General features: G+C 65.3%; 58 protein-coding genes, 1 tRNA gene and 1 riboswitch (2 of these 60 running past the window's edge). Of the genes, 46 read left to right on the forward strand and 13 right to left on the reverse strand.

The window, feature by feature from the left end; all coding sequences use genetic code 11:
• Window positions 1–327 carry the final stretch of a sensor histidine kinase gene (locus AC04PT_RS07100; RefSeq protein WP_482872918.1) on the forward strand. Its footprint begins 1440 nt before the window's first position, so 327 of the gene's 1767 nt are visible here — the last part of the coding sequence; its start codon lies off the left edge, out of view; the stop codon is at window positions 325–327.
• Between the two features lie 65 nt (window positions 328–392).
• On the forward strand, window positions 393–530 hold the full coding sequence (locus AC04PT_RS07105; protein ID WP_482872919.1) for a hypothetical protein: 138 nt from the start codon (window positions 393–395) through the stop codon (window positions 528–530).
• Window positions 531–726: 196 nt separating this feature from the next.
• Here AC04PT_RS07105 and AC04PT_RS07110 read toward each other — a convergent pair.
• A tRNA-Lys gene (locus tag AC04PT_RS07110) sits at window positions 727–802 on the reverse strand.
• Between the two features lie 94 nt (window positions 803–896).
• Between AC04PT_RS07110 and dapF the strand changes: the two genes are divergently transcribed.
• Genes dapF through AC04PT_RS07130 form a run of 4 tightly spaced genes read left to right on the forward strand, consistent with a single transcriptional unit; the run spans window position 897 to window position 4273 of the window.
• Window positions 897–1742: a diaminopimelate epimerase gene (gene dapF / locus AC04PT_RS07115; protein ID WP_482872920.1), complete on the forward strand. Its 846-nt coding sequence runs from the start codon at window positions 897–899 to the stop codon at window positions 1740–1742.
• On the forward strand, window positions 1739–2992 hold the full coding sequence (gene mtaB, locus AC04PT_RS07120; RefSeq protein ID WP_482872921.1) for a tRNA (N(6)-L-threonylcarbamoyladenosine(37)-C(2))-methylthiotransferase MtaB: 1254 nt from the start codon (window positions 1739–1741) through the stop codon (window positions 2990–2992). Before dapF ends, mtaB begins: the two co-directional genes overlap by 4 nt.
• 3 nt (window positions 2993–2995) lie before the next feature.
• Complete coding sequence (locus AC04PT_RS07125; protein ID WP_482872922.1) at window positions 2996–3625, forward strand: FMN-binding negative transcriptional regulator; 630 nt, start codon at window positions 2996–2998, stop codon at window positions 3623–3625.
• Window positions 3626–3667: 42 nt separating this feature from the next.
• Entirely contained in the window at window positions 3668–4273 is a 606-nt protein-coding gene (locus AC04PT_RS07130) for a glutathione S-transferase (RefSeq protein ID WP_482872923.1), read from the forward strand.
• Window positions 4274–4285: 12 nt separating this feature from the next.
• Here AC04PT_RS07130 and AC04PT_RS07135 read toward each other — a convergent pair whose 3' ends face one another.
• A complete protein-coding gene (locus AC04PT_RS07135; protein ID WP_482872925.1) occupies window positions 4286–4948 on the reverse strand; it encodes a lipid A oxidase in 663 nt (220 codons plus the stop codon).
• A 262-nt stretch (window positions 4949–5210) separates the two neighbouring features.
• Here AC04PT_RS07135 and petA point away from each other — a divergent pair, with 262 nt between their 5' ends.
• The 3 genes from petA to AC04PT_RS07150 are packed head-to-tail and all read left to right on the forward strand — an operon-like array spanning window position 5211 to window position 7957.
• A complete protein-coding gene (gene petA, locus AC04PT_RS07140) occupies window positions 5211–5789 on the forward strand; it encodes a ubiquinol-cytochrome c reductase iron-sulfur subunit (RefSeq protein ID WP_482872926.1) in 579 nt (192 codons plus the stop codon).
• A gap of 11 nt (window positions 5790–5800) precedes the next feature.
• Window positions 5801–7144, forward strand: coding sequence for a cytochrome b (gene petB, locus AC04PT_RS07145; protein ID WP_482872927.1), 1344 nt, complete (start codon window positions 5801–5803; stop codon window positions 7142–7144).
• 18 nt (window positions 7145–7162) lie between these two features.
• A complete protein-coding gene (locus AC04PT_RS07150; protein ID WP_482872928.1) occupies window positions 7163–7957 on the forward strand; it encodes a cytochrome c1 in 795 nt (264 codons plus the stop codon).
• 150 nt (window positions 7958–8107) lie between these two features.
• On the opposite strand, the gene AC04PT_RS07155 is transcribed toward AC04PT_RS07150, so the two are convergent.
• Genes AC04PT_RS07155 through thiB form a run of 3 tightly spaced genes read right to left on the reverse strand, consistent with a single transcriptional unit; the run spans window position 8108 to window position 11257 of the window.
• Entirely contained in the window at window positions 8108–8800 is a 693-nt protein-coding gene (locus tag AC04PT_RS07155; protein WP_482872929.1) for a thiamine ABC transporter ATP-binding protein, read from the reverse strand.
• Entirely contained in the window at window positions 8793–10295 is a 1503-nt protein-coding gene (locus tag AC04PT_RS07160) for a thiamine/thiamine pyrophosphate ABC transporter permease ThiP (RefSeq protein ID WP_482872930.1), read from the reverse strand. Before AC04PT_RS07160 ends, AC04PT_RS07155 begins: the two co-directional genes overlap by 8 nt.
• Entirely contained in the window at window positions 10271–11257 is a 987-nt protein-coding gene (gene thiB / locus AC04PT_RS07165) for a thiamine ABC transporter substrate binding subunit (RefSeq protein ID WP_482872931.1), read from the reverse strand. The genes AC04PT_RS07160 and thiB overlap by 25 nt, the downstream gene beginning before the upstream one ends.
• A gap of 33 nt (window positions 11258–11290) precedes the next feature.
• A riboswitch (TPP riboswitch) is annotated at window positions 11291–11395 on the reverse strand.
• Window positions 11396–11488: 93 nt separating this feature from the next.
• Between thiB and aroC the strand changes: the two genes are divergently transcribed.
• On the forward strand, window positions 11489–12604 hold the full coding sequence (aroC, locus tag AC04PT_RS07170; RefSeq protein WP_482872932.1) for a chorismate synthase: 1116 nt from the start codon (window positions 11489–11491) through the stop codon (window positions 12602–12604).
• A 120-nt stretch (window positions 12605–12724) separates the two neighbouring features.
• Here aroC and AC04PT_RS07175 read toward each other — a convergent pair whose 3' ends face one another.
• Window positions 12725–13102 carry a SpoIIAA family protein gene (locus AC04PT_RS07175; RefSeq protein WP_482872933.1) on the reverse strand — a complete coding sequence of 126 codons (378 nt, stop codon included), beginning with the start codon at window positions 13100–13102 and terminating at the stop codon, window positions 12725–12727.
• 61 nt (window positions 13103–13163) lie between these two features.
• Window positions 13164–13466 (reverse strand): HNH endonuclease family protein, encoded by a 303-nt coding sequence (locus tag AC04PT_RS07180; protein WP_482873086.1) that lies wholly within the window; start codon window positions 13464–13466, stop codon window positions 13164–13166.
• 108 nt (window positions 13467–13574) lie between these two features.
• Between AC04PT_RS07180 and AC04PT_RS07185 the strand changes: the two genes are divergently transcribed.
• From AC04PT_RS07185 to AC04PT_RS07200, 4 genes are all read left to right on the forward strand, one after another.
• Window positions 13575–14762, forward strand: a complete 1188-nt coding sequence (locus AC04PT_RS07185; protein WP_482872935.1) for a TIGR03862 family flavoprotein — start codon at window positions 13575–13577, stop codon at window positions 14760–14762.
• An 83-nt stretch (window positions 14763–14845) separates the two neighbouring features.
• Window positions 14846–16021 carry an MFS transporter gene (locus AC04PT_RS07190; protein WP_482872936.1) on the forward strand — a complete coding sequence of 392 codons (1176 nt, stop codon included), beginning with the start codon at window positions 14846–14848 and terminating at the stop codon, window positions 16019–16021.
• A 156-nt stretch (window positions 16022–16177) separates the two neighbouring features.
• Window positions 16178–17200: an aspartate-semialdehyde dehydrogenase gene (locus AC04PT_RS07195; RefSeq protein WP_482872937.1), complete on the forward strand. Its 1023-nt coding sequence runs from the start codon at window positions 16178–16180 to the stop codon at window positions 17198–17200.
• A 274-nt stretch (window positions 17201–17474) separates the two neighbouring features.
• Window positions 17475–17825 carry a hypothetical protein gene (locus AC04PT_RS07200; RefSeq protein WP_482872939.1) on the forward strand — a complete coding sequence of 117 codons (351 nt, stop codon included), beginning with the start codon at window positions 17475–17477 and terminating at the stop codon, window positions 17823–17825.
• 7 nt (window positions 17826–17832) lie between these two features.
• Here the strand turns inward: AC04PT_RS07200 and AC04PT_RS07205 are convergent, their stop codons facing one another.
• On the reverse strand, window positions 17833–18486 hold the full coding sequence (locus AC04PT_RS07205; RefSeq protein WP_482872940.1) for a carbonic anhydrase: 654 nt from the start codon (window positions 18484–18486) through the stop codon (window positions 17833–17835).
• A 147-nt stretch (window positions 18487–18633) separates the two neighbouring features.
• On the opposite strand from AC04PT_RS07205, the gene AC04PT_RS07210 reads away from it, so the two are divergent.
• The 4 genes from AC04PT_RS07210 to speB all read left to right on the forward strand — a co-directional run bounded on the left by AC04PT_RS07210 (window position 18634) and on the right by speB (window position 22364).
• Window positions 18634–19014, forward strand: coding sequence for a hypothetical protein (locus tag AC04PT_RS07210; protein ID WP_482872941.1), 381 nt, complete (start codon window positions 18634–18636; stop codon window positions 19012–19014).
• 145 nt (window positions 19015–19159) lie between these two features.
• Window positions 19160–20560 carry a leucyl aminopeptidase family protein gene (locus AC04PT_RS07215; protein WP_482872942.1) on the forward strand — a complete coding sequence of 467 codons (1401 nt, stop codon included), beginning with the start codon at window positions 19160–19162 and terminating at the stop codon, window positions 20558–20560.
• A complete protein-coding gene (locus AC04PT_RS07220; RefSeq protein WP_482872943.1) occupies window positions 20557–21420 on the forward strand; it encodes a C40 family peptidase in 864 nt (287 codons plus the stop codon). Before AC04PT_RS07215 ends, AC04PT_RS07220 begins: the two co-directional genes overlap by 4 nt.
• On the forward strand, window positions 21417–22364 hold the full coding sequence (gene speB / locus AC04PT_RS07225) for an agmatinase (RefSeq protein WP_482872944.1): 948 nt from the start codon (window positions 21417–21419) through the stop codon (window positions 22362–22364). Before AC04PT_RS07220 ends, speB begins: the two co-directional genes overlap by 4 nt.
• Window positions 22365–22377: 13 nt before the next feature.
• Here speB and AC04PT_RS07230 read toward each other — a convergent pair whose 3' ends face one another.
• The gene (locus AC04PT_RS07230; RefSeq protein ID WP_482872945.1) at window positions 22378–22863 is read right to left on the reverse strand and encodes a DUF3576 domain-containing protein; all 486 of its coding nucleotides are present in this window, start codon (window positions 22861–22863) and stop codon (window positions 22378–22380) included.
• Between the two features lie 300 nt (window positions 22864–23163).
• Between AC04PT_RS07230 and AC04PT_RS07235 the strand changes: the two genes are divergently transcribed.
• Both AC04PT_RS07235 and AC04PT_RS07240 read left to right on the forward strand, forming a co-directional pair.
• Window positions 23164–24159, forward strand: coding sequence for a porin (locus AC04PT_RS07235; protein ID WP_482872946.1), 996 nt, complete (start codon window positions 23164–23166; stop codon window positions 24157–24159).
• A 102-nt stretch (window positions 24160–24261) separates the two neighbouring features.
• Window positions 24262–24918 (forward strand): YggS family pyridoxal phosphate-dependent enzyme, encoded by a 657-nt coding sequence (locus tag AC04PT_RS07240; protein ID WP_482872947.1) that lies wholly within the window; start codon window positions 24262–24264, stop codon window positions 24916–24918.
• Window positions 24919–25160: 242 nt separating this feature from the next.
• On the opposite strand, the gene AC04PT_RS07245 is transcribed toward AC04PT_RS07240, so the two are convergent.
• Together AC04PT_RS07245 and AC04PT_RS07250 are read right to left on the reverse strand one after the other, a co-directional pair.
• Window positions 25161–27632: a hybrid sensor histidine kinase/response regulator gene (locus AC04PT_RS07245; RefSeq protein WP_482872948.1), complete on the reverse strand. Its 2472-nt coding sequence runs from the start codon at window positions 27630–27632 to the stop codon at window positions 25161–25163.
• A gap of 58 nt (window positions 27633–27690) precedes the next feature.
• Window positions 27691–28128 carry a putative pterin-binding protein gene (locus tag AC04PT_RS07250; RefSeq protein ID WP_482872949.1) on the reverse strand — a complete coding sequence of 146 codons (438 nt, stop codon included), beginning with the start codon at window positions 28126–28128 and terminating at the stop codon, window positions 27691–27693.
• Window positions 28129–28277: 149 nt separating this feature from the next.
• Here AC04PT_RS07250 and AC04PT_RS07255 point away from each other — a divergent pair, with 149 nt between their 5' ends.
• From AC04PT_RS07255 to AC04PT_RS07275, 5 genes are all read left to right on the forward strand, one after another.
• On the forward strand, window positions 28278–28490 hold the full coding sequence (locus tag AC04PT_RS07255; RefSeq protein WP_482872950.1) for a hypothetical protein: 213 nt from the start codon (window positions 28278–28280) through the stop codon (window positions 28488–28490).
• A 55-nt stretch (window positions 28491–28545) separates the two neighbouring features.
• Window positions 28546–28998, forward strand: coding sequence for a homoprotocatechuate degradation operon regulator HpaR (hpaR, locus tag AC04PT_RS07260; RefSeq protein ID WP_482872952.1), 453 nt, complete (start codon window positions 28546–28548; stop codon window positions 28996–28998).
• 82 nt (window positions 28999–29080) lie between these two features.
• Window positions 29081–30412 (forward strand): UDP-glucose dehydrogenase family protein, encoded by a 1332-nt coding sequence (locus tag AC04PT_RS07265; protein ID WP_482872953.1) that lies wholly within the window; start codon window positions 29081–29083, stop codon window positions 30410–30412.
• A 4-nt stretch (window positions 30413–30416) separates the two neighbouring features.
• Entirely contained in the window at window positions 30417–31427 is a 1011-nt protein-coding gene (locus tag AC04PT_RS07270) for an NAD-dependent epimerase (protein WP_482872954.1), read from the forward strand.
• A gap of 136 nt (window positions 31428–31563) precedes the next feature.
• Window positions 31564–32205 carry a hypothetical protein gene (locus AC04PT_RS07275; protein ID WP_482872955.1) on the forward strand — a complete coding sequence of 214 codons (642 nt, stop codon included), beginning with the start codon at window positions 31564–31566 and terminating at the stop codon, window positions 32203–32205.
• Here the strand turns inward: AC04PT_RS07275 and pcaQ are convergent.
• Complete coding sequence (gene pcaQ / locus AC04PT_RS07280) at window positions 32193–33098, reverse strand: pca operon transcription factor PcaQ (protein ID WP_482872956.1); 906 nt, start codon at window positions 33096–33098, stop codon at window positions 32193–32195. The genes AC04PT_RS07275 and pcaQ overlap by 13 nt on opposite strands.
• Before the next feature lie 93 nt (window positions 33099–33191).
• On the opposite strand from pcaQ, the gene pobA reads away from it, so the two are divergent.
• Genes pobA through AC04PT_RS07315 form a run of 7 tightly spaced genes read left to right on the forward strand, consistent with a single transcriptional unit; the run spans window position 33192 to window position 38995 of the window.
• Window positions 33192–34361 carry a 4-hydroxybenzoate 3-monooxygenase gene (gene pobA, locus AC04PT_RS07285; protein ID WP_482872957.1) on the forward strand — a complete coding sequence of 390 codons (1170 nt, stop codon included), beginning with the start codon at window positions 33192–33194 and terminating at the stop codon, window positions 34359–34361.
• Entirely contained in the window at window positions 34361–35146 is a 786-nt protein-coding gene (gene pcaD / locus AC04PT_RS07290; protein ID WP_482872958.1) for a 3-oxoadipate enol-lactonase, read from the forward strand. The genes pobA and pcaD overlap by 1 nt, the downstream gene beginning before the upstream one ends.
• The gene (gene pcaC, locus AC04PT_RS07295) at window positions 35143–35523 is read left to right on the forward strand and encodes a 4-carboxymuconolactone decarboxylase (RefSeq protein WP_482872960.1); all 381 of its coding nucleotides are present in this window, start codon (window positions 35143–35145) and stop codon (window positions 35521–35523) included. Before pcaD ends, pcaC begins: the two co-directional genes overlap by 4 nt.
• The gene (gene pcaH / locus AC04PT_RS07300; RefSeq protein WP_482872961.1) at window positions 35520–36236 is read left to right on the forward strand and encodes a protocatechuate 3,4-dioxygenase subunit beta; all 717 of its coding nucleotides are present in this window, start codon (window positions 35520–35522) and stop codon (window positions 36234–36236) included. Before pcaC ends, pcaH begins: the two co-directional genes overlap by 4 nt.
• A 1-nt stretch (window position 36237) precedes the next feature.
• Entirely contained in the window at window positions 36238–36846 is a 609-nt protein-coding gene (gene pcaG / locus AC04PT_RS07305) for a protocatechuate 3,4-dioxygenase subunit alpha (RefSeq protein ID WP_482872962.1), read from the forward strand.
• A 1-nt stretch (window position 36847) separates the two neighbouring features.
• A complete protein-coding gene (locus tag AC04PT_RS07310) occupies window positions 36848–37681 on the forward strand; it encodes a 3-oxoadipate:acetyl-CoA acetyltransferase (RefSeq protein WP_482872964.1) in 834 nt (277 codons plus the stop codon).
• Window positions 37682–37690: 9 nt separating this feature from the next.
• On the forward strand, window positions 37691–38995 hold the full coding sequence (locus tag AC04PT_RS07315; protein WP_482872966.1) for a lyase family protein: 1305 nt from the start codon (window positions 37691–37693) through the stop codon (window positions 38993–38995).
• Window positions 38996–38998: 3 nt separating this feature from the next.
• On the opposite strand, the gene AC04PT_RS07320 is transcribed toward AC04PT_RS07315, so the two are convergent.
• Entirely contained in the window at window positions 38999–39895 is an 897-nt protein-coding gene (locus AC04PT_RS07320) for a LysR family transcriptional regulator (RefSeq protein ID WP_482872968.1), read from the reverse strand.
• Window positions 39896–40030: 135 nt separating this feature from the next.
• On the opposite strand from AC04PT_RS07320, the gene AC04PT_RS07325 reads away from it, so the two are divergent.
• The 14 genes from AC04PT_RS07325 to iolE form a co-directional block, all read left to right on the forward strand.
• On the forward strand, window positions 40031–40453 hold the full coding sequence (locus AC04PT_RS07325; protein WP_482872969.1) for a DoxX family protein: 423 nt from the start codon (window positions 40031–40033) through the stop codon (window positions 40451–40453).
• Between the two features lie 56 nt (window positions 40454–40509).
• On the forward strand, window positions 40510–41331 hold the full coding sequence (ygiD, locus tag AC04PT_RS07330; RefSeq protein WP_482872970.1) for a 4,5-DOPA-extradiol-dioxygenase: 822 nt from the start codon (window positions 40510–40512) through the stop codon (window positions 41329–41331).
• A gap of 65 nt (window positions 41332–41396) precedes the next feature.
• Window positions 41397–42317: a LysR family transcriptional regulator gene (locus AC04PT_RS07335; RefSeq protein ID WP_482872972.1), complete on the forward strand. Its 921-nt coding sequence runs from the start codon at window positions 41397–41399 to the stop codon at window positions 42315–42317.
• Window positions 42318–42533: 216 nt separating this feature from the next.
• Complete coding sequence (locus tag AC04PT_RS07340; protein ID WP_482872973.1) at window positions 42534–43370, forward strand: shikimate dehydrogenase family protein; 837 nt, start codon at window positions 42534–42536, stop codon at window positions 43368–43370.
• Window positions 43367–45253: a bifunctional sugar phosphate isomerase/epimerase/4-hydroxyphenylpyruvate dioxygenase family protein gene (locus AC04PT_RS07345; protein WP_482872975.1), complete on the forward strand. Its 1887-nt coding sequence runs from the start codon at window positions 43367–43369 to the stop codon at window positions 45251–45253. The genes AC04PT_RS07340 and AC04PT_RS07345 overlap by 4 nt, the downstream gene beginning before the upstream one ends.
• Before the next feature lie 52 nt (window positions 45254–45305).
• Entirely contained in the window at window positions 45306–46352 is a 1047-nt protein-coding gene (locus AC04PT_RS07350) for a LacI family DNA-binding transcriptional regulator (protein ID WP_482873087.1), read from the forward strand.
• Window positions 46353–46484: 132 nt separating this feature from the next.
• Window positions 46485–47300, forward strand: a complete 816-nt coding sequence (locus AC04PT_RS07355; protein WP_482872976.1) for a TIM barrel protein — start codon at window positions 46485–46487, stop codon at window positions 47298–47300.
• Window positions 47301–47374: 74 nt separating this feature from the next.
• A complete protein-coding gene (locus AC04PT_RS07360; protein WP_482872978.1) occupies window positions 47375–48319 on the forward strand; it encodes a sugar ABC transporter substrate-binding protein in 945 nt (314 codons plus the stop codon).
• Window positions 48320–48402: 83 nt separating this feature from the next.
• A complete protein-coding gene (locus tag AC04PT_RS07365) occupies window positions 48403–49491 on the forward strand; it encodes an ABC transporter permease (protein ID WP_482872979.1) in 1089 nt (362 codons plus the stop codon).
• A 20-nt stretch (window positions 49492–49511) separates the two neighbouring features.
• Entirely contained in the window at window positions 49512–50330 is an 819-nt protein-coding gene (locus tag AC04PT_RS07370; protein WP_482873088.1) for an ATP-binding cassette domain-containing protein, read from the forward strand.
• Between the two features lie 102 nt (window positions 50331–50432).
• The gene (gene iolG / locus AC04PT_RS07375; protein ID WP_482872980.1) at window positions 50433–51443 is read left to right on the forward strand and encodes an inositol 2-dehydrogenase; all 1011 of its coding nucleotides are present in this window, start codon (window positions 50433–50435) and stop codon (window positions 51441–51443) included.
• 10 nt (window positions 51444–51453) lie between these two features.
• A complete protein-coding gene (locus tag AC04PT_RS07380; RefSeq protein ID WP_482872981.1) occupies window positions 51454–53391 on the forward strand; it encodes a bifunctional 5-dehydro-2-deoxygluconokinase/5-dehydro-2-deoxyphosphogluconate aldolase in 1938 nt (645 codons plus the stop codon).
• Window positions 53388–55253 (forward strand): 3D-(3,5/4)-trihydroxycyclohexane-1,2-dione acylhydrolase (decyclizing), encoded by a 1866-nt coding sequence (gene iolD, locus AC04PT_RS07385; protein ID WP_482872982.1) that lies wholly within the window; start codon window positions 53388–53390, stop codon window positions 55251–55253. The genes AC04PT_RS07380 and iolD overlap by 4 nt, the downstream gene beginning before the upstream one ends.
• A protein-coding gene (gene iolE / locus AC04PT_RS07390; RefSeq protein ID WP_482872983.1) for a myo-inosose-2 dehydratase crosses the window boundary here: on the forward strand, window positions 55253–55318 show its beginning. Its footprint extends 840 nt past the window's final position; 66 of the gene's 906 nt are visible here — the first part of the coding sequence; it begins with the start codon at window positions 55253–55255; the stop codon falls past the right edge of the window. The genes iolD and iolE overlap by 1 nt, the downstream gene beginning before the upstream one ends.

Below are 55318 nucleotides of genomic sequence, written 5' to 3' on the forward strand. Positions count from 1 at the left end.
CTGGCGGCCGAGGCGGCAATCAACGCGGTGAAGTATTGCGGCGGTTCCCAGGGCGAGGTGCCCTGGATCAACATCGCGCTGAAGGAAAGCAACGGCGACACCGTCTGCCTGAGCGTGGTCAACTCGCTCGCTCCGGCCGGCGAGGACGGCAAGACGCCGCAGGGCAGTCTGAAGATGGCGGGCACCGGGCTCGGGTCGCGATTGATCGAATCCTTCGTGCTGCAATTGAACGGCTCGATCGACGTGGTCGAGAAGCCCGGCCGATATGAACTGCACGTGACGTTCCCGCGTGCGTGGCATGACGACGAAGCCAACGGCGAGACCTGATCCAAGGAACCGGATGCGCCATATTGGCGTTGTCCCGGTATCCACACCTTGGGAGGAGACCGCCAATGCGCCGCTCACACACCACGCTGCTTTCGATGTTCGCCGGCGCACGGGACGCCGTGCTCCACGTTCTCGCGTCGCCCGACCGGGGAATGACGTATGACCTGCGCCCGATCCCGGTGCGCGTCGAACGTCGCAAGTAATATATCCCGCATCCCGTCCCTGTGCCTGATCGCCTTGCAGGCTGATAGAGGGATGGGCAGGGACCCCGGGGACCGTGCGGACGACACAGGCCCCCGGGGTCCCGCATACCGCCATGCAAGGCGCTTCCAACATTATGAAAACCACCCTGAGTACGCCCAAAAGCGTACTACGTCGCGACGTGCAATTTTGTGACAGTGGTGAGCCGTGCAGGATTCGAACCTGCGACCCACTGATTAAAAGTCAGTTGCTCTACCAACTGAGCTAACGGCCCACTGGCGGGGTTACTAGAAAGAGCGCGGGTTAGGGTCAACCCCGAAAACGCGAAAAAACCGCGGGCTCTGGAAAAGGTTTCCCGACCGGCGTATATGCGCGCCATGAACAGCACCCCGGATACCAATCTGCCCTTCATGAAGATGCACGGGCTGGGCAACGACTTCGTTGTGCTGGACGGCCGTGCGCGCGCCGTCGAGATGACCGCGACACTGGCGCAGGCGCTGTCCGACCGGCACCGGGGCGTGGGGTTCGACCAGCTTGCGGTGATCGTGCCAAGCGACAATCTTGACGCCGAACTGATATTCTACAACTCCGACGGCTCGCTATCGGCGGCCTGCGGAAATGCCACACGCTGCATTGCACGTCATCTTATGAATGAGGGCGGCCAGGCGGCGCTGAGGCTAAAGACCGGTGCGCGGATCCTCGAGGCGAAGGATGCCGGGGACGGGCTGACCAGCGTCAACATGGGTGCGCCCGACATGCGCTGGGACCGCGTGCCTCTGGCGCGCGAGGTGGATACGCTGCGTCTGCCGATCGATGGCGACCCGGTCGCCACCGGCATGGGCAATCCGCATTGCACCTTCTTTGTCGATGACGCGGAGGCGGTGGACCTCGAAGGGCGCGGTGCGGAGATCGAGCACCATCCATTGTTCCCTGAGCGCACCAACGTGCAGTTCGCAAGCCTGATCGGCAAGGACACCCTGCGGATGCGGGTGTGGGAGCGCGGGACGGGCGTGACCCTTGCCTCCGGATCGTCGTCATGTGCCACGGCCGTTGCGGCGCATCGGCGCGGGCTGACCGGACCCGAGGTGGCAATTCATCTTGACGGCGGGGTGATACACATTCGCGTCACCGCGGATGGCGTCTGGATGACCGGACCGACGATGCATGTCTTCACTGGCACCCTGACCGACCAGTTTTTGGAAAGCCTGAAATGACCGCGCCCGTGTTTTCGACCATGGGCTGTCGCCTCAACGCCTATGAGACCGAGGCGATGAAGGAATTGGCCGCCGATGCCGGGCTGGACGGCGCGGTGGTGATCAACACCTGCGCCGTCACGGCCGAGGCTGTGCGCAAGGCCCGGCAGGAGATTCGCAAGCTGCGGCGCGAGAACCCGCAGGCGCGGCTGATCGTGACCGGCTGCGCGGCCCAGACCGAACCCGAGACCTTTGCCGCGATGGACGAGGTCGATGCCGTGATCGGCAACACCGAGAAGATGCTGCCGGAAACATGGAAGGGCATGGCCGCGGACTTCGTGGGCGAGACCGAGAAGGTCATGGTTGATGACATCATGTCTGTGACCGAGACCGCCGGCCATCTGATCGATGGCTTCGGTACGCGGTCGCGCGCCTACGTACAGGTCCAGAACGGTTGCGATCATCGCTGCACCTTTTGCATCATCCCCTACGGCCGCGGCAATTCCCGCTCGGTCCCGGCCGGTGTGGTGGTCGACCAGATCAAGCGGCTGGTGGACCGGGGCTACAACGAGGTCGTGCTCACCGGGGTGGACCTGACCTCTTGGGGCGCGGACCTGCCCGCGACACCCCGGCTGGGCGATCTGGTGCGGCGCATCCTCAAGCTGGTGCCCGATCTGGCGCGGCTGCGCATCTCGTCGATCGATTCGATCGAAGCCGACCCGGCGCTGATGGAGGCGATTGCCACCGAGCCCCGGCTGATGCCGCACCTGCACCTGTCGTTGCAGGCTGGCGACGACATGATCCTCAAGCGAATGAAGCGGCGGCACCTGCGCGACGATGCAATTGCCTTCTGCGAAGAGGCAAAAAGGCTTCGTCCCGACATGACCTTTGGTGCCGACATCATTGCCGGCTTCCCGACCGAGACCAAGGCGATGTTCGACAATTCGCTTAAGCTGGTCGAAGATTGCGACCTGACTTGGCTGCACGTTTTTCCCTATTCGCCGCGTCCCGGCACCCCGGCGGCACGGATGCCGCAGGTGAACGGCACTGCAATCAAGGCGCGGGCCAAGCGCCTGCGGGCGGCCGGCGCGGTGCGGGTGACCGAACATCTGGCGAGACAGAATGGCCGTGTTCATCAGGTGTTGATGGAAAACCCCTACATGGGGCGGACCGAGCAGTTTGCCGAGGTGCGTTTCGCCACGGCGCAGCCAGAAGGCCAGATCGTGCGCGCAAAGATAGCCGGTTTCGACGGTCACCAGTTGGTGGCCTGACGTATGCACCCGAACCCTGTCTTTCGTCGCGAAGCCGAGACCCGCAACCTGACCTTCGCACGAGAGCGGGGTTTCGGCACGCTCGCGGTCAGCACTCCGGCAGGCGCGCCGCTGCTGAGCCACGTGCCTTTTCTGCTGGCCGAAGATGGTGGACAGGCGGAGCTGCATCTTGTGCGCTCGAACCCCATCGCGCGGGCCTGCGCAGGGCCGCTACCGGCGCGTATCGCGGTTGAGGGGCCAGACAGCTACATCTCGCCCGACTGGTACGGTGTCGCCGACCAGGTGCCGACGTGGAACTACGTGGCCGTGCATCTGACCGGGCAGCTCTTGCCGATGCCGCCAGAGGCGCTGCGCGACCTGATCGACCGGCAGACGGCGCTGTTCGAGGAACGTCTGCGTCCGAAGGCACCTTGGACCTCGTCGAAGATGACCCCGGAGGTGCTGGACCGCATGATGCGCACCATCGCGCCGTTCCGGCTGGTGATTGAACAGATCGACGGCACATGGAAGCTTGGACAGAACAAGCCGGCGGACGTGCGCGAACGGGCGGCCGAGAGTGTGGCGGGCTATGGTCACGGACATGAGATCGCCTTTCTCGCGGCGCTGATGCAGGGCGTGGACAAGGCCGGCTGACCTGCTAACGTGGCGGCAACTTTCACCCGTGAGGTAGTCCGCATGAAGCTTCTGATGGCCGGCCCGTCGCCCTTCGTCCGCAAGGTGCTGGTGGTGTTGCACGAAACCGATCAGGTGAACGCGGTCGAATATGAACGCGTGGTGGCTTCGCCCACCGGGCCGTCGCCCGAGTTGATTGCCGCCAATCCGGTGGGCAAGATCCCGGCGCTGATCCGGCCCGATGCGCCGACGATCTATGACAGCCGGGTGATTTGCCGCTTTTTGGACGCGCGTGTCAGCGGTGGTCTCTATCCCGACAAGCGCCAGTGGGATGTGCTGACGCTGGAGGCGACCGGCGACGGGATCATGGATGCGGCGGTGCTGATGGTCTATGAGAATCGCTTCCGCGATGAGGCGCAGCGGTCTCAGGAATGGGTCGAGGGGCAATGGGCCAAGATCGACCGCGCGGTTTCGGCATTGAACACCCGGTGGGTGAGCCATTTGCAGGGACCGCTGGACATTGGCCAGATCTCGGTGGCCTGCGCGCTCAGCTATCTCGATTTCCGCCACGAGGCGCGCCGCTGGCGCACCGGCAACACCGCGCTGGCCGAGTGGTACGAGACCTTCAGCCAGCGCCCGTCAATGCAGGCGACCGAGCCGAAGGACTGAACGCGCGACGCGTCAGAAACTGAAGCTGACGCCAAGGTTGATGGCCTGCGTGGTGATCTGGGTCTGCAGATCCCCACCGTCGAGACCGACATCAAGGTCCGCCCAAGTCGCCTGAACCTCGCCGAAGGCCGACCAGTTTTCGCTGATCGGCAGGCTTACCCCAACGAAAGCCCGTGCCGCCGGTCCGGCGTTGCCGATTTCGAAGGTGCGGTTGCCCGAGGTGTCGCGTGCATCAACGTGCGGCACCGCGATGCCAAGGCCCGCGCCCCAGTAGGGGGTGATGCTGCCAAGCAGTCCGGGATAGCGGCGAAGCACGTTCGCGGTCAGGATATTGTGTCCGTCGGTCAACTCGAGCCGCGTCAGGCCGGTCCCGGACAGTTCATCCGCCGGGGCATAGACCTTGTTGTGAGTGAATTCGGCCCCGAAGCCCCAGTCGGACGGCTGCCAGATCGTGCCGCGCACACCGTAATAGAGCGGCATCTGGTCAGAGCGGCCCTCCCACGCGAGGTTGGTGTCGAAACTGCCGGCGCCGGTGCTGCCACTCAGGTCTGAGGCGGCCACGCCCTGCGCCCCGAGATAGACGCTCAGCTCGGTCTCGGCGGCGCCGCCGCCGGCCTGCGTCATCCAGATGGCAATAATAAATCCGATGGTTCGATTCGGGGTACGTGCGATCATGACATTCTCGAAATATGGTAAGGCTGTGCCAGAAGGATAACGACTAACCTCTCAGAAGCTACCGGCGAGGGCACCAAACGGTTGAATTGATCCGCCACTGCCGTGTTTCCGCGACATTAAGGCGCGATGCGCAATACGGGCTCTTGAATGCTGGACGACATTACCGTGCGACGCTAAACACCCCTCCGGGGAGCTGTGTTCGTTCGCGAGCGCAGCCGGGAATAATTATGCCAGGTTTCTGGCGCTGAAATGGAGATCACTCGTGTCCCACGCAGACGATCACGAAGGCACCCGCAGAGATTTTCTCTACTACGCCACCGCAGGTGCGGGCACGGTTGCGGCAGGTGCCGCAGTCTGGCCGCTGGTCAATCAGATGAACCCCTCCGCCGACGTGCGCGCGCTCAGCTCGATCCGGGTTGACGTCTCGGGCATCGAGCCCGGCACCCAGCTGACGGTGAAATGGCTGGGCAAACCGGTCTTCATCCGCCGCCGCACCGAGGAAGAGATCAACGACGGCCGCCAGGTCGACGTCAGCGAGCTGGTCGATCCGATCGCCCGCAACCCCAACATCGGGGCCGATGTCGCCGCGACCGACGAAAACCGCACCCTGGCCACCGCCGACGGCGAAAACTCGGGCGAGTGGCTGGTCCAGATGGGCGTCTGCACCCACCTGGGCTGCGTGCCGCTGGGTGATGGCGCGGGCGAGTTCGGCGGTTGGTTCTGCCCCTGCCACGGGTCGCACTACGACACCGCGGGCCGCATCCGCAAAGGGCCGGCACCGGAGAACCTGCACATCCCGCCCGCCCTGTTCGAAAACGAAACCACTCTTCTGCTGGGTTAAGGAGCGTATAGATGGCTGGTATCCCACACGACCATTACGAACCGAAGACCAGCGGCGAAAAGTGGCTGCACAAGCGTCTTCCGATCGCGGGTCTGCTGTATGACACGATCATGATTCCGACGCCCAAGAACCTCAACTGGATGTGGATCTGGGGCATCGTGCTGACCTTCTGTCTTGTGATGCAGATCGTCACCGGCATCATCCTGGTGATGCACTACACGCCGCATGTCGATCTGGCCTTTGCCTCGATCGAGCACATCATGCGCAACGTGAACGGCGGCCACTTCATCCGCTACCTGCACATGAACGGCGCCTCGCTGTTCTTCGTCGCGGTCTATCTGCACATCTTCCGCGGTCTCTACTACGGGTCCTACAAGGCCCCGCGCGAGATCACCTGGATCATCGGCATGCTGATCTATCTGGCGATGATGGGCACCGCCTTTATGGGCTACGTTCTGCCCTGGGGCCAGATGTCCTTCTGGGGCGCGACCGTGATCACCGGCCTGTTCGGCGCCATTCCGTTCATCGGCGAGCCGATCCAGACCTGGCTGCTGGGCGGACCGGCTGTCGACAACGCCACGCTGAACCGCTTCTTCTCGCTGCACTACCTGCTGCCCTTCGTGATCGCGGCGCTGGTCGCGGTGCACATCTGGGCGTTCCACACCACGGGCAACAACAACCCCACCGGTGTCGAAGTGCGCCGCACCTCGAAGGCGGAAGCCGAAAAGGACACCGTTCCGTTCTGGCCCTACTTCGTGCTGAAGGACCTGTTCGCGCTGGCGGTGATCCTGGTGGTGTTCTTCGCCATCGTGGGCTTCATGCCCAACTACCTGGGCCATCCGGACAACTACATCGAGGCCAACCCGCTGGTGACGCCCGCGCACATCGTGCCGGAATGGTACTTCCTGCCGTTCTACGCCATTTTGCGCGCCTTCACCTCCGAGGTCTGGGTGGTGCAGTTCGCGAGCTTCATCACCGGTGGCATCATCGACGCCAAGTTCTTCGGCGTGCTGGCGATGTTCGGCGCAATCGCGGTGATGGCGCTGGCGCCCTGGCTTGACACCTCTTCGGTGCGCTCGGGCCGCTACCGGCCGATGTTCAAATGGTGGTTCTGGCTGCTGGTGATCGACTTCATCGCGCTGATGTGGCTTGGCGCCATGCCCGCGGAAGAGCCCTATGCGTCCTTCTCTCTGATCGCCTCGGCCTACTGGTTCGCCTATTTCCTGGTGATCCTGCCGCTTCTGGGCGTGATCGAGAAACCGCTGACCCCGCCGGCCACCATCGCCGACGACTTCGATGCGCACTATGCGCCCAAGACCGGCGGCACCAAGACCGTCGTGTCCCCCGGCGAATAATCGAGAGGCATAAGACAAATGACCATCAAGACCCTCACGATCTCGGCCGTCACCGCGCTGGCGCTGACGGCAACCGGGGCCTGGGCCGCGGGCGACGCGGGCCATATCGAGGATGTGGACTTCTCCTTCGAGGGCCCGTTCGGCACCTTTGACGACCACCAGCTTCAGCGCGGCCTTCAGGTTTACACCGAGGTCTGCGCCGGCTGCCACGGTCTGCAATACGTGCCGCTGCGCACGCTGGCCGACGAAGGCGGTCCGCACCTGCCCGCAGACCAGGTCCGCGCCTACGCGGCCCAGAACTTCGAGGTCTTCGACGCGGACCTGGACGATTTCCGTCCCGCCAAGGAAACCGACAACTTCCCGGCCAACAATGCCGCCGGCGCGCCCGACCTGTCGCTGATGGCGAAGGCGCGGGCCGGGTTCCACGGCCCCTACGGCACCGGCATCAACCAGTTCTTCAAGGGCATGGGCGGGGCCGAGTACATCTACTCGCTCCTGACCGGCTATACCGGCGAGGAAAAGACCGAAGCCGGGGTGACGCTTTACGAGAACACCGCCTTCCCCGGCGGCTGGATCTCGATGGCGCCGCCGCTGGACGACGGGCTGGTGGAGTATGCGGATGGCCACGGCAATGACACGCACGACCTTGCCAAGGACGTGTCGGCCTTCCTGATGTGGACGGCAGAGCCCAAGATGATGGCGCGCCAGCATGCCGGTCTGACCGGGGTGATCTTCCTCGCGCTGTTGTCGGTGCTTCTGTACCTGACCAACAAGCGCATCTGGCGGCCGATCAAATACGCTTCGAAGGACTGAGACCCTTCGTGACAAGAGAACCGAAATGCCCCGCTCCGGCGGGGTTTTTCTTTGCGAGGAGGGTTTTCGCCGCGCCTTGCGCGCGTCGACAGGCTGGGGGCTCCGCCCCCAGACCCCCGGGATATTTCAGAACCGAAGAAGGACCCGGGGTCAGGTGCGCCCCAGATACGCGCTCAATTCGACCGAGGGGTCTGAAAAGAATGCCTCGGTGTCGCGTGGCGGGTGCAGCGTCCCGTGCGAGACCAGCGCCACCTGATCCGCGACCCGCCGCGCGTCCTCGGGGGCGTGGCTGACCATCAGCACCTTGATGCCCTGCTCCGCCGCCAGACGCGCCACGAGGTCGAGCATCTCGCCGCGTAGTGCCGGGCCGAGCGCCGAGAACGGCTCGTCCAGCAGCATCAGCGGGCGGTGTTGCAACAGCACGCGGGCCAGCGCCGCGCGGCCTTGCTGGCCGCCGGAGAGTTCGGCGGGTTTTCGAGTACCCTTACCAGTCAGACCCACGTGGGCCAGCGTGGCGTCGATGCGGGCGGTCTGCTCGGCGGTGGGGCGGCGGGTGGTCATGGCGAGCGCGAGGTTGGCGGCCACGGTGAGATGCGGAAAGAGGTTGTTGTCCTGAAAAAGGATGCTCACCGGGCGTTTCGCCGGGGGCAGATGATCGATGGGATTGCCGTCGCAAAGCACCTGTCCGCGGGTGGGTACATAGAAGCCGGCGATCAGGTTAAGGATGGTGGACTTGCCCGCGCCGGAGGGACCGATCAGCGCGGTGAAGGGCGCATCGAAGGCGGCGTCGGCGGTGAGATGGAAATCATCCTGATGGACCTCGATGCCCCTGAGTTCAAGCATGGGCGCGGCCTCCGCGGTCCAGCGCCCAGAACAGCCCGAGGCTCATCGCCAACAGCAGCAGCGCGGCGCCCTGTGCGGCCTCCATCCGGTAGGCGCCCATCAGGCGATATAGTTGCAGCGGCAGGGTGGCATGTTCGCCATCGGCAAAAAGCGCGATAACGCCGAGATCGCCCATCGACAGCGCCGCCGTGAGGCCGGCGGCGAAACCCAGCGGACGGCGCAGGCGCGGCAGCAGGACGATGCGCCAGAGCGCCCAGCCGGTGATGCCAAGCGTGGCGGCGAGGTTTCCGTAATCGGCGCGCGCGGTTTCCAGTTCAGGCCGCAGGATGCGCAGGGTAAAGGGCAGGGCCATCAGCGCGTTGACCATCAGCGTCACCGGCAGGGCGGCTTCGGCGGGGCGCACGAAGGGCTGCACGATCAGGAACAGGCCGGTGCCCAGCACCAGACCGGAGACCGCGACGCCCAACAGGCCAGCAAGTTCACCAGCCTTGGTGGCCAGCGGCAGGGCGAGCGCGAGGGTGAGCAGGGTGGCGCCGAGCGCGACGGCCAGCGAGCGCAAGGCCGCGGACCAGACCTCGGGCGGCAGCTGGGTGAGGCCCGGCAGCCCGGCGAGGACGATCATCGCCAGCGGTGTCAGCAGGAACAGCCCGGCGCAGGCGATCCAGAATAAATCGGTGATGCGGGCGAGGCCGGATTGCGCATCCCAGCGTTGCAGCTGCCGGTCAAGCCCCGCGCCGAAACCGTCGGGCGGCGACAGAAGGTAGAGCGCCGCGGCAGCCGCCACGCCGAGCGCCAGTTGCACCAGCGCCAGCGTTGCGGCCTTGCCGAGATCGAAGTCGAACTTGAACGCTTGATAGATGGCCAGTTCCACCGTGGTGGCGCGCGGCCCGCCGCCAAGCGTCAAGGCAACCGCGAAGGAGGTCAGGCAGATCACGAAGATTACCGCGAAGGCGCCCGGCGCGATGCGGCGCAGCATGGGACGTTCCAGCAAGCGGCCCACCGGCGCGTCGAGCGAGGCGGCAAGGCGGAAGCGTTCGGCCGGGATGGCGAGCCAGCCTTGCAGGATCAGCCGCGTCGCCAAAGGCAGATTGAAGAAGACATGCGCGAGGATCACGCCATGGTAGCCGTAAATGTCCATCCGCGGCAGCCCCAGCGCACCGCCCAGGCTGTTGACGAGGCCGTTGCCGCCGAAAACGGCGAGCAGACCTAGCACGGCGACGATGGTAGGCAGGATGAAGGGCGCGCCCAGCAGCGCGATCAACAGCGACCGTCCGGGGAAGTTCTGGCGTGACAGGGCGCGCGCGACGGGGATGGCGAGTCCCACACTCAATGCCGCTGACACAGCGGCCTGCCAGAGGGTGAACCACAGAGCGGCATAATCCGGCGCGCCCAGTGACCCCAGCCCTCCGGCGCGCCAGATCACCGCCGCCACGGGGCCGATCACCAGCCCCGCGACGATGAGCGCCCAGATCAGCGGGAGAGCGCGCTGCGCCATGCCTCGATGGCCTCATCGCGAAGCTCTGCTGCTTCATCTTCGCTGTAGAACAGCACCTTTTCCGGCACCGGCAGATCGCGGAAGCCCTCGGGCCATTTTTCCTTCGGCAGCGCGGAGGGGAAAGACCAGTTGGAGGTTGGGATCATGGTCTGGAACTCCTCGGTCAGGATGAACTCCAGGAACTGGTCGGCAAGGTCGGGGACTTCGGTACCCGCGACTTTCGCCACCGATTCGGCCATGAAGTAGTGGCCCTCGGGGAAGATCGCGGCGGCCTTGGTGTCGTCTTCCTCGGCGATGATGTGATAGGCGGGCGAGGTGGTGTAGCTGAGCACCATGTCCGCCTCACCGTCGGTGAAGAGGCCATAGCTTTCCGACCAGCCCTTGGTGACGGTGACGATCTTGGGCGCCAGCTTGGCCCAGGCGGCCTCGGCCTCGTCGCCGTAAACGGCATGGACCCAGAGCACCAGCGCGAGGCCCGAGATCGACGAGCGCGGGTCCTGGATCACGATGCGCAGGTCGTCAGGCGCGTCGAGCAGGGCGTCGAAGGACGCGGGCGGCTCGGCGATCTTTTCCTTGTTGTAGACAAACGCCGTGTGACCGTAGTTGAACGGCAAGAAGGTGTCGTCGTCCCATTCCACCGGCAGCGTCAGCGCCGAGGTGTCCAGCCCGTGGGGTGCAAAAAGGCCGCTTTCGCGGGCCTTCTTCGTAACATCGGAGGTCAGGCCGATGACCACGTCGGCCTCGGTGCGTTCGCCTTCGAGCAGGATGCGGGGCAGAAGCTCGCCGGTCTTGTACTGAAGATCGCAGGCGCAGCGTTCTTCGAAGGCCTTTTCGATGCCAGGGCCAGGACCCCATTCGGAACTGAAGTAATCGCCTGCATAGACGGTAAGCACGGGGGTGTCCGCCGCGGCCAGCGTGGCCGTGGAAGCAATCAATCCCGCAACGAGAGTACGTCCCAGCATGGGGGTCTCCTAGTGTTGTGGGCGGAGTGGGGTGCTTTTGCAGCCAGCCTTCCCTCCGCCGGTTCTAGCCGGTTCAGGTTCAACGGGTTCGCAATGCATCTCAGCCCGTCCATGCGGCGGGCACCCCGAGGTGTGGGTTTACCTAGGCCAGCACCGGCCGCGCTTCAAGCTGATAGTGCTTGAGGGTCGCGGGGTGGCGGCTTAGAGGAAGGGCAAGATGGAGGGTCCGCGATGAGCTACAACACCTTTGGCCGCATGTTCCGCGTCACCACTTGGGGCGAAAGCCACGGGCCTGCCCTGGGCGCCACGGTGGACGGCTGTCCTCCGGGGGTAGAGATCGACGCCGGGTTCCTTCAGCAATGGCTCGACAAACGCAAGCCCGGCCAGAACAAGAACACCACGCAGCGCAAGGAGCCTGACGAGGTCGAGATCCTGTCTGGCGTGTTCGAAGGCAAGTCGACCGGCACGCCGATCCAGCTGATGATCCGCAACACCGACCAGCGGTCGAAGGACTACGGCGACATCGTCGAGAAGTTCCGCCCCGGTCATGCCGACATCACCTATTGGCAGAAGTACGGCATCCGTGATTATCGCGGCGGCGGGCGGTCCTCGGCGCGGGAGACCGCAGCTAGGGTGGCCGCGGGCGGCGTGGCGCGGGCGGTGCTGGCGCATATGCTGCCGGGCCTGAAGGTCACCGGCTACATGGTGCAGATGGGCGAAAAGCACATCGACAGAAGCCGCTTTGATTGGGACGAGATCGGGCGCAATGACTTCTGGGTGCCCGACGCCGACGCTGTGCCGGAATGGGACGCCTATCTCGGGCGGCTCAGGAAGGACGAGCACAATTCGGTCGGCGCGGTGATCGAGGTGGTGGCGCAGGGAGCACCGGCGGGGTTGGGCGCGCCGGTCTACGGCAAGCTCGACACCGATCTGGCGACCGCGATGATGTCGATCAACGCCGTCAAGGCGGTGGAGATCGGCGACGGTATGGCGACGGCGGCGCTGACCGGGTCGGAAAATGCCGACGAGATCTTCATGGGGCCGGACGGGCCGGTCTATTCCTCGAACCACGCCGGCGGCATCCTCGGCGGTATCTCGACCGGGCAGGACATCGTGGTGCGTTTCGCGGTGAAACCAACGTCGTCGATCCTGACGACGCGCAAGACGATCACCAAGTCGGGTGAGGAGACCGAAATCATCACCAAGGGCCGGCACGACCCCTGCGTCGGCATCCGCGCGGTGCCGGTGGGCGAGGCGATGATGGCCTGCGTGCTGCTCGACCATATCCTGATGCACCGTGGCCAGATCGGTGGCGCCGTGGGCGAGGTGCCGGGCAAGATCGGGTAAGCCAGCCTTCCTAGCCCCGGACGTGATCCGGGGCCTCACACTACGGGCCGCGTGGAGGTCCTGGATCGATTCCGGGACGGCGGTGCCTGACACGGGGACACCCCGTCCGGCCAGAGTCCGTCACGATTGCTGCGCTTGTTCCGCATCCAGCCAGGCCCTGGCTTCCTCCAGTTGATCGCGGGAAAACACCCGCATGCGGGCCGGCATCAGCGCGCCCACCGCACGGGCGATCGGACTGATCCAGCCGATGTCGGTCACAAGCGCGATGTGGCTGATGTGCGGCACGGCCTTGATATCGAACCTGATGCCCGGCAGCAGCACCGAGGGATCGAAGCCGGAGAAGTGATCGACCACCTCGATCATCTGAACCTTGCCGTGGGTCTCGATGAACTTTTCCATCGGCTCCGCGACCTTCTTGTAGTCATCCAGTGATATGTGCCCGCTGACGGTGAATTCGACGCGGCGCTTCTCGGGGATTTCCGTGTAAGTGATTGTCATGATGCGACCTCGCTTTGCGCCACCATGATACACCGGAATGCGGCGCGCGATCTGATCTGGATCAACGTTTGCGCCGCCCGCCGGCAGAGCGCGAGTGAAACTCGGGCGGCCGCTTCGCCACCCACTTCAGGAATTTCGCCAGACGCGGGTGCGCGCGCAGCGCCTCGACGGTGCTGTAGTCGCGCGCGAGCTCGGCCTCGGTCAGGGTGGCGTGGATTTCGGAGTGACAGATCTGGTGAAGCCGCACCACGGGCCCGCCCTTGCCGCCCTTGAGTTTCGGGATCAGGTGATGCAGCGACTGCTTCGCCTCAGGCGGGATCGGGCGCAGGCAGAGCGGACATATCGGATCGGTCTCGGGGCTCATGTCTCTCTTGTGTCGGACGCCCGCGCGGGGCATCACCGGGGCGGATTGCCAGTTGGAAAGATAGGACATGCAGCACACTCCCGCCAGTCTCTCCACGGCAGGCTGCGCATGAAGGTTTCGGCACTTGTCATCGGTGGCGGCCCCGCGGGGCTGATTGCGGCCGAAGTGCTGGGCGCGGCAGGGCACAGGGTGCTGGTCGCAGATCACAAGCCGTCGCTGGCGCGGAAATTCCTGATGGCCGGCAAGTCCGGGCTGAACCTGACGAAGGACGAAGCCCTTGAGAATTTCCTGACGGCTTACGGTGAAAGTTCCGGCGCGCTGCGTCCGATGCTTGAGGCTTTCGGACCGCAGGAGGCGACGAAATGGGCCGAGGGTTTGGGGCAGCCGCTTTTCACCGGGCCGACGGGGCGGGTCTTTCCGGTCGTCATGAAAGCCTCGCCCCTGCTGCGGGCCTGGCTGGCGCGTCTGCAGGCGCAGGGAACGGAGTGGCGGACGCGCTGGCGCTGGGGCGGCTGGGACAGGGAAAAGGCCGTCTTTGACACGCCGGACGGACAGAGGATCGTAGACGCAGACGTGACCGTGCTGGCGCTGGGCGGCGCGAGTTGGGCGCGGCTGGGATCGGACGGCGGCTGGGCGCCGATCCTCAGGGCCGGTGGGGTCGAGGTTGTGCCCTTCCGACCGGCCAACATGGGGCTCCAGGTCGGTTGGTCCGAGCACATGCACAAACACTTCGGCCAGCCGATCAAGGGCGTTGCCTGGCACGCCGGAGGCATGACGAGCCGCGGCGAGGCGGTGATCTCCGAGCGTGGTCTGGAGGGCGGCGGCATCTACGCGGTCTCGGCGGCGGTGCGGGAGGGCGCGGATCTGACGGTCGATCTGGCCCCGGACGTAACGACGCAAGACCTCGCCCGTCGATTGGCGAAACCACGCGGCAAGATGTCGGCGGCGAACCACAGGCGCAAGGCGGCGCGGCTTGACCCGGTGGCGCAGGCGCTTCTGACCGAGTTCGCACGTCCCCTGCCGCAGGACCCCGCCGCACTCGCCGCCCTGATCAAGGCGCTGCCGGTGCGTCATGCCGGTCCGCGTCCGCTGGACGAGGCGATATCGGTCGCGGGCGGGGTGCGCTTCGATGCGCTCACGGCGGACCTCGAGCTTGTGGCGCGACCCGGGGTGTTCGTCGCCGGCGAAATGCTCGACTGGGAAGCCCCGACCGGCGGCTATCTTCTGACCGGCTGCTTGGCGACCGGGCGGTGGGCCGGGCAGGCGGCGGCCCGGAGGCTGGGTGGCGCTGCGTAATCCACACCTTTCGGTGCCTGTCGATTTGCGCTACCGATCCGGCAGCAACCCTCTGCAACCCCGCCCGATTTCGGAGACGCTCCATGAACGCCGGCCTGATCCTGCTGACGCTGAGCTATGTATTCAGCCAGTTCTTCCGCTCATTCCTTGCCGTGCTGGCAGAGGTGCTGGAGCGCGACATCGGCGCACTGCCCGATGATCTGGCGACTGCGTCGGGCGTCTGGTTTCTGGTCTTTGCGGCAATGCAGATCCCCGTGGGCGCAGCGCTCGACCGGATCGGCCCGCGGCGCACCGCCAGCGTGCTTTTCCTGCTGGGCGGGGCCGGCGGGGCTGCCCTTTTCGCGGTGGCGCAGTCGCCGTTGCAGGTGGTGCTGGCCATGGGGCTGATCGGGCTGGGCTGTTCACCGGTGCTGATGGCCTCTTACTACATCTTCGCGCGCACGTCGCGGCCCGCCGTCTTCGCCTCGCTCGCGGCGACGGTGCTGGGCGTGGGCACGCTGGGCAATCTCGCGGGCACGGTGCCGCTCACCCTGCTGGTGGAGGCGATCGGCTGGCGCGAGACGCTCTGGGCACTGTCCGCCGTGACCGCGGCGATCGCGGTGGGCCTGTGGTTCGTGGTGCGTGATCCGCCGCCGCTAGAGACGCAGCAGAAAGGATCAGTGCTGGACCTGCTGAGGATGCCGGCGCTGTGGCTGATCTTTCCGATGATGTTCGTCAACTACGCGGCCTCGGGCGGTCTGCGCGCGGTGTGGATCGGGCCTTATCTCCGCGATGTGCACGGTCTGGCGCCGAACGCGGTTGGCATCGCGACATTGGTGATGGGCGTGGCGATGATTGCCGGAACATTCGCCTACGGTCCGCTTGACAGGCTGCTCGGCACCCGCAAGTGGGTGGCGCTGCCGGGCAATGTCATGGTGGTGCTGGGGTGCACGCTGCTGTGGCTCTGGCCGGCGCCGGGGATGATCACCGCGGTTGCGCTGTTCTGCTTTGTCGGCTTCTTCGGTATGGCCTTTCCGCTGATTCTCGCTCATGGCCGCAGCTTCGTGCCCGAGCACCTTGCCGGCCGTGGCGTGACGCTGATGAACCTGTTTGGCATCGCCGGCGTCGGCACCTTCCAAATGGTGACGGGACGTGTGCAAGAGGCCGCCGCAACCTCTGGTACCGCGGTCGAAAGCTATGCCGCCGTTTTCGGCGTCTTCGCCATCATCACGCTGGTCGGCATCGTACCCTATCTGTTCAGCCGGGACCGCCTCGACTGACGGCGGCCGTTCGTCTCTGTCTCGCAATACTCAGGGGCGGTGGCGGGGCTCCATGTCCCGGCCGCGATGCTGCGCCGCAGCGCCAGCCCCTTCCATCCCGCCTGACTCTGCTGTATCAGGCGCCGACTTGAACCGAAGACGAAGGAAAAGGAACCCATGGGTTATCGTATCGTCGTCGCAGGCGCCACCGGCAACGTGGGCCGCGAAATGCTCAATATCCTCGCCGAACGGGGCTTTCCCGTCGACGAGATCGCAGTGCTGGCCTCTCGCCGGTCGCTGGGCACAGAGGTGAGCTTTGGCGACAAGACCCTCAAGACCCAGGACCTCGACCAGTTCGACTTCACCGGCTGGGACATGGCGCTGTTTGCCATCGGCTCGGACGCGACCAAGAAGTACGCGCCGATCGCCGCCAAGGCGGGCTGCGTGGTGATCGACAACTCGTCGCTCTACCGCTACGACCCCGACGTGCCGCTGATCGTGCCCGAGTGCAACGCCGACGCCATCGAGGGCTATTCCAAGAAAAACATCATCGCCAACCCCAACTGCTCGACCGCGCAGATGGTGGTGGCTCTGAAGCCGCTGCACGACCGCGCCAAAATCAAGCGCGTGGTGGTCTCGACCTATCAGTCGGTGTCGGGCTCGGGCAAGGCGGCCATCGACGAGCTCTGGGACCAGACCAAGGCTGTCTACAACCCGACCTTGGAGTATGAGCGCAAGGTCTATCCCAAACAGATCGCCTTCAACGTCATCCCTCACATCGACGTCTTCATGGAAGACGGTTCGACCAAGGAAGAGTGGAAGATGGTCGTCGAGACCAAGAAGATCATCGACTCGTCGATCAAGGTCAGCGCGACCTGCGTGCGGGTGCCTGTCTTTGTCGGCCACTCGGAATCGGTGAATATCGAGTTCGAGGATTACCTGGACGAGGACGAGGCCCGCGACATCCTGCGTGAGGCGCCGGGCGTCATGGTGATCGACAAGCGCGAGGACGGCGGATATGTCACGCCGGTCGAATGTGTCGGCGATTTTGCCACCTTCATCAGCCGAATTCGTCAGGATTCGACGATCGACAACGGGCTGAACCTGTGGTGCGTTTCGGACAACCTGCGCAAGGGCGCGGCGCTGAACGCGGTTCAGATCGCTGAAACACTTGGTAACCGGGTTCTGAAGAAAGGCTGAGGCCAATTTCCCCGATCCAACTTTGCAAGGGCCGCCGTCTGGCGGCCCTTTTCGTTTGATACCAAATGGTTGTCTGGAGGCGTCTGTCATCCGGCCGAGCGAATGTGCCGGTTTTTTTCATGGTTGGCGAACGGTGAACGCGCCTTGCCTTGACGTAATTTTCACAACTGCGGAATAATGTGTTGCTCAGCGTCCACACGGCGCAATATCTGAACTATGCGCCACCGGGATGCCACATTCTATCGGGAAACTGGCCGCATCGGAGGACAAGAGCATGATACACAATCCCGATCTTTTGACGTCAGGCCCGTCACAGACACGCTGGCGCGGCGCAGAAGACAGCAACCGGCTCGACTGTGAAACCGGAGTTCTGTTGCGCAGCCTGCTGGCACCGGTTTTTCAGCAGGCAACAAGCTGGCCTAACCTGCGCCGCCGTCTGGCGCGCAAGGGGTTCGGCCTCAGCTTCCACATGGGGCGCCTGGTGTTGACCGACCGCGAAACCGGCACGCGCATCTGCTCGTGCAAGTTTCTCGGCCATCCACTGCAATCGCTGACCGAACGGCTCGGTCGCGTGAAGGTGCTGGCGCCGAAGGACGGCATCGGTCGCGGCACGCTGCTGCTCTGACGGACGCCTAGCCGACCGGGCGGAACTGGTCCGAGGCCGGCTGGTATTCCTCCAGCGCGCCTTCGCCGATGCCCAGCCAGAGCCCGTGCAGCGAAAGAGTGCCCGCCTCAACCTTTTCCGCGACAAAGGGAAAGGTCATCAGGTTCTCCAGCGAGATCACCACCGAGCGGCGCTCCAGCGCGCGCGCCTGCGGTTCACCCTCTTCCACATTCTTGACCAGCTCGTAGCCCGGACGCAGGATATCCATCCAGCGGCCGACGAAACTCGTCTGTTCCTCAAGCTCCGGTGCGTTGCCCTTGCACATGTCAATGCAGCCCTGCACCCCGCCGCATTGGGAATGGCCCAGCACGATGACATGCGTCACCTTCAGCGCGTTCACCGCGTATTCTACCGCGGCCGACGTGCCGTGATGATCGCCGTCAGGCGCATAAGGCGGCACCAGGTTGGCGATGTTGCGGTGGATGAAGAACTCGCCCTGGTCCGCCCCGAAGATCGAGGTCACGTGCACGCGCGAGTCGCAGCACGAGATCACCATGGCGCGGGGCCGCTGGCCCTCGGCGGCCAGACGCGCGTACCAGGCGGCGTTCTCGGCGAATTGCGTGGCCTTCCAGCCCTGGTAGCGCTGAAGCAGGTATTTCGGCAAAGGTTTGGCGTGTTGCATCGGGGTCTCCGTCATTCCTCTGGCGCCATGTGATAGGCATAATCTGCCATGAATTCGAGTGAAAAGAGCCCGCAGCCGCAACGTTTTACAAACCCTTTGACGCCATCTTGAGCGCAGCCGTGGGGGCGTGAGGGAAAGGTGAGTACCGTGGAACAAGTTCGAATGCTGGCGTACGAAGAAGGGGTCCGTCTCGATCAGGGCAGGATCGAGGATCTGTATCGCCAGATGGGCGACGAAGGGGCCGAGGACGTGGTCTGCCGCGCGCTCGAGGAAATCGCGGTGCGGATGTCCTATGCCAACAAGCTGCACAAGCGCGGCGACCTGGCCGAGATGCGCAAATGCGTAAGATCGCTGTCGAAGATCGCCGAGCAGATCGGCATGGTCGCACTCAGCCGCGTGGCACGCGATGTCTGTACCTGCATCGAGCAGTCCGACCGCGTGGCGCTGGCGGCCACCCTGTCTCGGTTGGCCCGGACCGGCGAACAGTCGCTGACGGCGATCTGGGACCTTCAGGAATTCATGATGTAGGGCAGGGCAACCCCCGGGCAGTCGCGGGACAGGACCGCGGGGAAAGGCCGGGCAGAAGCCTGGCTTTCCGTGGTTGCCCCGAGGCAGTTGCAGCCATCAACAGCGGTGCATAGGGTGCGGGCAAACCCCTGACCCGGAGCCCGACATGGCCGAACCCGCGCACCTGACCTTCGCCGATCCCGACGCCACAGCGATTCCGCTGGCGCTTCTCACAGCCGAGGCCTTCGACGGCTGGCGTCTGGCGCAGGACGACAGCGCCCGGGGCTGGGCCGAGGCCAACGGCTTCAAGGCCGGTCCCGGCCAAGTTCTGCTTTTCCCCGGCGAGGACGGCACACCCGAAGCGGCGCTGGGCGGTGTCGGTTCGGCCAAGGACCGGGCGCGCGGCCGGTTCATGCTGGCCGCGGTGGCGCAGAGCCTGCCGGAAGGGACCTACGTCATCGAAAGCGGGCTGCCCGAGGCGCCCGAGGCGTTGGAGGCCGAGCTGCTGGGTTGGCTGCTCGCCGGGTATCGCTTCGATCGCTACAAGGAGGCCAATGGCAAGCGGGTCGCGCTTGTCTGCCCCGAGGGCGTCGACCGCGCCCGGATCGAGGCGATCGCCGCTGGCGAAGCGCTGACCCGCGATCTCATCAACACGCCGGCCAACGACATGACCCCCGACGACCTGCAAGCCGCCGCCACGGCGCTGGCGCACGAGTTCGATGCAGAATGCAAGGTGACCTCCGGCACCGAACTGCTGGCCGAGAACTTCCCGATGATCCATGCCGTCGGCCGCGCCTCGGACGTGGCGCCCCGGCTGATCGATTTGCGGCACGGCACCGAGGGCCCGAAGCTGACGCTGGTCGGCAAGGGGGTCTGTTTCGACACCGGCGGGCTGAACCTCAAGCCCGGCGCCTCGATGGGCCTGATGAAAAAGGACATGGGCGGCGCTGCCACGGTGCTCGGGCTGGCGCGGATGATCCTCGCCCTGGACCTGCCCCTGCAGTTGCGGGTGCTTATCCCGGCGGTCGAGAACTCCGTTTCGGCCGGGGCTTTCCGCCCGGGCGACATCCTGACCTCGCGCAAGGGGCTGACGGTCGAAATCAACAACACCGACGCCGAGGGCCGGCTGGTGCTGGCCGACGCGCTGGCGCTGGCCTGCGAAGAGGACAGCGATCTGGTGATCTCGATGGCGACGCTGACCGGCGCGGCGCGGGTCGCGCTGGGGCCGGACCTCGCGCCGTTCTACGCGGATGATGCCACTGCGGCAGCACTGGAGGCGGGGGGCAACCGGGTGCACGACCCGCTGTGGCGGCTGCCGTTCTGGGATCCTTACGAGACCATCATCGAACCGGGCATCGCCGATCTCGACAATGCGCCCAAGGGCGGCTTCGCCGGCTCGATCACCGCCGCGTTGTTCCTGCGGCGTTTCGTGAACGAAAACACCCGCTACGCACATTTCGACATCTACGGCTGGCAGCCCGAGGCGAGACCGGCCCGGCCCAAGGGCGGCGTCGGCATGGGCGCCCGTGCCATCCTCGACGCGCTTCCGGAGCTTCTGGACCTGTGACCGACGCACGGCTTTTGCGCAGCAACGGCCGGGTGGCGGATGTGGCGCTGCGCGGGCAGGTCGAGGCCGAGCGCTTCGTCGCGCCCGTCGCAATGCGCGTCACCCAGCCGGTGGCGCCGCTGATGGGGCCGCAGCAGGCGGGCGGGCGGCGGCGCGAACGTGAGTTGGTGCTGCACGAGGTGTTCGAGGCACTGGACGACCATGAAGGCTGGGTGTTCGGCTTTGCGGCGCGCGACGGGTTCGTCGGATATTTGCAGCGCGATCACCTCACCGAGATGTCGATGCGAGCGACCCAAGTGGTCGCTGTGCGGCAGAGCTATCTGACGCCGGAACCGCTGTTGAAAAACGCGGCAGAGATGCAGCCGATCTCCTTTGGTTCCACGTTTGAAGTGGACGACCTGTCGGACGATGGCCGATGGTCCAAGGTGAAGACCCTGCACGGAGCCGCTTACGTTCCGGCGGCACATCTCCGCCCGTTGGGCCAGCCCGAAAGCGACCCGGTGGCGGTCGCCGAGCGGTTCCTCGGAACGCCTTATCACTGGGGCGGCAACTCCGGTTTCGGGATCGATTGTTCCGGCCTGGTGCAGGCCGGGTTGCTGGCCTGCGGGATCGACTGCCCCGGCGATTCCGACCTGCAGGAAGCGGCGCTGGGCGAAACGCTGGCCGAAGACGCGCCTCTTTTTCGCGGCGACCTGCTGTTCTGGAAGGGCCACGTCGCCTGGGTGGCCGGGGACAACCTGCTACTGCACGCCAATTCGCACCACATGGCAGTGGCTTACGAGCCCACCGACGCCGCGATCGCACGGATCGAGCGGCAGGGCGACGGCAAGGTGACTCGACGCGCGAGGATCACGACATGAGCGATTTCTTCACCCCGGTGTCCGGCATGGACCTGCCGCGGTTTGCGGGGGTCCCCAGCTTCATGCGGCTGCCGGTGGTGCCGCCGGACCATGCGCGTTTCGGCGAGGTCGATATCGGCCTCATCGGCGTGCCCTGGGACAGTGGCACCACCAACCGCCCGGGCCCGCGGCACGGCCCGCGCCAGCTGCGCGATGCCTCGACGATGATCCGGGCCGAGAACGCCGCGACGCGGGTGCGCCCCTTCGAGGTTGCCAATTGCGCCGATCTTGGCGACGTGGGCATCAACCCTGCCGACATCAACGACTCGATGGACCGGATTACCGCCTTCTATCAACAGCTTGCGCCAGCCGGTATCCGGCCGCTGACGGCAGGCGGCGATCATCTGACGTCGCTGCCGGTGCTGCGGTCGCTGGCGGGCGATGGCCCGCTTGGCATGGTGCACTTCGATGCCCATACCGACCTCTTCAAAAGCTATTTCGGCGGCACCATGTACACCCACGGCACGCCGTTCCGCCGCGCGGTGGAAGAGGGGCTACTGGACCCGACGCGGGTGGTGCAGATCGGCATCCGCGGCACCGCCTATGACTTCGAGGACCGTGACTTCGCCGAGGCGGTTGGCGTCCGGGTGATACCGATCGAGGAGTTCTTCGCACGCGGTGTCCCGGACGTCATGGCCGAGGCCTGCGAAATCGTGGGCGAGGCGCCGACCTACGTGTCCTATGACATCGACTTCGTCGATCCGGCCTTTGCCCCCGGCACCGGAACGCCGGAAGTGGGCGGTCCGAATTCCTTCCAGGCGTTGCAGGTGGTCCGGGCGCTGGCCGGACTGGACATCGTGGGTGCCGATCTGGTCGAGGTGTCGCCACCGTTCGACGCCAGCGGCGCGACGGCCTGGCTGGGCGTGTCGGTGATGTTCGAACTACTTTGTGTGATGACCGGCTAGCGCGCCGCGCGGCTTACAGGCGCGAGTCCTGGTCGCGCAATTGGCGGGCGCGGGTCAGGATGGCGTCTTCGATGGCGCGCACGGTTTCTGCCGCGACAGGGCCCGAGCGGGTCTGCATCGACAGGTTCAGCGACCGGGCATCGAGCGCGGGATCCTTGACGAAGATGGTCGCGCGATAGGCGCGGCCACCGCCCGGCGGCGTGCCGTAGCCGGTGACGATCACGCCGGTGAAGGGATCGACAGACACCAGCGGAAGGAAATCCAGCACGTCGAGCGAGGCATGCCAGATGTACTTGTTAACGCGCCCGATCTTGGAGCGATCCTGTGGGCCGCGAAACAAATCCCAGATCGTCGATTGCGGACGGCCACGGTCGCCGTAGATTTGCTCGTCGATCACCTCGTCGGGATCGCGCGGCGGCCCGAACGGGTTGGAGCAGGCGGCCAGGGTCAATGCTGCGCTGGCCAGCAGAATCATGGCCTTTCCGGAAATCGCGGTCATCAATCGGCTCCTGCCCGGTGGGTTAGGTCTCGTCAGGCCCCTCAATACAAGCCGGGGCCAATAACGACAAGACGCTCATTCTCATGGCCACTTTACCGTGGGATTTCGCCTGTGAAGCGCTGGACTTAACCTATGGCGACGCGGGGCCTGAATTCTTGTGACAATTGCGCATCACTCATGGCCTTGTTGGTGCCTCGCAATCCGCAGCCGCTTGCATCGGAAGGGCCTCAGGGTGCAAGACACACCCATCAAAGCCGGGCGACCGGTTTGGTACGTGCTTTAAGACACATGAGGGAAACAATGAAAAACATTCTGTTTGCTACCACTGCACTGGTCGCATCTGCAGGCTTCGCCGCGGCTGAAGTCGAAGTCACCGGCTCGGCCGAAATGGGCGTCATCGGCGGCACCGATTTCGACACGTTCCTGGGCTTCGTCGTTGACGACAACGTGGAAATCGAACCGCAATTCCACACCGACGTCGACGTCACCTTCACCATGTCCGGCGTTGCTGACAACGGCCTGACCTTCGGTGCATCAGTTGACCTGGACGAGTCGGTTACCGGCGCGGCCTTCGCCAACACCACCCAAGGCGGCGAGACCATCTTCGTTGCATTCGGCGCTGCGACCCTGACCATGGGCGACACCAACGGTGCGTTCGACCAGGCGATCAAAGAAGTCAACTATGCCGGTGGCTCGATCAACGACGACGAAGAGCACATCGCATTCGGCGGCTACGGCAACAACGGCCTGGACGGCACCTACGACGGCCAGATCGCTCGCTTCGACTATGCTTTCAGCGGCGTGACTGCATCGCTGTCGGCTGAACTCGACGACACCGGCACCGACGATCCGGTCTGGGGCGTTGGTGTTCGTTACTCCGGCGAGATGAGCGGCGTTGCTCTGGGCGTCGGCGTCGGCTACCAAGCTGTTGAAATCGGCGGCGCAGACACCTCGCTGGTCGGTGTGTCGGTTGACGCAGGCTTCTCCAACGGCGTGACCGCTGGCTTCAGCTACACCCAAGCGGACTTCGACGGCATTGACGGCAGCCACGGCGCAGTCGGCCTCGGCTACGAAATGAACGCTCTGGCGATCGGCGTGAACTACGGCCACTACGTGCTGGACGGCGACGAAATCACCTCCGGTGTTGGCCTCGCGGCGTCCTACGACCTGGGCGGCGGTCTGTCGGCGAAATTCGGCTATGGCGTTTCGACCATCACCGAAGAGAACCCGATCAACCTGACCGGCAAAGACCAGTCGCGTGACACGTTCTCGCTGGGTCTGGCGATGTCGTTCTAAGAACGTCACCAGTTCTATCTGGGAAGAGCGGGTCTTCGGACCCGCTCTTTTCTTTTGTCCCATGCCGATGCTAGCAAGACGCAAAACAGCGAGGCTTGCACCATGGGACTGACTGAGATCACCGCGCGTATCCGCAAGGCCGAGGCCAACGCCGGCCGGCCGCAGGGCGGCACGACGCTGATTGCCGTGTCCAAGAAACAGCCCGCCGACAGAGTTCAGGCGGTGCTGGAGGAAGGGCACCGGGTATTCGGTGAAAACCGGGTGCAGGAGGCCGCGTCCAAGTGGCCGGAGTACCGACAGCATTTTGACGATATCGCGCTGCACCTGATCGGCCCGCTGCAGACCAACAAGGCGCGACAGGCGATGGAACTGGCACAGGCGATCCATTCGGTGGACCGTCCCAAGCTGGCCTCTACGCTGGCGCGGCTGGCGCAGGAAATGGGGCATTGCCCCGAGCTTTTCGTTCAGGTCAACACCGGCGAAGAGCCGCAAAAGGCCGGTGTCCTGCCGGCCGATGTCGACGACTTCATCGCCGAGTGCCGCGAACTCGACTTGCCGGTGCGCGGTCTGATGTGCATTCCGCCCGCAGATGAAGAGCCCAGCCTGCACTTTGCATTGCTGGCGAAATTCGCAGCACGCAACGGGCTGGAGGGCCTGTCGATGGGCATGTCCGGCGACTTCGAGACCGCCATCGCACTGGGCGCCACCCATGTCCGAGTCGGTTCGGCGATTTTCGGTGATCGGCCGACGCCTGCCTGACGCCTGACACCAGCTATCCGTTCGTATTGGGTTGCCATACCGGCGGTCAGGCCGCTATCCGTCTCCGCCACTGTAAGGTCCCGGACCCTGTGCGAAACTTGCGGGACAGATACCTGCATTCCGGCGCCCTGACCCCGAAACTGGACGGAATGTTGGACAGTCGTAGACGAACCGCGTTTCATCACTCACGGAGCGGTTTGCGGGCGGGCGGTCCTCTCTCTTGGACCGTCCGTACCCGCGCCTTATTCGGCGGCGTCTTGATAGGGTTGGGCGAACGGGCTTTTTCTGGCATCGCAGATTGCAGCGACAAGCTCTGCCATCCGGGCGGGCGGTGCCTCCTGCGTGGCCGCCGTTTCGAGTGCCAGCAGCTTGACGCGCAAGTCATGCTCACCGAACACCGACGCCGTCCCCGCCATGGTATGACACCGCGCGGCAATCTCGTGTCGGTCGATGTCGGGCCGGTTGAGCCATTGCAGCAGGTCTGAAAGCTCGGTGTCGAACCGCGACCTGAGGGCGCGCGGCATCTCGAAGCTGAGGCCCGCGCCGGGCGGCGTCGCGCCGTTCTGTGCGAGAAGCTGGCGCAAGGCCGATTTTCGCAAGGGTTTGGTCAGCACGTCCTGCATCCCCACCGCGAGAAAGCGTTCGCGATCCGTAGGCATGAAATTGGCCGACAAGGCCACGATCGGCGTCTCGGAAGACGCGCCCCCGCCCGACCGGATCTGCTGCGTCGCGGCCAGCCCGTCCAGTTCGGGCATGGCGATATCCATCAGGATCAGGTCGAAACGTGTATGCGCGGCCAGCTTCACGCCCTCGCGTCCGGATCGCGCAACCTCGACCCGGTGTCCGGCGTGCAGGATCATGTCGCGCGTGACCTCAAGATTGATCTCGTTGTCCTCGACCACCAGAACCTTCAGCGCGCAGTCTGGGTCCGTGGCGACTTCACCGGTCTGCGTGTCTGCAGGGGCAGTCTCGCGAACCAGCGGCAGCACCACGCGAAACACGCTGCCTTCGCCTTCGGTGCTGGTAACCGTTATCGCGCCGCCCATGGCGCTGGCCAGTCGTCGCGCGATGCCGAGGCCCAGCCCCGTTCCGCCCGCCATCCGCCCTAACGAGGCATCGGTGGTGCGGAAATCGTCGAACACATGCGGCAGGTCGTCCGCGGCAATGCCGGTGCCGGTGTCGATCACGTGAAATGCGATTTCGTTGTCGCTGGCGGCCACTTCGATCCGGACATCGCCCTGCCGGGTGAACTTGATCGCGTTCGACACGAGGTTCAAAAGGATCTGCTGCAGGGCGGCGCGATCGGCGACGATCTGGTCCAGCGGTGCGCCGTCCCAAGCCCAACTCAGCCGGTTGCCCTGGGCCAAGGCCTGGCTCTCCTGCCCGTCGACCACGTCCTGCAGCAGCGGCGCGATGTCCACCGGTTCCTCCTGCAAATCGACCAGGCCGGAGGCAAAGCGCGTCAGGCCGAGCACGCTGTCCACATGCTCCATCAATATCCGGGCCGAGATACCCATGTTGCGCAGGCAGCGCGCCTGATCGGGGGTCAGATCGCTGTCCTCCAGCAGCGCCACATTTCCAAGGATGCCGCTCAGTGGGGTGCGGATCTCGTGGCTCATGACGGCCAGGAAATCGGCCTTGGCCTTTTCGCCCGCCAGCGCCCGGTCGCGGGCCTCGGTCAGTTCGCGCTCATGCGCGACACCAGCCGATATATCGCGCATGAAGGCAATCAGAAGCGGTTCGCCATTGCGGATCGTGCGACGCAGCACCAGTTCGACCGGAAACTCGGTGCCCCCCGCAGTTCGCGCGGTTTGCCGGACCCGGGTGCCATCAAGCGGCCGGGTCGGCGCTTCGTCCCAAAGGCGAAGCAACCCGGCTTCGAGAGGGCCGCGCAGCGCATCCGGCACGATAAGGTCTCCGATCTGCCGGCCGCATGCCTCTGACGCGGCATAGCCGAACATCTTCTCGGCGGCGGGGTTCAGGTCGACAACCCGCCCGAATGCGTCGGTCAGGATCACCCCGTCGATCGAGGCCGAGAGCACCGCGTTCAACCGGGCATTGGCCTCGCTCAGTTCCTTGCCGCGGCGCTTGGCCTGATTGTGCACCCGGTTGTGGTTGTGGGCGAGGAAGCCCAACGCCGCGATCAGCGCCAGAATCGCGCCGGCAAGGTAGATCAGGGTCAGGGCATGATCGTCGCGCCGGGCATCCGACAGTCGGGCATATTCGCCGAGGCCCGAGGTCGCCATCTGACGCACTTGCGTCTTCACCTCGGCAAGCTCCGCGCTCAGTCCGGGCAGCCCGGCCGCAAGGGCGGCGTCGCCGCCGTCGATCACGGCAACGCTGCGGTCGAGAAAGCCCTGCAAGGCCCCGAGCGCGGCGGCGAACTCGGGCGTGGTGCGCATGCCTTTATAGACCCGGCCTTCCTCAAGCATTCCGACCCTGCTGTAGAAGATGTCGAACTCAAGCCGCACGTTCGGCAGCGCGCCCTGTGGGTCGGGATCGGCCAGCGCGAGGGCGACCGCGTTCTGCAGGTCAAGAAATTCCACCTCGGTCTGCGCGAGGCTCCAAATCACGTTGTCGGAATGCGCTGTCGCCAGGATCCGAAGCTCGCGCACCACCTGCCCGGCCAGCATCAGTCCCGCGAGGGCGCTGAGCGTGGCAAGGGCGATCAGCAGCATGTTGCCGTGCCGTTGCAAGAGACCTGAGCGTTTCATCCCGGCGATGTTAGGCCAGATCGCGCGGTCACGGAAACGAAAAGGCGGTTGCCCGCCTTCAGTCGCGCACGTCGATGCGGTCAACCTGCCAGATGCTGCGGGTGTGGATCACCGTGCTCTTGTACCGGAGGGACGAGTCGTAAGGATACACGATCCACAGCGGTCCCTTGTCGCGCCGCGACATCGGCTGCCCGTCCATCGCATAGGCAATAATCGGGCCATCCGGCGTTGCGTCCGTGACCGGGATCTCGGTGGCATAGTCATTGATGGCTGTGGCGGTCAGGCGGCTGCCGCTGGCCCCTAGATGAGCAAGCATCATATCGAGGGACACGCCGGTAAAGGTCGACGTGCCTTCGGTCCAGATGGTCGAGGTGGTGAATTCCCGCGATGGCAGGCTGCGCAGCATCTCGAGATCGAAGCGCGCGACCCCGTCGCCGTTATAATGCGTTATGGCGCCCGACACCGTCAGGACCACTGGTCCGAGGGGATCGGGCAATCTGCAGGCAAGCGCAGCCGGAGCGCCGCAGACGGCCGCAAGACCCGCAAGCAATGAGCGTCGGCATAAAAGCAGTGCCATGGCGAAGCGTACCCCCGTGCTGTGCAGTTTGTGCCATGACTGGCCGCGCCTTGCACGCCTCCGTCGGGATGAGCACCTATCCGATGGAATATAGCATCGCGGACGACCGTCACAGCGGCGGGATTGCCGTGGTCTTGATCCTGCGTCAACCGGAGCGCGAATGGTGCAAGCCAGCCGCCGTGACCTCGGAAAATGCGGCCGGTTGGGCGGGCTTCTGCCTTGGCCTCCGGGTCGGTGCGGAGGGGCCCATGTTCACGTTTGCGATGTTAATCGAAAGGTAACTTAGGGTCAGGCAAATCGCTGGCAGGCAGGTTTGGTAGCGTCTACATCTTGCTCATGAGCAAGAAACCTGCGGCACACCCTCAGATCGACATGCCGCCCATCGCCGACTCGCTGCCAATCGCCATGATCCGCGCGCGGGAACGGTTGATGGGCCCCATCCGCGAAATGTTGCAGCCCAGCGGGCTTACCGAACAGCAGTGGCGCATCCTGCGCGTGCTTGAGGAGTTCGGTGCACAGGATGCCACGCAGTTGGCCGAACGCTCCTGCCTGCTGATGCCCAGCCAGACACGCATCGTCCAGACCATGGCCGAAAAGGGTCTTGTCACCCGCGAGACCAGCCAGCAGGACCGCCGCCGACACGTTGTCACCATAACCGCCGCAGGACGGCAGGTGCTGGCCAACCATGCCGAGCAAGCCCGCGCCATCGCCCGCCGCATTCAGGACGCGCTTGGCAAGCAGAAGATCAGGCAGTTGCTGGATTTGCTGGAAGAGGTCGGGCGGATCTGACGCGGGATCGCGCGACCCTTTGACCTTGCATCGCAATGCCGCCTGCCGCAGAACGTCGGGCAAATTGCGGTGGAGAATTATCATGAAGATTGCAATGCTCGGCACCGGCTATGTGGGCCTCGTCTCTGGGGTCTGCTTTTCCGATTTCGGACATGAGGTGGTCTGCGTCGACAAGGACCCCCGCAAGATCGAGTTGCTGAATCAGGGCAAGGTGCCAATCTTCGAACCCGGTCTCGACCGGCTGATGCAGCGCAACGTCGAAGCCGGACGGCTGTCTTTCACGCTTGACCTGAAGCAGGCGCTGGACGGGGCCGAGGCGGTGTTCATCGCCGTCGGCACGCCCACCCGGCGCGGTGACGGTCACGCCGATCTGACCTACGTGATGGCCGCCGCCCGCGAAATCGCCGAAACCGCGCGGGATTACACCGTCGTGGTCACCAAATCGACGGTGCCGGTGGGTACCAACCGCAAGGTTGCCGAGGTTATGCGCGAGGCCAACCCCGACTTCGATTTCGACGTCGCCTCGAACCCCGAGTTCCTGCGGGAAGGCGCCGCCATCGACGACTTCATGAAACCCGACCGCGTCGTCGTCGGTGTCCAGACCGACCGGGCCGCCAAGGTCATGGAAGAGATCTACCGCCCGCTCTATCTTCGCGATTTCCCGATCGTCACCACCGATCTGGAATCCGCCGAGATGATCAAATACGCGGCCAATGCCTTCCTCGCAGTGAAGATCACCTTCATCAACGAAATCGCCGCGCTTTGCGAAAAGGTCGGTGCCGACGTCAAGCAGGTGTCCAAGGGCATGGGCATGGACGGTCGCATCGGCAACAAGTTCCTGCACGCCGGACCCGGTTATGGCGGATCGTGCTTTCCCAAGGATACCAAGGCCTTGGCCCGGATCGGACAGGAACACGCCAGCCCGATGCAGATCACCGAGGCGGTCATCCAGATCAACGAAGAGGTCAAGCGCCGCATGGTCGAAAAGCTGCGCGATCTCTGCGACGGCTCGTTCAATGGCAAGACCATCGCGGTGCTGGGTGTGACCTTCAAGCCCAATACCGATGACATGCGCGACGCGCCCTCGCTGACCATCGTGCCGGCGCTGGTGGGCGGCGGTGCCAAGGTCCGCGTCACCGATCCGCAGGGCCGCCACGAGGGCGAGGCGCTGCTGCCCGGTGTGCATTGGTGCGCCGACGCCTATGAAGCCGCCGAGGGCGCCGACGTGGTCGCCATCCTGACCGAGTGGAACGAGTTCCGCGCGCTGGACCTTGAGCGGATGGCGGCATTGATGGCCGCGCCCCGGATGGCCGACCTGCGCAACATCTACGATGCGGCGACGCTGAAGAAGGCCGGTTTCACCGACTACGTCTCGATCGGGCGCGGCCGCGAATCCGAGACCATGAAAGGCTGAACCGATGCCAAAGGCGCTCGTTACCGGCGCGGCCGGCTTCATCGGCTTTCACCTCTGCCAGCGGCTCCTCAACGAGGGCTATGAGGTCGTGGGCTTCGACGCCCTGACCGACTATTACGACGTCGCGCTGAAAAAGCGTCGGCAGGCGATGCTGCTGCAAAGCCCCGGCTTCCGCGCGGTGAACGACCGGCTCGAGCGCGAGGGCGTGCTGCAGGACCTCGTGGCCGAGGTGCAGCCAGACATCATCGTGCACCTCGCCGCGCAGGCCGGGGTGCGCTATTCCATCGACAATCCCGAAAGCTACGTCGAGGCCAACCTGATCGGCACCTTCCGCCTGCTCGAGGCGGTGCGCGCCACACCCTGCAAGCACCTGCTGCTGGCCTCCACCTCCTCGGTCTTCGGTGCCAACACCGACATGCCCTATGCCGAGACGGACAAGGCCGACAGCCAGATGTCCTTCTACGCCGCTACCAAGAAGGCGAACGAGGCGATGGGCCATTCCTACGCCCATCTCTACGGCATTCCGACGACGATGTTCCGCTTCTTCACGGTCTACGGGCCGTGGGGCCGGCCCGACATGGCGCTGTTCAAATTCACCAAGGCAATCCTGAACGGCGATCCGATCGACGTCTACAACCACGGCGACATGCGCCGCGACTTCACCTATATCGACGATCTTGTCGAAGGCATCCGCCTGCTGATCGACGCCGCGCCGGAACGCCCCGCGGACGGCGCGGTGCCCGAGGGCGACAGCCTGTCGCCGGTTGCGCCCTACCGGGTGGTCAATATCGGCAACTCCGAGCCGGTGCCGCTGATGTCCTTCATCGAGGCCATCGAAGAGGCGACCGGCCGCGAGGCCGAGAAGAACTTCCTGCCGATGCAGCCCGGCGACGTGCCTGCCACGTGGGCCGATGCCACTCTTCTGCGCAGGCTGACCGGCTACCAGCCGAAGACCGAAGTGCGCGACGGGGTCCGGCGTTTCGTCAACTGGTACCGCGACTACTTCGGGGTGTGAGCGCGCGCATTGCGCGCTATCCTGCCCAAGCGTAAACTGCCGGTGAGAGGAGGCCCCCGATGGGCTCCACAAGTGTCCCGCAGTCCGACATCGGCCAGAACCTGATCAAAGCTGTGCCTGACGGCGCGGACTTGGCGTGACCGCCATTTTCGCAAGGATCTGGACGGCGCGACGGGCAATCCTGTTTTACGGCGTCCTGCTGGTGGGTGGCTCACTGCTGGGCATGGCGATACGCGACGCCTTGCCCGATCGGTTGCCCATGAGCGAAACAGCCCTGCGCCGCGTCGTGGTCGCGGCCCTGCTGGTCTACGTCGTTACGGTCGCCATTCCCTTTGTGCCGGGCGCAGAGATCGGCTTTGCGCTGTTGATGTTGTTCGGCAGAGAGGCCGCCCTGTGGGTATTCCTCGGCATGGTCGGTGCGCTGGTGCTGTCCTATTGGGTGGCGCGACTGGTGCCGATGCCCCTGCTGGGCCGCTTGCTGGACTGGCTGGGCCTGACCCGCGCCGGAAACCTCGCACACCGGCTGGAAGGGGCCGACGCCGCACGTCGCCGGGCGATGCTGGATGACGCCTTGCCCCGGGCGCTGAAGGGCAGGCTGCTGCGATACCGTTACCTTGCATTTGTGGTTCTTCTGAACACCCCTGGCAACTCGCTTCTGGGCGGCGGCGGCGGGCTGGCCTTTCTTGCGGGCGCTTCGGGCCTGTTTCCCTTTCCGCTCTACCTTGCCGCCGTGATCTGCGCCGTGGCGCCTGTGCCGCTGTTCTTCTACGTCGCCTGAGGCGCGTCCGACAGGCAGCGCGCGAAGGCGCGGACGGTGGCCGGCGCGATTTCATCGGCGCGGCTCATGATGCCGACGGCCCCGACGGTGGCCCCGGTGTCGATGTCCAGTGCCGCCAGCCGCCCCGCGCGAATGTCGTCGGCAACGACACCCCGGCTGATGAACCAGACGGTCCGCGGATCGGCCAGCACCATGGCCCGCCCGAACGAGCTGGAGGCAGATTCGATGCGGTTCTCGAACAGCGGCACGCTCTGCGCGATCAGCAACCGCGCCACCAATGGCCGGATCGCCGAGTTCTGCGGCGGATAGAGCACGCGGAATGGCTCAAGATCCTCGAACCGCGCGACGGACTGCGCCGGGCTGTCCGCGCGCGCCACCACCACCACGGCCTCGGAATAGAGCTGTCGGAAGCTCAGCCCGTCCATCGACTGCGGCCGCCCCAGCCGCCCGATTACCATGTCGAGATTGCCGCTGCGCAGCCGCCCGGTCAGATCCTCGTGCGGGCCTTCGTGGATTTGCAGCAGCACGTCGGGGTTGGTCTCGGTGAACCGCATCACCGCGCCGGGCAGAAGGCCGGAGGCCACGCTCGGCAAGGCGCCCACCCGCAACTGCCCGGCCGCCGCGCCCCCGGACCGCAGGCTGCGCAGCCCATTGCGCAACGCCGCGGTGCTCTGCTCGGCGAATTGCAGGAACACCTCACCCTCGCCGGTCAGGCTGACACCGGCGCGGCTGCGCTCCAGAAGGGTGGTGCCGATGATCTCTTCCAGCTCCTTGAGCGTGCGCGAAATCGCCGGCTGCGTCAGGTGCAACTGTTCCGCCGCGCGCTTCAGACTGCCGGCGCGGGCAATGGCGCTGAACGCCTCAAGGTGGCGGAACTTGATGCGGCGATCCATAAGCATACCGAAATTGACAAGTAATCTGCCTGATATCTCATTTTTATTATCAACGGCAATATGTGATAAACGCGGCAAGGAAGGGAGCCCGTGATGAAAACCCAGGTTGCGATCATCGGTGGCGGGCCGTCGGGTCTGCTTCTGTCCCAACTGTTGGGCTGCGCCGGGATCGACAGCGTGGTGCTGGAACGCAAGACCAAGGACTACGTGCTCGGCCGCATCCGCGCCGGAGTTTTGGAGCAGGGCCTCGTGCATATGCTGGAAGAGGCGGGCTGCGCCGACCGCCTGCACACCGAGGGGTACGTGCACGACGGCACGCTGGTCTCTTGCGGCGACAGGACCTTCCGCATCGATTTCAAAGGGCTGACCGGCACGTCGGTGATCGTCTACGGCCAGACCGAGGTGACCCGCGATCTCTATGACGCGCGCGAAAGGGCCGGCGCGCAAATCCTGTACGAGGTCGAGCACGTAATTATCCACGATGCCGACAGCGACGCGCCCTATGTCACCTGCAACGTCGGCGGCACGTCGCGCCGGATCGACTGCGATTTCATTGCCGGCTGCGATGGCTTCCACGGAGTCAGCCGCCAGTCCATGCCGCTGTCGGTCCGCCGTGAATACGAAAAGATCTATCCCTTCGGCTGGCTCGGGATCCTCAGCGAAACCCCGCCGGTGCATCACGAGCTAATCTATGCCAACTCCCGCCGTGGCTTCGCGCTCTGCTCGATGCGCAACGACCATCTCAGCCGTTACTACATCCAGTGTTCGCTGAGCGAGAGCCCCGCCGACTGGACCGATGCCGCCTTCTGGGAGGAACTCAAACGCCGCATTCCCAGCGACATGGCCCAGAAGCTGGTCACCGGCCCATCGATCGAAAAGAGTATCGCGCCGCTGCGCTCCTTCGTGACCGAACCGATGCGCTGGGGCCGGCTGTTCCTGTGCGGCGATGCCGCCCATATCGTGCCGCCGACAGGGGCCAAGGGGCTGAACACTGCCGCCTCGGACGTGCATTACCTCTATCAGGGACTGAAGAGCTATTACCGCGACAACAGCACCGACGGCATCGACAGCTATTCCGAAAACGCCCTGCGCCGGGTTTGGAAGGCCGAGCGCTTTTCGTGGTGGTTCTCCTCGCTCCTGCACCGTTATCCCGATCAGTCGGAGTTTGACCTCAAGATGCAGGTGGCCGAGTTGGACTTCCTGCGCTCGAACGAGGCCGCGCAACTGGCGATGGCGCAGAACTACGTCGGGTTGCCCTACTGATGCGGGCGGTCGTTGCAAACGGCGTCACGCTGCCCCTGCGCGAAGACGGTGCCCCGCACGGCCAGCCGGTGGTCTTTGCCAATTCGCTCGGCACGGACCTAAGGCTCTGGGACGCACTGATCCCGCAACTGCCCCACGGCCTGCGCCTGATCCGTTTCGACAAGCGCGGCCACGGGCTGTCGGACTGCCCGCCCGGTCCCTACAGCATCGACGACTTGGCCGCTGATGCCGAAACGCTGCTCGACACGCTGGACCTGCGTGACGTGATCTTCGTGGGCCTCTCGATCGGTGGCATGATCGGGCAGGTTCTGGCCGCGAAACGCCCCGATCTGATCCGCGCTCTGGTGCTGTCCAACACCGCGGCGAAAATGGGCGAACCGGCCATGTGGCACGACCGCATCGCCGCCATCCGCGAGGGCGGCATTGCCGCGATGGAGGGTGCCATCCTCGACCGCTGGTTCGGCCCCGCCTTCCGCCACACCGACGCCGCCCGGCTCTGGGGTAACATGCTCAGCCGCACGCCGGTCGAAGGCTACCTCGGCTGCTGCGCCGCCATCGCCGGGGCCGACCTGACCGCGCAGACCGCCACCCTGCGGCTGCCCACGTTAGCTATAGCCGGCAGCCACGACGGCGCCAGCCCGCCCAGTCTGGTCAAGGCCACCGCCGATCTGATCCCCGGTGCGGAAACCCGCTTGATCGACGGCGCCGGCCACCTGCCCTGCGTCGAAAATCCGCAAGCCTATGCCGCCATCCTCTCTCCCTTCCTGAAGGAGCACGCCCGATGACCGACCGCATGTCTAAAGGCATGGAAACCCGCCGCGCGGTGCTGGGCGATGCCCATGTCGACCGCGCCGAGGCCGCAAAGACCGATTTCGACCTGCCCTTCCAGACCCTTATCACCGAGGGCGCCTGGGGCACCGTCTGGTCGGACGACACCATCAGCCGCCGCGACCGGTCGATGCTGACGCTGGCGCTGCTGGCCGCCACCGGCAATTTCGAGGAAATTCCGATGCACATCCGCGCCACCGCCAACACCGGCGCCAGCAAGGACGACGTCATCCAAGCCTTCCTGCACGTCGCCGTCTATGCCGGGGTGCCACGCGCCAACCACGCCATCAAGCTGGCCAAACAGACCTACGCTGACATGGAGACGCCCGCATGAGCGATTACTACATGCGCGACTGGGGCCGGCACCCGGCTGCCCTGACCCCTGCCTACAAGACCTCGGTCACGCGGTCTCCGCGGTTGCCGCTGATCAGCCTCGACCAGACGACAAGCGAGATCACCGGCCCGGTGTTCGACCGGGGCGACATCGGGCCGCTGGATCACGACCTGATCCGCAACTACGCCCAACAGGGCGACCCCATCGGCGAACGCATCCTGCTGCACGGCAGGGTGCTGGACGAGAACGGCCGCCCCCAGCCCGGCACGCTGGTCGAAATCTGGCAGGCCAACGCCGGCGGGCGCTATCGCCACAAGAAGGACAGCTACCTTGCGCCCATCGACCCCAACTTCGGCGGCTGCGGGCGCACGCTGACCGACGACGAGGGCCGCTATGTGTTCCGCACCATCAAGCCCGGCGCCTATCCATGGCGCAACCAGGTCAACAACTGGCGTCCGGCGCATATCCACCTCAGCCTCTTCGGCAGCGCCTTCTGCCAGCGCCTGATCACCCAGCTCTATTTCGAGGGCGACCCGCTGATCCCGCTCTGTCCGATCCTGCAGTCGTTGCCCGACGCCGAGGCGGTCGAGGCGCTGATCGCGCGGCTCGACATGAACGCGACGATCCCGCTAGATACCATTGCCTACCGCTTCGACATCGTGCTGCGCGGGCGGCGGTCGACGATGTTCGAAAACCGGCTGGAGGGGAACTGACATGGATTATCTCAGGGAAACCCCCTCGCAGACCGCCGGACCTTACGTCCACATCGGCCTCGCCCCCGGGGCTGCGGGCTTCGATATCTATGACCGCGAACTCGGCTGGGACATCGCAGGCCCCAACGCAAGCGGCGAACGCATCCGCGTCGAGGGCCTTGTCCGTGACGGCACGGGCAACCCGATCAAGGATGTCATGCTCGAAGCGTGGCAGGCCAATGCCGAGGGCCACTATGCGCACCCCGAAGGCGGTGGCCCGGTCGAAGAAGGCTTTCGCGGCTGGGGCCGTGTCATCACCGACTTCGACACCGGCGAATGGGGCTTCGACACGGTGAAACCCGGAGCGGTCGTCAGCCGTGACGGGCGGAGGATGGCACCGCACATCAACCTCTGGATCGTCGCGCGGGGCATCAACATCGGGCTCAACACGCGGCTCTATTTCGATGACGAGCGCGAAGCCAACGCCGCCGATCCCGTCCTCAACCTCATCGAGTGGGAAAGCCGCCGCCCCACGCTGATCGCAACCCGCTCCGAGCGTGACGGAAGCCCCGTCTACCGCTTCGACATCCGCATACAAGGCGAAGACGAAACCGTCTTCTTTGATACCTGACATGACAAAACCCTGCATCATCTGCGTTGCCATCACCGGCAGCGTGGCCACAAAGTCCGACAACCCCGCCGTGCCGATCGCCGTGCCGGAACAGATCGAATCGACCCACGCGGCCTTCGAGGCCGGCGCCTCCATCTGCCACGCCCATGTGCGCAACGACGACGGCACGCCGTCATCGGACCCCGAGAAATTCGCCCGTCTCAAGGAGGGGGTAGAGAAACACTGCCCCGGCATGATCATCCAGCTGTCCACGGGGGGGCGCTCGGGCGCGGGGCAGGCGCGGGGCGGGATGCTGCCGCTGCGGCCGGACATGGCGTCGCTCTCGGTGGGTTCGAACAATTTCCCGACCCGCGTCTACGAGAACCCGCCCGATCTGGTGGACTGGCTGGCCTCGGAAATGTTGAAATACGATGTGAAGCCCGAGATCGAGGCCTTCGATCTGAGCCACATCCTCAAGGCCAAGGCCATGGCTGAAAGCGGCCAGCTTGCTGGCACGCCCTACGTGCAATTCGTCATGGGCGTGAAAAACGCCATGCCGGTCGACCGCGATGTCTTCGATTACTACATCCACACCGTGCACCGCCTTTTCGGCAAGGACGCGCCGTGGTGTGCCGCCGGCATCGGCCAGCACCAGGCAACGCTGAACGACTGGGCAATCTCGTCCGGCGGTCATGCCCGTACCGGGCTCGAGGACAACGTGCGGCTTGACCGCAACACTCTCGCGCCGTCCAACGCCGCGCTGGTCGAACGCACCGCCGAGATCTGCGCAAGGCACGACCGCCCGGTGGCAACCGTCGCCGAAGCCCGAGAGATCCTCGGACTGACCCCGGCGTAGGGCGACCCGATGCCCGACACCTTCCTCACGCGGCCGATCTTCGGCGATTCCGAAATGGCGCGCTGCTTCGACGACGCGGCGCTGGTCCGCGCCATGCGCGATGTCGAGGCGGCGCTGGCGCGGGTTCAGGGCGATCTCGGTATCATCCCCGCCGGCGCGGCCCGGGCGATCGATGACGCCGCGCAGGCGCTCACCATCGACCCCGCGCGCCTTGCGGACGGCGTGGCCGAAGCGGGGGTCCCGGTCCCGGCGCTGGTCTCCGCGCTGCGCGAAGCGGTGGGGCCGCCGCACGACGACTGGGTCCATTGGGGCGCCACCAGCCAGGACATCGTCGACACGGCGATGACTTTGGCCAGCGCCCGCGCGCTGGACCTTTTGAAGGCCCGGCTCTCCGCCGTGATCGACCACCTGGATCGGGCCAGCCGCAGCCATGAGATCACCCTGATGGCCGCCCGCACCCGCGGCCAGATGGCCACGCCGATCACCTTCGGCCTGCGGGTCGCGCAGTGGGCGCAACCGCTGATCGCGCTCGAAGCCGATCTGCCGGGCGTCCGTCACCGCGCCCTCAAGGTGCAGTTCGGCGGTGCCTCGGGCAGCCAAAGCGCAATTGCGCCACACGGCCCTGCAATTGCCGACGGCTTGGCCAAGACGTTGGGCCTCGCATCCTCTGCGCCGTGGCACACGGACCGGGTGGCGCAGGGCGGATTGGCAGGCTGGCTTGCCGGCCTCGTCACCGCCACCGCAAAGATGGCCGGCGATCTGGTTCTGTCCGGCCGCAGCGAGATCGGCGAAGTGCAGGCCGGCACGGGGGGTGGTTCGTCCACCATGCCGCAGAAGTCCAACCCGGTGACGGCCGAGGCGATCCTGTCGCTGTCCCGCGTCGCGCTTGCCTGCGAGACCGGCCTGTCGGCCAGCCGCATTCACGCCGAGGAACGCGACGGCGGCATGTGGGCCGTGGAATGGCTGCTCCTGCCGCAGCTGTTCGAGACCGCCGCCGCCGCGTTGCGCCATGCCGCGACGCTGGCCGCCGACCTGCGCCCCGACACCGCGGCCATGATGGCCCGGCTTGAGGACACGCCCGAGGTCTTCGCGGAGGCAGCCGTCTTCGCACTCGCCCCGACGGTCGGCCGGCAACAGGCGTCCCGGCTGGTCAAGGCGGCACTCGCGGCGCCGGACCCTCTGCACGATGCCCTCCGCAAGATCGCGCCGGGCGGCATCGACTGGGACGCGGCCCTTGCCCCCGAAGGCTTCGTCCAACCCGCCGCCGCCGTCGCCCGTGCCATCTTTGCCGCCCGCACCGGGACGCAGGAGTGACCTTCAGAGGATGTCCGCCGTCCTGACGTCTTCGGCCGCGAATTCGATCAGCGCGCGGACCTTGCGGGGCAGGGCGCGGCCTTCCAGATAGACGGCGGCGAGCGGCCCGGTGTCGCCATCGAACGCCGCCAACACCGGCACCAACGCGCCCGAGGCCAGCGCCGCCGCCAGCGCGAACCGGGGCGCATAGACCACGCCCATGCCCTGCACGGCCAACCCGGCGGCGGCGCGGGCCGAATTGACATGGAAGCGGCCCTGCACGTTGGCGAACACGTCCTTGCCGCCGTCCCGGAAGGCCCAGCGGCGCGGCGTGCGCCGGTTGGTGTCGACGATACAGGCGTGGCGCTCAAGGTCGGCGGGGTTGTTCGGGCTGCCGTGCGCCTCGATATATCGCGGGCTGGCGGCGACCACGGTGCGAAATTCTCCCAGTTTGCGCGTCTTGAGCGACAGCATGTCCGTGCGTCCCATGCGGAACGCCACGTCGATGCCGTCGCTGGCAAGGTCGACGTAGCGGTCGCTCAGCCGAAGATCGAAGGTCAGCCCGGGGTGCGAGGCGCCGAAGCGGGCCAGCATGTCCGTCACGTAGACCTCGCCGAACGTCACCGGCGCCGACACGCGGATCACGCCGGAATACCCGCGTGAGCCCTCTGACACCTCGGCCAGCAGGTCATCGAGGTCGTCGAGCATGGCCGGTGCCCGGGCCAGCAGGTCCTCGCCCGCCGGGGTCACACCCACCCGCCGGGTGGTGCGCTGCAACAGACGCACGCCAAGCCGGTCCTCCAAAGCGGCAACGTATTTCGAGGTCAACCGGTTGGACACACCAAGCTGATCCGCCGCTGCGGTGAAGGATCCGGTTTGCGCGGTGGCCACGAAGGCTTTGAGTTCATCAACGAGGTCCATGGCATATTGCGAACATAGTAAGGATAGTCATTCAATAACTTCGTCATTTTGTTGATTGTCTGCAAGCCTTATCTCCGCTGCATGGCATCAGGGCATAGCCGCAAGCCGCCCGCAGCAACATCAAGGATCACCGACATGACCACCCAGAACAACGCCGATTACGCCGCTTTCGTCCTCCGCCTGACCAGCGGGGTCGCCTTCCTTGCCCACGGCTGGCTCAAAGTCAGCGTCTTCACCATTCCCGGCACCGTCGCCTTTTTCGAAAGCCTCGGCCTGCCCGGGTTCTTCGCCTACCTCACGATCCTCGCCGAACTCGGCGGCGGCCTTGCGCTGATCCTCGGCGTCGGCGTGCGCGCGGTTTCGATCCCGCTGATCGCCATCCTGCTCGGTTCGGTCTGGGCGCATGCCGGCAACGGCTGGACCTTCTCGAACGCCGGCGGCGGCTGGGAATTCCCGCTGTTCTGGGCTATGGTTCAAGGTACCATCCTGACACTCGGCGCCGGGGCCCTCGCCCTGCGCCTGCCGGTGCTGGACGCCAAGCTCGGCCGCTTCGCCTGATCACCGCAGGACCGGGCCGCAGCCCTGCGGCCCGGCCGCACATTCGGAGACGCCCCATGCAAACCCACAGCCTTCAAGAGCTTCGCGATCGCTTCGCGCCGTCGGAACGCATGCCGCTGGTCTTTCTTGGCCACGGCAGTCCGATGAATGCCATCGAGGACACCGCTTATGCCCGCGCCTGGACCGCTCTCGGGCAGAGCCTGCCGCGTCCGAAGGCGATCCTTGTCGTCTCGGCCCACTGGATGACGCAGGGCACCACGCTGGTCGACGTTTCGGCCATGCCGCGCACGATCCACGATTTCTACGGTTTCCCGGACGCGCTCTATGCCGAGCAATACCCCGCAAAGGGTCAGCCGGACCTCGCCCGCGAGGTGGTCACGCTGCTGGCCTCCCACCGGGGGCAGGAGGACGACAGCTGGGGCCTGGACCACGGCGCCTGGGCGGTGCTGAAGTTCCTCTACCCCGAAGCCGATGTGCCGGTTTTCCAGGTCTCCATCGACATGAGGCGCGGGCTGGAACACCAGCTTGAGGTCGGGCGCACGCTGGCCGAGCTGCGCGACCGGGGGGTGTTGATCCTCGGCTCCGGCAACGTGGTCCACAACCTGCGCGCCATGAAACCCGGCGGCAAACCGATGGACTTCGCGCTCGCGTTCGACGCGCTGTTCGCCGACCGCCTGACGGACCGGGATTTCGCCGCGCTGGCCGACCGGGACGGCCTCGGCACCTTGCTGCCGCAGGCGCATCCGACGGTCGATCACTACCTGCCCGCGCTGACCATCGCAGGCGCCTCGGACAGCCGCGACGCACTGACCTTCATGACCGACAGCATCGACCTCGGCTCCGTTTCGATGCGGTCCTTCGTGTTCCACGCGGCGTAACCTTGGCTGCCGATGGTTGCGCATCCGTAACCCCGCGTTAATCTCGGGCGCGGGAGGACCGGTCAATGTCCGAGATGACCCTGCGCCAGATCGAGGTGATCCGCGCCGTGATGATGACCGGCACCATCAGCGGCGCCGCCGAGATGCTGAACGTCTCGGCCCCCGGCATCAGCCGGCTGGTCAAGCACACCGAGGAATCGCTCGGCATCCGCCTGTTCGAACGCAAGGCCGGGCTCTTCGTGCCCTCGGTCGAGGCCGGCCGCGTCTTCGACCAGCTGCGCGAGGTCTACAAAGGCGTCGCCAACCTGCAATCGGCGGTGGGCGCGCTTCAGAAGGGTCAGGATGTGCGCCTTGCCTTCGCCGCCGCCCCGTCGATTGCGCAGTTCATCGCGGCGCGTGTGTTGCGCCGGGTGCGCAACCGGTACGACGACCTGTTCATCGACCTCAATATCCTCAAGATCGAGGAAACGCTGGACTACCTGCTGCTCGAACGCGGCGAATTCGTCATCATGAGTTCCGAAGTCAGGAACGCCGCCTTCGAGAACGAACAGATCGCCGAGGGCCGAATCGTGGCGATCCTGCCCGAGGGACACGCGCTGGCCGACCTCGCCGAAATCTCGGTCCGCGACCTCGTCCGCTATCCGCTGATCGGCGTCGATCCTTCCGATCCCTACGGCGCGCTGCTCGCCCGGCCTTTCACCGAGGCGGGGCTGGAGGTCGAATATTCCATGCGCGGCCGGTTTGCGCAGACGGTGGTAAGCCTCGTCCGGCACGGACTTGGCGTCGCGGTGATCGACGAATTCTCGGTGGCCGAGGTCTATATGCCCGGCCTGGTGCGGCGGCCGCTGAAAGAGGCGGTCGGAATCGGATCCTTTGTCGTCACCAAGAAGGGCAGGGCGTTGTCGGGCTTTGCCGACTACACCATCCGCCAGTTCCGGCGCGAGATGGCCAGCGCGGTTGCCGCAGGCCCGGCCCACTTGACGTAATAACATCAGGTTAATCATACCCTCGTCTGGGTATTTGACGTTATTGTATACCATTTGCGATGGTCCCCGCTATCTTGGGTCGCAATCGGGCGACCCGATCGCAGCGACACCCGGGAGGATACCTGTGCAAACAGCCATTGCGGTCATCCTGACCTTCGTCTCGCAAGCCCCGCTCAGGACCCGGGCCCTTACCCGCCTGTTCAACGGGGCCCGCGCATGAGCCGTATCAGGCTGGGCCTCATTGGCGATAATATCGCCCGCTCGAAATCACCGCGCCTGCATCGCACCGCCGGCAAGCTGGCCGGCCTCGATGTCACCTATGACCGGCTGATCCCGAAGGACCTGGGACAGACCTTCGACGAGGTCTTCGCCCAGACGCAGACCAAGGGCTACCGCGGCATCAACGTCACCTATCCCTACAAGGAGATCGTGACCGCCAAGGTCACGGTGGACGACCCGCTGGTCCGCAAAATGGGCGCAATCAATACCGTCGTCTTCGAAGGCGAAGGCCCGAAAGGCTTCAACACCGATTACTCGGGTTTCAAATCCGCCTACCGCTCCGTGCCCGGGACAGCGAAACCCGGCACCGTCTGCCTGATCGGCGCCGGCGGCGTGGGCAAGGCGGTGGCCTTCGGCTTGATCGCGCTGGGCGCAAGCGAAATCCGCTGCGTTGATCTCGACGCCGCAAAGGCCGACGCACTGGCCGACAGCCTCCGCGCGCTCGGCACCGACACGACAATCGTGGCCTCCACCGACGCCGCCGCCAACGCGCAAGCCGCCGACGGTATCGTCAACTGCACCCCGCTCGGCATGGTGGGCATCGGTGGCACGCCGTTGGAGGCCGAGGCGCTGCATGGCGCCACATGGGCGTTCGACGCGGTCTATACGCCGGTCGACACCCGGTTCCTGCAGGATGCAAAGGCCGCCGGTGTCACGGTGATTTCCGGCTACGAGCTGTTCTTCCACCAGGGCGTCGACGCGTGGGACATCTTTACCGGCGTCCCGCTCGATCACGCGGCCCTGCGTGACGCCATTCAAGGGGACGACATATGAAGACCTCCATCGCCACCGTCTCGATCTCCGGCAACCTCCCGGAAAAGCTCGAAGCCATTGCCGCCGCCGGTTTCGACGGGATCGAGATCTTCGAGCAGGATTTCATCGCCCACGACGGCAGCCCGCGCGAGGTCGGAGACCTGATCCGCTCCATGGGCCTCGACATCACCCTGTTCCAGCCGTTCCGCGATTTCGAAGGATTGCCTGACCCGTTGCGCGCCAAGGCGTTCGACCGGGCCGAGCGCAAGTTCGATCTGATGGCCGAACTGGGCACCGACCTTGTGCTGGTCTGCTCGTCCTGCCATCCGGAGGCGCTGGGCGGCATCGACCGTGCGGCGGCGGATTTCCACGAACTCGGCGAACGCGCCGCCAGACGCGGACTGCGCGTGGGTTACGAAGCGCTGGCCTGGGGCCGGCACGTCAACGACCACCGCGACGCGTGGGAGGTGGTGCGCCGCGCCGATCACGCCAACGTTGGGCTGATCCTCGACAGCTTCCACACGCTCGCCCGCAAGATCGACCCCGATACCATCCGCCGCATCCCCGGCGACCGCATCTTCTTCGTGCAACTGGCCGATGCCCCCGCCATTGAAATGGACCTGCTCTACTGGTCGCGCCATTTCCGCAACATGCCGGGCGAAGGCGATCTGGCCGTCACCGACTTCATGCGCGCGGTCATGGCCACCGGCTACACCGGGCCCGTCAGCCTCGAGATCTTCAACGATCAGTTCCGCTCCGGCCCACCGCGAACCATCGCGATGGACGGCCACCGCTCACTGATCGCGCTGATGGACGACACCCGCCGGGCCGAGCCGTCGCTGAACGGCGATCTGCCGCAGATGCCGGCCCGGTCCTCGGTCGAGGGTGTCTCCTTCGTCGAATTCGCGACGCGCGGAGACGAGGCAGACACCCTGGAATCCCTGCTGCAAACCCTCGGTTTCCGGAACGCCGGCACACATATTGCCAAGGCGTTGACGCTGTGGACGCAGGGTGCGATTCGCATCGTCGTGAACCGCGAAACCAAGGGCTATGCCAGCAGCGCCTTTGCCATGCACGGCACCACGGTCTGCGATATCGGCCTCACGGTTAACAGCGCGTCCGATGCCGTTTCGCGCGCGAAACAGCTGGACGCGAAACCTTTCGACCAGCCCGTCGGCCCCGGCGAGTTGCAGATCCCGGCGGTCCGCGGCCTCTCGGGCAGCGTGCTGCACTTCATCGACGAAGCCAGCGGACTTTCCGATGTCTGGAGTGTCGAGTTCATGCCCGGCGTTTCGCAGGATCCGGGGGCGGGGCTGACCCGCATCGACCACCTTGCCCAGACCATGAGCTATGACGAGATGCTCAGTTGGTCGCTGTTCTACACCTCGCTCTTCGAGATGACGAAATCGCCCATGGTCGACGTGATCGACCCCGACGGTCTGGTTCGTAGTCAAGCCTTGGAGACCGGCGACGGAGGCTTCCGCATCACCCTCAACGGCGCCGAGACGCACCGCACCATGGCGGGCAACTTCCTGGCCGACAGCTTCGGAGCCTCGGTGCAGCACATCGCGCTTGCAACCGACGACATATTCGCCACCGCAGATGAACTGGCGCGGCGGGGTTTCGCGTCGTTGCCGATGTCCGAGAATTACTACGCCGACCTCGCGGCGCGGTTCGATATCGCCCCGGCGATGCTCGACCGGCTGCAAGCCGCGAACATCCTTTATGACGAGGACGCCAAGGGCGCGTTCTTTCAGGTTTACTCGAAACCCTACGCGGGCGGCATGTTCTTCGAGATCGTCGAGCGGCGCGGCGAATACGCGGGCTATGGCGCGCCCAACGCACCGTTCCGGATCGCGGCGCAGAAGCGGTTGATGCGCGGCAAGGGAATGCCGAGCCGGTAGCAGGTTTGCCAAGGTCCGGAACGCGGCCTAGAGTGCATGACGTTATTCCGTCATCAAGGCTGCACGCATGGCAAACCGCCCCACCATCAAGGATGTCGCCAAGGCGGCCGGCGTCAGCGTCACCACCGTCGACCGCGCCCTCAATGGACGGTCCCGCGTGCGCGAGGAGACGCTGCGCAAGATCGCCGAGGCGGCGCATCGGGTGGGCTATCACGGCAAGGGTCTGTTCGAGAGCCGCCTGAACGCCAGCATCCCCGAGGTGACCTTCGGCTTCGTGCTGCTCAAGCAGCAGCAGGAGTTCTTCCAGAACTTCGCGACCGAGATCCAGCGCGCCGTCGCCGCGCGGCGCGATATCAGGGGCCGCGCAGTGATCCGTTATTCCTCGTCGCAATCGCCGGCCGAGTTCACCGAGCTTCTGACCGACCTCGGCCGGTCCTGCGATGCCATTGCCGCCATCGCGGTCAATGACCAGAAGCTCGACCGCGTCGTCGAGGATCTGAGAGAAGCCGGGATCTCGGTGTTTTCGCTGCTGAACGATTTCGCGCAGGGCATCCGCAAAAGCTATGTCGGGCTCAACAACATGCGCGTCGGACGGCTGGCAGCATGGCTGATCACCAATACCGTCCGCGAACCCGGCAAGCTTGCGATCTTCGTCGGCGGCAACCGCTGGCACGGACATGACCTGCGCGAGGTGGGGTTCCGGTCCTTCGTGCGCGAGGCGGGCGGCGCTTTTACGGTGCTCGATACGCTGGTCAACCTCGAGACGCGGCAACTGACCTACGAGGCGACGCTGGACCTCGTGGACCGGCATCCAGACCTGCGCGGCATCTACGTGGCGGGCGGCGGCATGGAGGGGGCGATCGCGGCGCTGCGGGAAAGCCACGCGACGCCCCGGGTGGCGCTGGTGGTGAACGAGATGACCTCCGAAAGCCGCGCCGCGCTGATCGACGGCTATGTCAGGATGGTGATCGTCACGCCGTTGGGAGCCTTGTGCAGGGAGTTGATCGACAAGATGATCCGGTCGACCTCGGACCCCGACGACGGGGTCGCTGCGCAACATTTCCTCGAACCTCGGCTGTATCTGCCGGAAAGCGTTTAAATGACGTAAATGCGTCATTATGGCCCCGGTAAAAGCGTCACGAATGACGTGATGTTGCCCCCAGAATATTGACCGAATCTTCCCGTTTGCCGCAACTGTTGACAAGCATTCGATGTATTCCGGGGAGGGAAGATGAGGACAGCACTGAACCACATGACTGTGCCGCACTTGCCCTATGAGGCGTTCCTCGACCTTGCGGCGCGGCTTGGCTGCATAGGCGTCGAAGTCCGCAACGATATTGCAAGGCCGCTTTTCGACGGCACTCCCCCCGAAGAGGCGGGCCGGATGGCGCAGGACAGGGGTCTGCGGCTGGTGGGGCTGAGCCAGGTCTATCCGTTCAACGACTGGACGGCGGAGCGCAAGGCCGAGGTGCAGGCGCTGATCGACATTGCCAAGGCGTCAGGCGCCGAGACCATCAGCCTTATCCCGCGCAACGACGGCATCGGGCTGGGCAATGGCGAGCGTCAGGCAAACCTGCGGATTGCGTTGAAGGGCGTGCTGCCGCTGTTGCAGGACTCCGGCATGACCGCGCTGGTCGAACCGCTTGGCTTCCGCAGGTCCTCATTGCGGTCGAAGTCCGATCTGGTCGAGACCATCGGCGCGGTCGGCGGTGGCGATCATCTTCGCATCGTGCACGACACCTTTCACCACACGCTGGCCGACGGCGGGCCGCTCTATCCTGAGCGCACCGGAATTGTCCATATCTCGGGCGTGACCGACGCGACCCTCGCAATCCACGAGATGGAAGACGAACACCGCGTGTTGGTCGACGAAGCCGACCGGCTGGGCAATATCGAACAAATCGCGGCGCTACTGGGCGCAGGCTATGACGGGCCGATTTCCTATGAGTGTTTCTCGCCCGACACCCATGCGCTGAGTGATCCCTACACCGAGATCAAGCGCTCGTTCGATTACATCTCTTCGCAGCTTCAGGCGCGTGCCGCCTGAGCGAAGCTTCGGCCCCTGACGGGGCTTCCGGCAAGACAATCGGTGGACCGGACACCATCAAGGGAGGAAACCCAATGAAAAAGACCCTGACCGCTGCGGCGCTCGTATCGCTGATGTCGACAACCGCCATGGCCGAGACCATCGGCGTTTCGATGGCCGTCTTCGACGACAACTTCCTGACCGTTCTGCGCAACGGCATCGAAGAGCAGGCAAACGGCATGGACGGTGTCGATGTCCAGATCGAGGACGCGCAGAACGACGTTGCCCGCCAGCTTGACCAGATCAACAACTTCGTGGCCTCGGGCGTCGACGCGATCATCGTCAATCCGGTGGACACCTCGGCCACGCAGGCGATGACCAACGCCGCCGAAGCCGCCGGCGTGCCGCTGGTCTATGTCAACCGCGAGCCAATCAACGTCGACACGTTGCCCGACAACCAGGCCTTCGTGGCCTCCAACGAAGCCGAATCCGGCACCCTTCAGACCATCGAGATGTGCGACGTGCTGGCCGAGCAGGGCAAGGACCCGGCCAAGGTCTACATCCTGATGGGCCAGCTGTCGAACCAGGCCGCGGTGATGCGCACCAAGGACATCGACGACGTGATCGCGGGCGGCAAATGCGCCGTCGAGATTCAGGAGATCGACCGTCAGACCGCCAACTGGTCGCGTGAGGAAGCCACCAACATGATGACCAACTGGCTGTCGTCGGGCGAGCAATTCGACGCGGTGATTGCCAACAACGACGAGATGGCGCTGGGCGCGCTGCAGGCGATCAAGGCGGCCGGCATAGCGATGGAAGATGTCGTCGTCGGCGGTATCGACGCCACCCAGGACGCGCTGTCGTCGATGGAAGCGGGCGAACTGGACGTGACCGTTTTCCAGAACGCACATGCGCAGGGCTCGGGCGCGCTGCAGGCGGCGCTGGACCTCGCCGGTGGCAAAGAGGTCGATCAGAAGGTCTATGTGCCCTTCGAACTGGTGACCCCGGACAACATGGCCGACTACACCGACAAGAACTGAGCGCCTTCGCGTTCACCGGGGACGGCGGAATGCGCCGTCCCCACCGGATGACTTGACCCCTGCACGGGGAGGAGACCGAAACAATGTCCGATCAGACTTCGCACGGTATCGGCGGGCTGACCTTCGACAAGAAGAAGCGGGCCTGGCCCAATGAATTCAACGTCTTTCTGGCGTTGATCCTGATCACCGTCCTGTTCGAGGTTCTGGGACAAATTCTGCCCTACATGAACGGCCAGAGCATGCTGTTCGACTTCAACGAGGCACGCGACGGCACCATCCTGAACATGGCGCGGATCAAGATCATCATCCTGCAGGTGGCGATCATCGGGATCATTTCGCTGGGGGTGACGCAGGTCATCATTCTGGGCGGGATCGACCTGTCGTCGGGCCCGCTGGTGGGCGCGGCGGCGATGATCGTGATGTCCTTCGCCCAGACCGAGCTGGTCAACGGCAACCCCAACCCCAAGGCGGTGTTCGGCCCCTGGGCGATGGACCTGTGGGTGCTGGCGCCGATCGTGGTGGGGCTGATCTTCGGGGCGTTCGTGGGCTCGATCAACGGTGCGCTGGTGGCCTTTGCGCGCATTCCGCCGTTCATCGCCACGCTGGGGATGTTCCTGATCCTGCGCGGCGTGTCGCAATGGTGGACCAAGGGCCAGCCGGTGTCCTTTCCGACCGAGGCCTATGCCGGGATCGGGTCGGGCATGATGCCGGTGGTCTGGTTCATCGCGCTGGCGGTGCTGTTGCACCTGATCATGCGCTACACCGTCTATGGCAAGCACACCTACGCCATCGGATCGAACGAGGATGCGGCGCGGATGTCGGGAATCAACGTGCGCAAGCACAAGATCATGGTCTACATGATCGCCTCGACGCTGGCCGCCTTTGCCGCCATCGTGCTCAGTTCTAAGAACCTCACCGCGCAGGCCGGGATGGGCCAGTTCTACGAGCTTTACGCCATCGCCATGGCGGTGATCGGCGGGGTCAGCCTGACCGGCGGGCGCGGGTCGATCATCGGCACCGTGCTGGGCGCCATGGTCTTCGGGGTGATCCAGTCCGGCTTTACCTTCATCAAGCTCGACGCGTTCTATCAGCTGATGGCGATGGGCGCGATCATCATCGGGGCCGTGGTCCTTGACCAATACCGGCAGCAACGCGCCGCGTCGCGGGCCTAGGGAGAGACGACATGAGCGACATGCAGACCAACATCTCGGGCGCCAGCGCCCCCCATGCGGACACCGCCCCGGGCGACATCATCCTCGAGACCCGCGACCTGACCAAGCACTATGGCGGCGTGCACGCGCTGGAGGGGGCGAACTTCACCCTTCGCCGGGGCGAGCACGTGGCGATCATGGGCGACAACGGGGCCGGGAAGTCGACCTTCGTGCGCCAGATCACCGGCGTCGAGCAGCGTACGCGGGGCGAGATCATCTTCGACGGCAAGCCGGTGCACTTTGCCGGCCCGCTGGAGGCGCGCAATGCCGGGATCGAGACGGTGTTCCAGACACTGGCGCTGGCCGACCAGCTTGACGTGCCGGACAACCTGTTCCTCGGACGCGAGATCTTCAAGGTGAAGCTGGGGCCGTTCTCGATCCTCGATTACAAGGCGATGCGGCAGCGCACCATCGAGGCGCTGGAAAAAACCGGGGTGAAGATCCCCAACATCCGCGGCTCGATCGAGCGGATGTCGGGGGGCCAACGGCAATGCGTGGCCATCGCCCGCACCGCCACCTTCCACTCGAAGCTGACCATCATGGACGAGCCGACGGCGGCGCTGGGCGTGCAGGAAACCGCGCAGGTCGAGAACATCGTGCGCACGTTGAAAGAGGCAGGCGAGCCGTTGATCCTGATCAGCCACAACATGCGGCAGGTGATGGATCTGGTGGACCGCATCGTGGTGTTCCGGCGCGGCCGCATTTGCGCCAATCTGAAGAAGGAAGAGACCAACGGCGAGGACGTCGTGGCCTATATCACCGGCGCAAAGACCCAGCCGGAGTTCGAACACGCTGCCTGACCGTTCGGCCGGCTTCCTTCTCATCGCGGTCGACGGATGCTCCCCCGTCGGCCGCGCCCTGACACCTAGCGCCCCGGCGCATCGTCACCTTACGAGGACACCATGACAGTCAACTTCGCAATTCTGGGTGCAGGTCGCATTGGGCAGGTCCATGCCCGCGCCGTCACCTCTACGCCCGGCGCGCGGCTTATCGCCATCGCCGACCCGATGCCCGACGCCGCTGGCCGCGTCGCCGACGCCTATGGCTGCGACATCCGCACCATCGACGAGATTGCCGCCAGCGACGACATCCACGGCGTCGCCATCTGCACGCCGACGAACACCCACGCCGACCTGATCGAACAGTTCGCCAAGGCCGGCAAGGCGGTGTTCTGCGAAAAGCCGGTCGACCTAAGCCTGTCGCGGGTCACGGCATGCCTGAAGACCGTCGAGGCCGAGGGCGCCACGCTGATGGTGGGGTTCAACCGGCGTTTCGATCCCGACTTCATGGCTGTGAAACAGGCCATCGACGCGGGCCGCATCGGCAAGGTCGAGATGGTCACCCTGACCAGCCGCGACCCCGGTGCGCCGCCGGCCGAATACATCAAGTCCTCGGGCGGGATATTCCGCGACATGACGATTCATGATTTCGACGTCGCCCGCTGGCTTCTGGGCGAAGAGATCGAGACCGTGCAGGCGGCGGCGTCCGTCCTGACCGACCTCGAGATCGGCCGGCTGGGCGATTACGACAGCGTCAACGTGATCCTGACCACCGCCAGCGGCCGCCAGGCCACGATCTCGAATTCCCGCCGGGCCAGCTATGGTTACGATCAGCGGATCGAGGTTCTGGGTTCCGAAGGCGCGGTTTCTGCCGAGAACCACCGCGAGGCCAATATCGAGATCGCCGATGGCAAGGGTTTCCAGCGTCCGCCGCTGCTGAACTTCTTCATGTCCCGCTATACCCAGGCCTACGCCAATGAGATCGCGGCCTTCGTGGCCTCGGTGGCCGATGGCGCCGCAACGCCGACCACCGGACATGACGGCATGATGGCGCTGGCTTTGGCGGATGCGGCCTTGCGCGCGGTAGAGACCGGCTGCACGGTCAAGGTCGCAGACATCATCGACGCTGACTGAGAGGCAGGCCATGACACGGGAACTCGATCTGATCACCATCGGCCGGTCCTCGGTGGACCTTTACGGCGCGCAGGTTGGCGGGCGGTTGGAGGACATGGGCAGCTTTGACAAGTATATCGGCGGGTCTCCGACGAACATTGCCTGCGGGACGGCGCGGCTGGGGCTGAAATCGGCCGTCATCACCGGTGTGGGTGACGAGCACATGGGCCGGTTCATCACCGAGCAACTGACCCGCGAAGGCGTCAACACGGAAGGCGTGAAGGTCGATCCCGAGCGGCTGACGGCGCTGGTGCTGCTGGGCATACGGGACAGCGAGCGGTTTCCGCTGATCTTTTATCGCGAGAGCTGCGCCGACATGGGGCTGACCGTGGATGACATTGACCCGGAGTTCATCCGGCGGGCGCGGGCGGTGGTGGCGACCGGCACGCATCTGTCGCATCCGCAGGTCGAGGCGGCGACGCTGAAGGCGCTGGAGATCGCGCGGGCGGCGGGGATGCAAACGGCGCTGGATATCGACTATCGCCCGAACCTCTGGGGTGTGGCAGGCCATGGCGAGGGCGAAAGCCGCTTCGTCGAGAGCGCCGCTGTCACCGCCAAGCTGCAGGAAACCCTGCACCTGTTCGATCTGATCGTCGGCACGGAAGAGGAGTTTCACATCGCGGGCGGATCGACAGATACCGTCGAGGCCTTGCGCGCGGTGCGCGGCGTTTCGAAGGCGACGCTGGTGTGCAAACGCGGCGCGGCGGGCGCGGTGGCCTTCACCGGCGACATTCCCGATAGCCTTGACGATGGCGAGGCAGGTCCGGGCTTTCCAATCGAGGTGTTCAATGTGCTAGGCGCGGGCGACGGCTTCATGTCGGGGCTGTTAAAGGGATGGCTGGACGGCGAGGACTGGCCCGTGGCGCTGAAATACGCCAATGCCTGCGGTGCCTTCGCGGTGTCGCGGCATGGCTGTACGCCGGCCTATCCGTCGTGGGAGGAGTTGCAGTTCTTCTTCGAGCGCGGCATCCGCCGCCCGGACCTGCGCAATGACGCGGAACTGGAGCAGGTGCATTGGGCCACCAACCGGCAGTCCAGATCGGGGGGCGACTGGAGCGTGCTCCGTACCTTCGCCTTCGATCACCGGCTGCAGCTTGAGGAAATGGACGGCTACACGCTGGAAAAGGGGGGCCGGTTCAAGGAGCTTTGCCTCGAGGCGGCGCTGAAGGTGCAGGACGGGCGGGCCGGTTATGGCATCCTGTGCGACAACCGGATCGGGCGGGCGGCGCTGCACGCGGCCTCCGGCACGGGCCTCTGGATCGGGCGGCCCACCGAACTGCCGGGTTCGCGGCCGATCGAGTTTGAACCGGAACTGGGCGAGGATCTCGGGCAATTGCGCGAATGGGCGCGCGAGAACGTGGTCAAGCTGCTGGTCTTCTGCCACCCGGACGACGATGACAAGACGCGCAAGATGCAGATCGCGCGGGTCAGGCGGCTGTTCACGGCGGCGCGACGCAACGGGTTGGAATTCCTGCTGGAGATCATCCCGTCCAAGGTCGGCCCGGTGGATGACGAAACCTCGGCGGTGCTGATCCAGAGTTTCTATGAAGCCGGCGTCTATCCCGATTGGTGGAAGCTGGAGCCGTTCAGGACCGACGCGGCCTGGACCAACGCGGTGGCCGCGATCGAACGCAACGATCCGCGCACCCGCGGCATCGTGGTGCTGGGGCTGGACGCGCCGGAGGCGGAACTGGCGGAGAGCTTTGCGCTGGCCGCGAGGCAGCCTCTGGTGAAAGGTTTCGCTGTGGGCCGGACAATCTTCGGAGATGCGGCCCGCGCCTGGCTGACAGGCGAGATGAGTGACGATGAGGCCGTGACGCAGATGGCCGAGCGGTATACCCGCCTGTGCGACATCTGGGACGGGGCAAGACAGGCGGCCCGCAAAGGCGCCAAGGAGGATGCCGCATGAGCAAGACGATCCGGTTGACCGCCGCACAGGCGATGGTGCGCTACATCGCGGCGCAGAAGAACGCCGAGGGCGAGAGATTCATCGAAGGCTGCTGGGCGATCTTCGGCCACGGCAACGTTGCGGGTTTCGGCGAAGCGCTGTACGCCCACCGCGACAGCCTTCCCACCTGGCGCGGGCATAATGAGCAGACAATGGCGCATGCCGCCATCGCCTATGCCAAGCAATCGCGGCGGCGCAAGGCGATGGCGGTGACCTCTTCCATCGGGCCGGGCGCGGCCAACATGGTGACGGCGGCGGCACTGGCGCATGTCAACCGTCTGCCAGTGCTACTGATCCCCGGCGATGTCTTTGCCGACCGCGGCCCCGACCCGGTGCTGCAACAAGTCGAAGACTTTGGCGACGGCACGGTCACGGTCAACGACTGCTTCAAGCCGGTGACCCGGTACTTCGACCGCATCACCCGGCCCGAGCAGTTGCTGACCGCGCTGCCGCGGGCTTTCCGGGTGATGACCGACCCGGCGGACTGCGGCCCGGTCTGCCTGTCGTTCTGTCAGGACGTGCAGGCCGAGGCTTACGACTGGCCAGAAAGCTTCTTCGAACCGCGGGTCTGGCGGCCGCGCCGCATCAGGCCCGACACGCAGGAACTGCTTGAGGTGGCCGACCTGGTCCGCGCCGCGAAACGCCCGGTGATCGTCGCCGGCGGCGGAGTGCATTATGCGCAGGCCACTGACGCCTTGGCCTCGTTCGCCGAGGCGCACAACATCCCCGTGACCGAGACCCAGGCCGGCAAATCGGCGCTGCCTTGGGACCACGCGCTGAACTTGGGGCCCATCGGCGTGACCGGCGGCGAGGCGGCCAATACGGTCTGCGCCGAGGCCGACCTTGTGATCGGTGTCGGTACGCGGTTTCAGGACTTCACCACCGGATCGTGGGGGCTGTTCGCCAATCCTGAACGCAAGCTGGTCTCGCTCAACGTCGCCGCCTATGACGCGATGAAGCATGGCGCGGTGCCTCTGATGTCGGACGCGCTGGTCGGGCTAAAGGAATTGGGTGCCGCGCTGAGCGGCCACCGTGCGCCGGGCACGACCGAGGGGCTGAAGGAGGATTGGTTCGGCAAGGTCGATCCGCTGACCGCAGCGCCGGACGAGGGCAGCCCGCCCTCAGACAGCGAAGGGGTCCGACATAACAAATTGCCCACCGACATGCAGGTGATCGGCGCAGTGCAGCGCGCGGCTACCGCCGACACCGTCGTCATGTGCGCCGCCGGTACCATGCCGGGCGAGTTGCACAAGCTGTGGAAGGCGGGCGCGCCCGGCAGCTACCACATGGAATACGGATTTTCCTGCATGGGCTATGAGATCGCCGGCGCGATGGGCATCAAGATGGCCGAGCCCGCGCGTGACGTGATCTGCTTTACCGGCGACGGCACCTACATGATGGCCAATTCCGAAATGGCGACGGCGGCGATGATGGGCATTCCCTTCACCGTGGTGGTGACCGACAACCGTGGCTTCGGCTGCATCAACCGGTTGCAGATGGGCTGCGGCGGGGCCGAGTTCAACAACCTGCTCGATCACACGATTCACCAGACGCCCTCGCGCATCGACTTTGCCAAACACGCTGAGGCGATGGGGGCCACGTCGGTCAAGGTCGCCTCGATCGCCGAGTTGGAGGAGGCTTTGGCGAAGCGCGGCGCGGCCAAGGGGCCCTACGTAGTGGTGATCGACACCGATCCCTACCCCTCGACCGAGCACGGCGGAACCTGGTGGGAGGTGGGCGTGCCGGAAGTCTCGGAGCGCGACGAGGCCCGCACCGCGCGCGCCGATTACGAAGCCCGCAAGAAAATGCAGAGGGCAGACTGATGGCTGTGAAGATCGGCATTTCGCTGATCGCGTGGCAGAACGACGACCTGCCGGAGCTGACCAGA

The sequence above is a fragment of the Litorisediminivivens sp. KMU-197 genome (assembly GCF_056858395.1).

Excerpts from the sequence above, each read along its gene's own strand:
- AC04PT_RS07270 (WP_482872954.1), top strand. The coding sequence starts at position 30,417 with ATGCCAAAGGCGCTCGTTACCGGCGCGGCCGGCTTCATCGGCTTTCAC.
- AC04PT_RS07335 (WP_482872972.1), top strand. The coding sequence starts at position 41,397 with ATGTCCGAGATGACCCTGCGCCAGATCGAGGTGATCCGCGCCGTGATG.
- AC04PT_RS07360 (WP_482872978.1), top strand. The coding sequence starts at position 47,375 with ATGAAAAAGACCCTGACCGCTGCGGCGCTCGTATCGCTGATGTCGACA.
- AC04PT_RS07215 (WP_482872942.1), top strand. The coding sequence starts at position 19,160 with ATGGCCGAACCCGCGCACCTGACCTTCGCCGATCCCGACGCCACAGCG.
- iolD (WP_482872982.1), top strand. The coding sequence starts at position 53,388 with ATGAGCAAGACGATCCGGTTGACCGCCGCACAGGCGATGGTGCGCTAC.
- thiB (WP_482872931.1), bottom strand. The coding sequence starts at position 11,257 with ATGCTGGGACGTACTCTCGTTGCGGGATTGATTGCTTCCACGGCCACG.
- AC04PT_RS07315 (WP_482872966.1), top strand. The coding sequence starts at position 37,691 with ATGCCCGACACCTTCCTCACGCGGCCGATCTTCGGCGATTCCGAAATG.
- AC04PT_RS07245 (WP_482872948.1), bottom strand. The coding sequence starts at position 27,632 with ATGAAACGCTCAGGTCTCTTGCAACGGCACGGCAACATGCTGCTGATC.
- AC04PT_RS07325 (WP_482872969.1), top strand. The coding sequence starts at position 40,031 with ATGACCACCCAGAACAACGCCGATTACGCCGCTTTCGTCCTCCGCCTG.
- aroC (WP_482872932.1), top strand. The coding sequence starts at position 11,489 with ATGAGCTACAACACCTTTGGCCGCATGTTCCGCGTCACCACTTGGGGC.
- AC04PT_RS07180 (WP_482873086.1), bottom strand. The coding sequence starts at position 13,466 with ATGAGCCCCGAGACCGATCCGATATGTCCGCTCTGCCTGCGCCCGATC.
- AC04PT_RS07380 (WP_482872981.1), top strand. The coding sequence starts at position 51,454 with ATGACACGGGAACTCGATCTGATCACCATCGGCCGGTCCTCGGTGGAC.
- AC04PT_RS07200 (WP_482872939.1), top strand. The coding sequence starts at position 17,475 with ATGATACACAATCCCGATCTTTTGACGTCAGGCCCGTCACAGACACGC.
- AC04PT_RS07355 (WP_482872976.1), top strand. The coding sequence starts at position 46,485 with ATGAGGACAGCACTGAACCACATGACTGTGCCGCACTTGCCCTATGAG.
- AC04PT_RS07320 (WP_482872968.1), bottom strand. The coding sequence starts at position 39,895 with ATGGACCTCGTTGATGAACTCAAAGCCTTCGTGGCCACCGCGCAAACC.
- AC04PT_RS07105 (WP_482872919.1), top strand. The coding sequence starts at position 393 with ATGCGCCGCTCACACACCACGCTGCTTTCGATGTTCGCCGGCGCACGG.
- ygiD (WP_482872970.1), top strand. The coding sequence starts at position 40,510 with ATGCAAACCCACAGCCTTCAAGAGCTTCGCGATCGCTTCGCGCCGTCG.
- AC04PT_RS07155 (WP_482872929.1), bottom strand. The coding sequence starts at position 8,800 with ATGCTTGAACTCAGGGGCATCGAGGTCCATCAGGATGATTTCCATCTC.
- pcaD (WP_482872958.1), top strand. The coding sequence starts at position 34,361 with ATGCGGGCGGTCGTTGCAAACGGCGTCACGCTGCCCCTGCGCGAAGAC.
- AC04PT_RS07175 (WP_482872933.1), bottom strand. The coding sequence starts at position 13,102 with ATGACAATCACTTACACGGAAATCCCCGAGAAGCGCCGCGTCGAATTC.
- AC04PT_RS07160 (WP_482872930.1), bottom strand. The coding sequence starts at position 10,295 with ATGGCGCAGCGCGCTCTCCCGCTGATCTGGGCGCTCATCGTCGCGGGG.
- pcaH (WP_482872961.1), top strand. The coding sequence starts at position 35,520 with ATGAGCGATTACTACATGCGCGACTGGGGCCGGCACCCGGCTGCCCTG.
- AC04PT_RS07370 (WP_482873088.1), top strand. The coding sequence starts at position 49,512 with ATGCAGACCAACATCTCGGGCGCCAGCGCCCCCCATGCGGACACCGCC.
- AC04PT_RS07185 (WP_482872935.1), top strand. The coding sequence starts at position 13,575 with ATGAAGGTTTCGGCACTTGTCATCGGTGGCGGCCCCGCGGGGCTGATT.
- dapF (WP_482872920.1), top strand. The coding sequence starts at position 897 with ATGCGCGCCATGAACAGCACCCCGGATACCAATCTGCCCTTCATGAAG.
- AC04PT_RS07125 (WP_482872922.1), top strand. The coding sequence starts at position 2,996 with ATGCACCCGAACCCTGTCTTTCGTCGCGAAGCCGAGACCCGCAACCTG.
- iolG (WP_482872980.1), top strand. The coding sequence starts at position 50,433 with ATGACAGTCAACTTCGCAATTCTGGGTGCAGGTCGCATTGGGCAGGTC.
- hpaR (WP_482872952.1), top strand. The coding sequence starts at position 28,546 with ATGAGCAAGAAACCTGCGGCACACCCTCAGATCGACATGCCGCCCATC.
- AC04PT_RS07235 (WP_482872946.1), top strand. The coding sequence starts at position 23,164 with ATGAAAAACATTCTGTTTGCTACCACTGCACTGGTCGCATCTGCAGGC.
- AC04PT_RS07190 (WP_482872936.1), top strand. The coding sequence starts at position 14,846 with ATGAACGCCGGCCTGATCCTGCTGACGCTGAGCTATGTATTCAGCCAG.
- AC04PT_RS07365 (WP_482872979.1), top strand. The coding sequence starts at position 48,403 with ATGTCCGATCAGACTTCGCACGGTATCGGCGGGCTGACCTTCGACAAG.
- AC04PT_RS07135 (WP_482872925.1), bottom strand. The coding sequence starts at position 4,948 with ATGATCGCACGTACCCCGAATCGAACCATCGGATTTATTATTGCCATC.
- AC04PT_RS07130 (WP_482872923.1), top strand. The coding sequence starts at position 3,668 with ATGAAGCTTCTGATGGCCGGCCCGTCGCCCTTCGTCCGCAAGGTGCTG.
- pcaG (WP_482872962.1), top strand. The coding sequence starts at position 36,238 with ATGGATTATCTCAGGGAAACCCCCTCGCAGACCGCCGGACCTTACGTC.
- pcaQ (WP_482872956.1), bottom strand. The coding sequence starts at position 33,098 with ATGGATCGCCGCATCAAGTTCCGCCACCTTGAGGCGTTCAGCGCCATT.
- AC04PT_RS07345 (WP_482872975.1), top strand. The coding sequence starts at position 43,367 with ATGAAGACCTCCATCGCCACCGTCTCGATCTCCGGCAACCTCCCGGAA.
- AC04PT_RS07265 (WP_482872953.1), top strand. The coding sequence starts at position 29,081 with ATGAAGATTGCAATGCTCGGCACCGGCTATGTGGGCCTCGTCTCTGGG.
- AC04PT_RS07255 (WP_482872950.1), top strand. The coding sequence starts at position 28,278 with ATGAGCACCTATCCGATGGAATATAGCATCGCGGACGACCGTCACAGC.
- pobA (WP_482872957.1), top strand. The coding sequence starts at position 33,192 with ATGAAAACCCAGGTTGCGATCATCGGTGGCGGGCCGTCGGGTCTGCTT.
- AC04PT_RS07150 (WP_482872928.1), top strand. The coding sequence starts at position 7,163 with ATGACCATCAAGACCCTCACGATCTCGGCCGTCACCGCGCTGGCGCTG.
- AC04PT_RS07195 (WP_482872937.1), top strand. The coding sequence starts at position 16,178 with ATGGGTTATCGTATCGTCGTCGCAGGCGCCACCGGCAACGTGGGCCGC.
- AC04PT_RS07205 (WP_482872940.1), bottom strand. The coding sequence starts at position 18,486 with ATGCAACACGCCAAACCTTTGCCGAAATACCTGCTTCAGCGCTACCAG.
- speB (WP_482872944.1), top strand. The coding sequence starts at position 21,417 with ATGAGCGATTTCTTCACCCCGGTGTCCGGCATGGACCTGCCGCGGTTT.
- AC04PT_RS07340 (WP_482872973.1), top strand. The coding sequence starts at position 42,534 with ATGAGCCGTATCAGGCTGGGCCTCATTGGCGATAATATCGCCCGCTCG.
- pcaC (WP_482872960.1), top strand. The coding sequence starts at position 35,143 with ATGACCGACCGCATGTCTAAAGGCATGGAAACCCGCCGCGCGGTGCTG.
- mtaB (WP_482872921.1), top strand. The coding sequence starts at position 1,739 with ATGACCGCGCCCGTGTTTTCGACCATGGGCTGTCGCCTCAACGCCTAT.
- petB (WP_482872927.1), top strand. The coding sequence starts at position 5,801 with ATGGCTGGTATCCCACACGACCATTACGAACCGAAGACCAGCGGCGAA.
- AC04PT_RS07310 (WP_482872964.1), top strand. The coding sequence starts at position 36,848 with ATGACAAAACCCTGCATCATCTGCGTTGCCATCACCGGCAGCGTGGCC.
- AC04PT_RS07240 (WP_482872947.1), top strand. The coding sequence starts at position 24,262 with ATGGGACTGACTGAGATCACCGCGCGTATCCGCAAGGCCGAGGCCAAC.
- AC04PT_RS07230 (WP_482872945.1), bottom strand. The coding sequence starts at position 22,863 with ATGACCGCGATTTCCGGAAAGGCCATGATTCTGCTGGCCAGCGCAGCA.